Here is a 57,671-nt window from a genome sequence, read left to right on the forward strand (position 1 = left end):
CGCACGCCACACAGAACGAAGCCAATGAGCACACATCACGTCGTCATCCTCGGAATGGGGGCTGCAGGACTTGCCGCTGCGCGTACCCTCGCCTCGCACGAGCGGGTCACCGTCACCCTCGTCGGGCACACGAACGAGCAGCCCGTTACCCGGATGCTCATCAAGGGCGTTGCGTTCGGCGACACCGAGCCCGAAGCGATACGGGCTCGGTTGCCGCGCGTCACGACGGTCACCGACTCGGCGGTTGCGGTCGACACCACCGGCAAGCTTGTCGCACTCGAATCGGGTGCGCAGCTCAGCTTCGACTCGCTCATCGTTGCGACGGGAAGCCGGGCACGCGAGTTCGCCGGGGATGTGCCAGGAGCGGCGGAGGCCGGGCTCCTCACGGCGCTGCACAGCGTCGAGGATGCTGTGCGCATCGCGGCGCGACTGCAGCGCACTGTTGAGCGGGTACCCGTCGCGATCTACGGCGCCGGGCTCACCGCCTCCGAGACCGCATCATCGCTCCGCGCGCTCGGCCACCCGGTGGCCCTCATTGCGCGCAGCGAGGTGCCAGGCGTCGGGGCCTTCGGCGGCGCGATCGCCAGGCGGATCGCGGCTGCCCACAGCGCGAACGTGGACACGTACTTTGGGCGAACGGTCGACGCGATCCGCCTCGAGGGCGACACCGCGGTACTCACGCTCGACGACGGCGCCCCGGTCGCGGCGGCGCTGGTGATTTCGGCGCTTGGCACCGTTCCGAGCGCACCCGCGCCCTGGGGGAGCGGCATCCCCGTGGCCGGCAGACTTCACGTTGTTGACGACGGCGACGGCGACGGCGACGGCGACGGCGGCGGCGGCGGCGCGGCTTCTAGCATGTACGCAGCCGGTGGCGTCGCGATCCACCGTGATTCGTTGGGCGGAGACTGGCGCATCGATCACTGGGAAGATGCCGCCGAACAGGGAGCGCACGCGGCGCGCGGCGTTCTGTTCGAGCTTGGGCTCGCCGCGGATCCCGGAGGATACCTGCCGCGCAGCGCGCATCTCGCGATGGTATACGGGCACACGGTGGCCGGGGCCGGCTATACCGGGACGCCCGACGCCAAGGCCGACGACACGGGCGTTTACCTGCACGAAGTGGAGGGCGTGGTGGTGGGCGCGACCGGGCTCGACGCTGTCGGTCCCATCTACCAGTGGGCGCAGCTGCTCCACGGCGCGGAGGACTAGATGTCCGCCCTCACCGGAGCGCGCCGCAGGGTCGGGTTGGCCTTTGCCGTTGCAGCGACGATGCTGCTCATGGTCGCGGCCAGCGCTCCCTCCCCGTTTTATCCGCAGTTCGCCGAACGTCTCGGGCTGCCGCCGGTCGCGACCACGCTCATCTTCGCGATCTATGCCTTTACGATGCTCGCTGCGCTACTCACTCTGGGGCCGCTTTCGGACATCGTCGGGAGGCGCCCCGTCGTCGCGCTTGGAGCAGCACTCCTCGCGCTGAGTATGCTGCTGTTCTGGCAGGCGACCGGGCTGCCGCTGCTGCTCATCGCCCGGGGCGTGCAGGGCGTCGCGGCGGGGATATTGCTTCCGGCATTTTCTGCGATGGTCGTCGATTTCGCCTCGCCGAAGCGCCCCGATGCGGCTTCGCTCTGGAACACGATCGGCGCGATGGCTGGCCTCGGCACCGGGGCAATTTCGGCTGCGACTGTGCTCGATCGAGCCGCCAACCCCGCGGGCGTAGTTTTCGGTACGCTCGCCGCGGTGTTTCTGCTCGTCGCGCTGGCCGTGTTGATGATCCCCGGAAGTGCAGCCGCGGGTGGCCCGGCCGGGGCGGGGGCTCCCGCAGCACGGCTCGCGATCCCGCGGCTGCGGGTCCCCGCCTCCCTCCGCCGCCCGCTGCTCATTGCGGTTCCCGCGATCATTGCCGGGTGGGCGACAAACGGTCTGTTTCTCGCGCTCGGCTCGTCCGTGGTGCAGCAGCAGTTCGGCGCAGTCGGCTACGCGCAGCAGACGGCCGCGATCCCGATCTTCGCGGGATCCGGCATTCTGGCCTCGGTGCTGTTGCATCGCCGATCCGCTCGGGTCGTGAGCGTCTACGGAACCGGTGCCCTCGCGCTCGGCACCATGCTCAGCCTCCTCGCGCTCCGCGTTGATTCGCTTGGCGGCTACCTCGTCGCCGCTTCGGTGACGGGAACGGGCTTTGGGACCGCGTTCATGGGGGTACTCAAGACGCTCATGCCGCGGATCGACCCCGCCGAGCGCGCGCAGGTCATGGCGGTGATCTATGTGGTGTCCTATCTTGCGTTTGGGGTGCCAACGATCGTGGCCGGGCTGCTGGTGCCGGTGATCTCGCTGCGCGGGACGATGCAGCTGCTCGGGCTCGTTATTGTCGTGCTGGGAGTGGCCGCGACGCTGCTGCGGCTCCGTGCCGACGGCCCTCGGGATCGGGGTGGCGTCAGCTGAACGACGGGTGCGCCAGCCCGATCCGGCTGGCGCATTGTGCTCCGGGCGAAAGCCCGGTGACTTAGATACCCCAAGGGGGTATTCTTGTGGTGTGAAGAAATACCGTATCAGCGGTCTGTAGCTCGCAAGGGCAGTCCGCGGTCCCGCACCCCGGCCAACGGGGTGTTTCAGCTCGCACACGCCGAAGGAATCTCCCATGAACGACCAGCACACCACGATCGAGGCCTCCAGCGATACCTCGCACGACGGGCCTCACGGGTACATCAGCGACAAAGACAAGTACCTGCAGCGCCTGAAGCGCATCGAAGGGCAGGCCCGCGGGATCTCGCGGATGGTCGACGACGAGAAATACTGCATCGACATTCTCACGCAGATCAGCGCGATGACCAGCGCACTGCAGGCGGTCGGTCTCGGCCTGCTCAATGATCATCTCGGACACTGTGTCGTCGACGCCGCACGCCTGGACGGCCCTGAAGCGCAGGAAAAGATCAAGGAAGCGAGCGACGCAATCGCCCGCATGGTGAAGTCCTAAGGGAAACCACAAGCCGGCCCCGGAGCAGAAAGCTCCGGGGCCGGCTGTGTGTTGCTGATGGTGCGGAATGCGTCGCGCTCGGTGAGGCGCTAGCTCACTGCGGCGAAGACTCGTTTGGGCGTCTTCATCGCGATCGCGCTGACGAGGGCACCCGCCAGCGCGAGTACTGCCGCCCCGAGGAATGCGGCGGAGTAGCCCGCCGTGAGCGCAGCGGGGGCGGGGTGAGTTCCTGCGACCCCGTAGGCGACCGCCGTGAGAATGGCCAGGGTGAGGGCGGAGCCGATCTGGTAGCTCGTGCTGACCAGGCCAGACGCGACACCGGTTTCCGATGGCGGCGCGGCGTTGATCGCGGTGCCCAGTGAGGGCACGAACGTGAGAGACATGCCGAGTGCCGCGATGAGTGAGGCCGGAAGTACGTCGACGACGTAGTTGCCGTCTGGCCGGATGAACGAGAGCCACAGCAGCCCCGCCGCAAGGATCACGAGGCCGGCGACGATGAGCGGCTTCGCACCGAACCTCGTCTGGAGTCGGGGTGCGATGCCGACCATGACAAGCACGACAAGCCCGGTCATTGGGAGGAGCGCGGCGCCCGCAGCGAAAGCTGAGGCGCCGAGCACCTGCTGGAGGTACAGATTGAGGAAGAACCACATCGACACCCACGCGCCGCCGAGCACGAGCTGTGCGCCGTTTGCGGCCCCGAGCTGCGGGGCCTTGAAGAGGCCGAGTCGCAGGAGCGGCGTGCGGCTTCGTGACTGGATTACGAAGAACGCGATGAGGAGGGCGACGCCAACGGCGAGCGCGCCGATCGTGGTTGGCGTGAGCCAGCCCACTTCCGGTGCCATGACGATGCCGTAGACGACGGCTGCGAGACCGCCGGTGACCGTCACTGCCCCAGCGATATCAATCGGGCCGGATGCGCCGCGTTCGGTGCGCGGAAGTGCGGTCGCGGTGAACGCGAGCACGATGAGCGCGAGCGGGATCGTCGCGTAGAACACCCACGGCCAGCTGGTGTACTCGGTGAGCACGCCGCCGATGAATACGCCCGCCGCACCACCGATGGGGGCGGCGGCGCCGTAGATCGCGAACGCCTTCGGGAGGTCTGCAGTCCCGCCGAACAGCATCATGAGGAGTGTGAGGGCTGCCGGCGCGATGAGCGCGGAGCCGGCGCCCTGGATCGCGCGGCCGGCGATCTCGGCGCCGACGCTGGTCGCGGCGCCCGCGAGCACCGATCCTGCGATGAGCACGAGCCAGCCGGTGACGAAGATCTTCCGAGCGCCAAACGCATCGGACAGTCGCCCGCCGAGCAGGAGCAGGCCGCCGAACGCGACGACGTAGGCGTTGAAGACCCATGACAGCGACTCGGCGGTGAATCCGAGGTCGCGCTGAATGTAGGGGAGGGCGACGCCAACGATGGATGTGTCCATGATGACGACGAACTGCGCCGTGGCGATGAGGGCGAGCCCGAGCCACATCTTGGCGCGGGACGGTGGGTGTTGCGTGGACATGCTGGTTCCTCCTGAGAAGTCGCCGGCGAGTCCGGCTGCTCAGAATCATATACCCATACCGGGTAGGGGTATGTTGAGGGCATAATGTTGCGTAAGAAATTCCCCCTCGCCTGTGGGCAGGGCCGTGCCGGCGAGGGGGCGGGCGCGCGGGCTTGGGGTAACGCGCCGCTGCGCGGGTTAGGGGATCGGAGTGGCTCGGGGGTTAGCCCTCGGCGACCGCCTCGGCGAGTGCGATGAGTAGTCCGTCGACCTCTTCGCGGGTGTTGTACGGGGCGAGGCCGAAACGCACGCCGCCCTGCTCGCCGAGGCCGAGTGCGTTGCACACCTCGACTGCGTAGAAGTGGCCGGCCTGCGCAAGGAAGCCGCGCTCGCGCAGCCGAGCCTCGATCGTCAGTGGGGTGATGCCCGCGACGGTGATGAGTAGCGTAGAGGTGCGGCGTTGCGCGCGCGAGTAGCAAGTGACGCCGGGGATCTCCGCGAGGCCGCGCTCAATCGCATCGCGCAGCTCGAGCTCGTACTCGTCCATGGCGAGCATTGCGGCAACGATGCGTTCGCGGCGGGTGCCGCCCGCCGGGCTGAGGCCTGCGACGTAGTCAATTGCTGCTGTGGCGCCGGCCAGCATTTCGTACGGCAGCGTGCCGAGCTCGAAGCGCTCGGGTACCGTCTCCGGTGAGGGGCGCAGCTTGTCCGGGTGGAGCGTCTCAAGGAGTTCGGGCGAGGCGGCGAGCATGCCGAAATGCGGGCCGAAGAACTTGTACGGCGAGGCGACAAAGAAGTCGGCGCCCATGTCACGCACGTCGACGGGGGCGTGGGCGGTGTAGTGCACGCCGTCGACGTAAGTCAGGGCGTTCTGGGCGTGCGCGATGGCGGAGATCGCGGCGATATCCGGCTGTGTGCCGACGAGGTTTGAAGCCGCCGTCACCGCGACGAGCCTGGTGCGCGCGTCGACGAGGTCCTCGTACTGCGCGGCGGGCAATTCGCTCGTGGCAGCGTCGAGTTTCGCCCAGCGCACCTCGACGCCTGCTCGCTCGGCTGCGATGAGCCAGGGGGCGACGTTGCAATCGTGGTCGGCCTGCGAGAGTACGATGTTGTCGCCTGCCGCCCAGGTTTTAGAGATGGTGCGTGAGAAATCAAAGGTGAGTTGGGTCGCGCTGCGACCCTGCACGATGCCGGCAGGGTCTGCGCCGAGAAGGTCAGCGGCCGCCGCGCGGAACTCAAGTACGGCGTCGTCGGCATTGCGCCCTGGGAGTGAGCCACGGCTGCGGTTGGAGATTGGCGAGACGCCGGTGCTCGCAATCTTCGCCGCGACGACAGTGGGCATCTGGGTGCCGCCGGGGGCGTCGAGGAACACGAAGTCGTTCGCGACCGCGGGAAAGTCTGGGCGAACTGCTGCGCCGAATGTGGACATCGTTGTACCTCCGGGATTATTTAGAAAACCAAGTCTCCAACCACAATAGATCAAAGTTTCTACGTATCAAAACTATTGATTCAATAGAAATCAATGCTAGAGTCCGAAGCATCGATGTCGACGCGTGGGTTCGGCTCGTTCTTCACCAACGAATGCTGGAGGCACACTTGTCTGATCACAGTCGCACGGAGGCGCCCGCCTCGCAGCGCCTAGAATTTCGCGTTGGCGCGCTTGGCGCGTTCATCGCACCCCTCATCTTTGCCGTCGGCACCTGTGTGTACTTCGTGGGCTTTGTCGTACTCGACCTCACCGCGATTGCTGCGGTCGGCTTCCTCGGGCTCTTCGTCGCATCCTGGCTCGCAAAGAGCCAAGAGAAGTTCTGGAATGCGGCGATCGATGGCATCGCCTCTCGCACCTCGGCGACGCTGTTCCTGCTCATGCTGCTCGTCGGCGTGCTTGCGCAAATGTTTAAGGCGACCGGGGTTTCCTCGGGGTTCGTCTGGCTCGCGCAGGAAGCTCACATTGGCGGCGGGGTGTTTGTGATGATCACCTTCCTCATCACCTGCGCAATCGCGCTCGCCACCGGATCCTCGCTCGGCACGATGCTCGCGATGTTCCCCATCCTTTACACCGCTGGCGCGGCGATCGGGGCGTCCCCCGCGCTGCTCGCCGGCGCGATCCTCTCGGGTGCGATCTTCGGTGACAACATCGCCCCGATCTCCGACACCACGGTGATCTCGGCGACCACGCAGCGCTACCGCAGGCGGGCCGGGCTCGCTGATGTCGGCGGCGTGGTGCGCAGCCGACTGCGGTACGCGCTCCCGGCGGCGGGTATCGCCGCGATTGCGTTCCTCATCGCCGGCATTATGACCACGGGTGGGGACGGCGCGAAGTCCGTTGTTGAGGCAGAAGCGAGTCCCACCGGACTCTGGATGTTGCTGGCAATCGCCGCACTCATCCTTGTCGCCTTCATTGCGCGCGACCTGTTTCTCGCAGTCGGCGTCGGCCTCGTCGTCGGCACAGTCGTCGCTCTTCTCACCGGGCTTGCAACCCCGGGCCAGATCCTCGGCGCCAACGACGGCGCACCGACCGGGTACATCACCGACGGCCTGTCGAGCATGTTGCCGCTCATCGGCCTGCTCGTTGCGGTCTTCGCGATGATCGGCGTCGTCGAGGCATCGGGAATGTTTGACCGCATCGTCGAGGCGATCATCAGCTCGCCGCGCTTCCAGAGCGCACGCGGCGCGGAGACCGCGATCGGCATCTCGGGCGCATTCTGCACCGTTGTACTCGCCGGGCTGAACGGTCCAGGGCTGATGTTTGCCGGCCCGCTGTCTGACAAGATTGGCGCTGCTGTCGGTCTGCACCCCTACCGCCGCTCAAACGTCATGGACTGTGCGGCAATGGGCGTCGGCGTGATTGTGCCGATCGCGAGTACCTTCCTGCTCGTTGCGAGCCTCGGAACCCAGGGGTACGAGGGTATTCCCGAACTCAGCGTCTTCGCGATCCTCGGGGCCGCGTTCTACCCGTTCGCGCTCACGGCAATGACCGTGATCTCGATCATCACGGGTTGGGGGCGCCGCTACGAGGGCGAGAACGGCGTCGAGCTCACCGAGCCGGACCCCGCCTGGCAGGCCGAGATGACCGCGACACTGCCCGTCGTCGGGCTGTACCGCCCGTAACACCGTGTCGCACCTCGGGGCAGCGGAGCGCGTCGCACGCATCGCTGCCCCGTCGACGTTTGTACAATGCTCGAAGGGGTCGAGAACGCATCGACCGTGCCCGAGCACGAGGGAGAGCAGCACGACATGACCAACACGAGGTCAACCTTCGGAAATCTCGCGGACGGGCTCACCAACGACCCGCCCGTCGTCGCACTCGATGAGACTGACATCAAGCTCCTCGCCATGCTCCAGGAGAACGCGCGGGCGACGCTCAAAAGTCTCGCTGACGCGGTCGGGCTCACGGCCCCAGCCGTCTCAGAGCGGATGGCGCAGATGAAGCAGGAGGGAGTCATTCGCGGCTACCGGGTCGATATCGACTGGCGCGCCCTCGGCTATACCCTCACGACCTACCTCTCGGTCGTGATCCGCACGGGCGCGAGCCGTGACGAAGTCGTCACCGCCCTGCAGTCGATCCCCGAGGTCGAGGAGACCTCGGTCGTGACCGGGGCGTCCGACCTCATCTTGCGGATCCGCTCTCGCGGTTTCGACCACCTCAAGCGCATCATCGCCGAGCACGTCTGGGCCCGCGACGATCTGGAGTTCACCGAAACCAGGCTCGCGTTCTTCTCCGACAGCTCTGCTGGGGTCGAACAGCATCGGCTTGACGACCTGCTCTCGGAGTTGCGAGCCAGCGGCGCGGCTTAGCCGCTGCAGCGCGGCGCTCCGGTCGATTGCGCGGGCTAGTGAGTGCGTGCTCGTCGAACTACAATCGCCGTATGTCAACGCGAGACGTTCCCGAGCAGATAGGCGACCTCCCCAAGATCGGTAGGCCGGCGACGTCAGCGCTGCTGCACATCGGCGTCGAATCGCTCGCTGAGGTCGCAGCTATGAGCCGGCGCGAGCTGCTCGCCCTGCACGGCGTGGGGCCGAAAGCTGTGTGCCTGCTCGAAGCGGCGCTCGCGAACGCTGGGTGTGCGCTACGAGAACCGGAGTGATACTCGGGCGTTCTCACCTGCTCACCGGCGGCTCGGGGGTGCTGTGGCTGTGTCGACCGCGTCAGCTGCGGCCTCGACTGCGGCCCGCGTCTCGGGGTCGGCGAGGTCGGCTTGCAGTCGCACGGCCTGACTGAACGCGGTGCGGATCCGCTCGTCCCTCGCGGTGCTGTCGGTCGCCGCGTTCCAGTATGCAGCCGCAAACAGGTTGTTCCGGTGGTGCCCGTGCGCGGCGAGGGTCTTGCGTGCGGCAGCAGTGACGGTCGCTTCGGCGGCAACCCAGCTCTGCAGTGAGCCAGGAGCGTGGCCAGGGCTTGCGCCCGGGCCACGCCCGGCGCCAGAGCCCGCGGACGAGAGGCGCGCGAGCAGCTCGACGAGTGCGGATTGCAGTTCCGCGGCAGTCCAGGGCTCGCCCGTGCGCAGGGAAACCGCAAGCCCCGGGTGCTCGGGGATGACCGCGGAAGCGTCGGCTGCGGTCGGTGCGTGTAGCAGCGCGTGCACTCGGTGGTGCGAGGGGAACGCGCGCACGATCGAGGAAGCGGCGGGGAGCGCGCTCGCGTCGGCGACGATGAGGTGGACGGTGATGCCGTCGCCGATTGCGTGCTCGCGGCGCACGGCGTGCACTTCGATCCGCTCGCCGGGCTGCACGGCCGCGAGCCAGGGGGAGAGTACGCCGCCCTCGTGCCGCAGCACGTCGAACTCGACCGTGTCTGGCCCAGGCCTGTTCGACACTGTCATTGCCCGCAGCACGGGCGCCCCGTCGCTTCCTGGCAACGCAACCTTGATGCCGTCGGCTGGCAGGGTGGGTTCGTACTCTGCGAACTCGGGCGCGACCACCGTCACCCGGGTGTAGTTCGGGCTCAGATCGCGAAGAGCAGTCACCGTTGCGGTGGCCGAGACGGGGAAGCGGGAGCGCTGGCTGAGCTCCCTGATGCGGTGACGGATCGTGGTCATGGGGTCTGCGGTCCTTCCAGAGTGATCGTACGATCGGGGCGCCAAATGCTCGGGTCGCGGTGCGTGACGACCAGGAGGGTGCTGTCGAGCCCCTCGAATGCGGCGGCGACGAGCCGCTCCGTGTGTTCGTCGAGCGCTGAGGTTGCCTCGTCGAGGACGAAGATCGGTGCGCGCTTGAGGAGCGCCCGCGCGATCGCGACGCGCTGGCGCTCGCCGCCGGACAGCCGCTGCCCGTGTGTGCCGACGTGCTGGTGGAGGCCGAGGGGATCGCGGTCTATGACTGGGGCCAGCTGCGCCCCGTCGGCCGCTGCCGCGAGCTCTTCCTCGGACGCGGTGGGATTCCCGAGCCGAATGTTGTCGGCGAGCGAACCGCTGAACACGACGGGATCCTGCGGCACGTACGCGACGCGGGCCGTGATGTCAGCCTCACGCAGAGCGGTGAGCGGAACGCCTCCGAGCGTGATGTCCCCGCCGGCCGGGTCGTCGAAGCGCAGCAGTAGACCGAGGAGCGTGCTTTTGCCCGAGCCGCTCGGGCCGGTGACGTGGACGCGGGCCCCGGCTGGAATGTTCGCGGAGAGTCCGGCGAGCACGGGGGCCTGGCTGAGGTCGCGAATACTGAGGTCGTGACCGATGAGCGGGCGCGGTGCGCCTGCGGGGGTGGGGAGCGTTGGCGCGTCAATGATCGCGCGGTATGCGTCGGTGTGTGCCCGGAGCTCAGTGAGCGCGATGCCGCTCAGCGCGAGGTCGTCGATCGGGGCGCTCGCTCGGGCGGTGAGCACAAGCAGCGCGAGTGCTGCGGCCGGCTCGGCGAAGCCGCCGGTCACCGTCAGAAACAGCAGTGCCCCGGCGAGGGGCAGCGCGCTTGCGATACCCGACAGCAGCGTGGCGGGGGCCGCCGCACGGTTGGTGCGGGCCATCGCGCGCTCCTGTTCAGCCCATGCCGTCTCTGCCCGCTCGAGTGCACGGGTAGGGCCCGCGGTGGTGCGCAGCAGCTCGAGGTTGTCGACGAGCTCGACTGTCGCAGCGGTCGCGGCCGTCTCGAGTGTGTGTCGATCCGCATCGGCTCGCGCAAGCGCCCGCTGCGCGAAGGCCTGCACTGCGAGCGCGATGAGCAGCAGGCCGAGCATGAGGAGGGCAGCTGCGGCGCCCACGACGATCCACACGGCGACGACGAGCAGCAGTGGGATGAGCGGCGAGAGCACGAGCAGTTGCAGCTGGTGCGCGGGGACACTCATGAGCGACGGGATAGCGCGCCCAGAGGTTGTCGTCACGAGGGCGCGGGTCGCGGGGGTGAACCACGAGAGCTTGGCGCGGTTGAGCGCCCCGCCGAGGCCCGCGTAGAGGTCGCCAGCGAGGCGCGCGCCCGCGAGGTAGCCCGCGCGTGACACGAGCACGGTCACGAGCAGCGAGGAGGCGGCGACAGTGACGACGAGGACGACGCCACCGCCGTCCCGGATCGCGAGCGCGAGGCACGTGTATGCCGAGACCTCGACGAGCGCGACGAGCGCCCACCCGGCAGCGACGACTGCGAGTCTGCGTCTTGCTGCGGGTGGCAGCGCCGCGAGTGCGGAGCCGGCGGATCCGGGTGCGGGGGAGGTCGCGTTCGCCGGCGGCTGCCCGCTCATCGTGTCGGTCATCGTGCGATTCCTTCTGTGATCGGGTGTGCGGGGGCGATCGCGCAGCGCCTGTCGGCGCGGGCGGCGAGCCGTGGATCGTGGGTGACGACGACAACCGCTCGGCCCTCGTCGTGGGCAAGACGCTCGAGCTCGTCCCAGAGTCGCTCCGCGGTCGTGGCGTCGAGTGCGCTTGTCGGCTCGTCCGCGAGGATCACGGAGGCAGGCGAGAGGAAGGCGCGCGCGATCGCGAGCCGCTGCCGCTCGCCGCCTGAGAGGGTGCGGGACGCCGCCGACAGCGGAGCATCGAGCTGGGCCCGCTCGAGCGCGGCTGCGCAGTCGGCTGGGGTAGCGAGCGGTGCAACGAGCCGTAGATTGTCGAGGACGGTCGCCGAGAGGGGTGGGACGGCCTGCGGGATGAGGAACGCTGCTCCCGCGAGGGCGTCCTCGGTCAGGGCCGCGAGGTCGCTGCCGCCGATGCTCACGGTGCCCGTGGTAGGGGTTTCGAGGCCCGCCAGCAGTCGGAGGATGGTGCTCTTGCCAGCGCCGCTCGGCCCGGTGATCGCCGTGATCGCGCCAGCGGGGGCGCGTAGGGTTGCGTCGGCGAGCAGTTGCCTGTCGCCCACCGTGAGCGAGAGGCCGGCCGCGATCACGCCCGAGCCATCGTCGGTGAAGGCGGCATTGCCGCGGGGGAGTAGGGGCTCGGCGAGCAGCTCGCCTATGCGGGTCGCCGCCGCACGGCCGCTCGTGACGTAGTCGAGGCCGTGGCCGAGGCGCAGCGCTGGGGTGACGAGCGCGAGGCCGAGGAGCAGGATTGCGGCGAGCGTCGCAGTGTCCTCCGACGCACCGACCGCGTAGGCAATCGCGTAGCTCGCGACAGCCTGCAGCAGGGCGACCGCGACAGCCGCCGGGGTGGCGACGCGTTTCACCCAGGCGACCATGCCGCTCGTGAAGCGGTGGGTCGCGTTGGTGTAGTCGGCGAGCGCCCCGCTGGCCGTTCCGAAGCTGCGGAAGATGTGGATCCCACGCGCGTAGTCGTCAACTGCGGTCGTGATCTCGCCCATCACTCGGCCGCGTTCCTCGCCGTGCTTCGCGGACAGCTTCGGCAGCACCGCGAGGTACGCGATCGCGGCGATGACACCGGGGATGAGCGCGAGGAGTGCGAGCGGCCCGGCGAGCGCGAGCAGCAGTGCGACCGCGCAGATCGGCACGACGATCATCGTTGCAACCTCGGCTGGCAGGTGCGCGATCATGTGGTGCAGTGCCGAGACGTCGTCGGCGACCAGCCGGCGGAGCCTATCGGTCGTAAACGTCGTCAACCGTGTGGCGGGCAGCCGGAGGGTGTGCGCTGCGATTTCGCGCCTGAGCCGTGCCTCGAACTTTGCCTCTGCGGCGTGCGCGAGCCAAGAGGCCGCCGCTGCGAGCGCCGCCGCGAGCAGCAGCGCGGCGCAGACGGCGGCGGCCGTGCCGGGCGATGGATCGTCGATCATCGAGACGACGCCCCAGGTGGCCGCGAGGCCAGCCACCCCCGACAGCGTCGCGCCGATCACGGCGAGCGTGAGCGCTGGGATCGAGTCGCGAAGGGCGGGGTGAACGCGCGGGTCGAAGAATGCATGCGTAGTTGTCACGCCAAGAAGTATACGCGTATAGTAAGGCTGACCTAACCAACATCAGAGGAACTTTATGAGCAAGCTTGACCACGATCTCATCGTCGATGAAGCCATGCGCATGATCGAGGCAGACGGCGAGGCCGGGCTGTCAATGCGCTCGCTCGCCGCAGGCCTAAACGTCACGCCGATGGCGCTCTACCGCTACTTCGCCGACCGCGACGCGCTGCTGCTCGCACTCGTCGTACGCGTCTCCGAAACGCTCGAATTCCCCGAGCGCACGAGCGACCCGCGCGCCGACGCGGTGGCCCTCGCCCTTACCCTCCACGACTTTCTCGCGCTCCACCCCTGGATGATCCGCCTCATTTCGACAGGCAGGCTCGCGAGCCCGGCCGGCATGCGGTTTCCCGAGGGCTTTCTTGACTGCGCGGCGGCCGCAGGGCTTGACGACGAGCGCGCATTCCTGTTCTACCGCACCATGCTCGCCGCGATCCTCGGCGCCGCAACGATCACCTCTGCAGCGCCGGCCGGCGCGCCCAGCTCGCTGCCAGACACCTCCGCGGTCGGCCCCCTCCCGCGCGTGACGGGTCTCGCGTCGCGGTGGACCGAACTCGACCGGGCAGCGACCCCTGCCGCGATTCTCGCCGCGATAGCTGCGACGCTGCAAGCCTCCTAGCCACAGCACCACACAGAGAAAGAAGCACAATGTCCCTCTCCCTCGCTCACCGCAGGGCCCTCCCCGCGCTCGCAACGCTCGTCACCGGCGCCCTGCTGCTCGCCGGCTGCGCCAACGCGCAAGACGATTCGGACGCGCAACCCGCGCCCGCCGCAGCGAGCGCCGGCTTCCCCGTCACGCTCGAGAACGCCTACGGCGAGGTCACGATCCCGGCCAAACCCGAACGAGTCGCGACCCTGGGCTATGCGGACGTCGCGCTCGCCTCAGCACTCGGGGCAAACGTTGTCGTCGCGCCCGAGTCGTTCACGAGCATCTCGGGCTCAGGCAGCGAGAAAAACCTGCCGTACATTGATGCCCTCCCTGACAGCACCGTATGGGTGAACCCGATGAGCGTGAACGTTGAGCAGGTGGCATCGGCGAGGCCCGACATCATCCTCGCGACCGCGGCCTTCACGCTCGATGAGAAGCTCTACGACCAGCTGAGCGACATAGCGCCCGTCGTCACATACAGCGAGGCACTCTACGGTGCGACGAGCGACGACTCGGCGCTGCGTGTTGGCGAGGCCCTCGGCGAGACCGACGGCGCTGAGGCGCTGATCGATCAGGCCGACACCGCGATCGCCGACCTCCAGGGGGAGCTGCCGAATCTCGACGGCGGCACGTTTCTCTACGGCCAGGCACGCGACGGCGTCGTCGTGATGCTCGTCGAACAGGCGAACGTCACCGCGCAGTTCATGCAGCGCCTCGGCCTGGTGTCGCTCCCAGCGGTCACCGAACTCGGTGGCACTGGTTCGGTCCCCGGGGCGATCGACGTCAGCGTCGAGCAGGCGCCGCTGTTCAACGACGCAGGGGTGCTGTTCATGACGTTCCAGTCTGACGCGCTGCAGGCGAAGTTCGAGAACGACCCCATCGTGTCCGCCCAGCCGATCATGTCAGAGCGCTACGTGCCAGTCGGGCTCGAGGCGGCCACCGCGCTGCAAGATCCGAACGTCGCATCGGTGCCGTGGCTCCTCAGTGAGCTTCGCCCCGGCCTCGAACTCATTCCGGCGAAGTGACGACAACGCTCCGAGAGGCGCAGCGAGCCGCAGGCGTCGCCCGGCCCCGCGCGCTTCGCCTTCTCGGAGCGGGTATCGCCTGTGTCGTTGTGCTCTGCGCACTGGCCGTGCTGAGTGTGTTCGTTGGCTCCCGGCCGGTCACGCCTGGGGAGCTCGGCGCGCTCCTCGCGGGTGAGGCGAGTGACGACCTCACCACGCTCGTGCTGCAGGTGCGCGTGCCGCGCACGCTCGCGGCCATTGTCGTTGGCGCCGCGCTCGCTGCGGCAGGTGCCCTCATGCAAGGCATGACCCGCAATCCGCTCGCCGACCCGGGCCTCCTTGGTGTGAGCTCTGGCGCCGCGTTCGCTGTCGTCATCGGGATGAGCGCGTGGGGGATAAGCTCGGCAACTGGCATCGCCGCGCTCGCCGTCGCGGGGGCCGGCATCGTCACCGCGATCGTGCTCGTGCTCGGTCTCCGTGGCAAGGGCGACGGTTCCAGGCTCATTCTTGCTGGCGTCGCATTCAGCATGACCGTCGCCGGCATGCAGGCAGCCATCACGCTCCTCAACCCACGAATGCTCGACGCCATGCGCGCGTGGTCGGCTGGCTCGCTCGCGAGCCCGAACCATGCAGTGCTCTGGCAGAGCCTCCCCGTCCTTCTCAGCGGCGTCGTGCTCGCGCTGGTGCTCGCCCGACCGCTCAACGCGCTCGCGCTCGGTGACGACCTCGCCCAGGGCCTTGGGACGCACCCGCTGCTCACACGCGCGGGGACGGGGCTCGCGACCGCGTGCCTCGTCGGTGGGGCGACGGCGATCGCCGGTCCGCTCGGCTTCGTCGGCCTCATGGTGCCGCACCTCGTCAGGCCGTTTACCGGCCCCGACACCACGCGCGTGTTGTGTGCCTGCCTCCTCGTCGGCCCGTCACTCGTGCTGCTCGCCGACGTGCTCGCGCGAATCGTGCTCTGGCCCGGTGAGCTCCCGGTTGGTATCGTCTCTGCTGCGCTGGGCGCCCCCGTGCTGCTCGTGCTCGTGCGGAGAACGAGATGAGCCGTGCAGTGGGCGCGGCGCCCCGGTCAACGGCTCCGAGCGGCGCATGGCGCTGGGCGCTGGGGGCAGCACTCGCCTGCGTCATCCTCGCCGCCGCGCTCGCGACGGGCGACCTTGCGCTGAGCGCACCGGACGTGTGGGGCGCGCTCGTCGGCGCAGGCGACGATTTCACGGCGACGGTTGTGCGCACCTGGCGTCTTCCGAGAGCGCTTGCCGCAGTGGCGTTCGGTGCCGCACTCGGCACATCGGGCGCGATCTTTCAATCCCTGACCCGTAATCCGCTCGGCAGCCCCGACGTGGTTGGGTTTAACACCGGCGCCTACACAGGCGTGCTTGTCGTGCTCGCGCTGGTTCCCGCGCCCGGTTTCGCGCTGCTGGCCGGGGCCTCGCTCGCCGGCGGGCTCGCTACCGCGGCCATCGTGCTCGCGCTGGCCTCGCGGGCGGGCATCGGCGGGCGAGCGTTCCTCCTCACGGGTATCGCTGTTGCGGCCGTGCTCGGGGCGTTCAACACCTGGCTCGTCTATAAGACCGACACCGCGACAGCGACGGTCGGTTCGGTATGGGCTGCCGGCACGCTCGACAGCCTGGGCTGGCAACAGGTGGCGCCGGCCCTCGCCTTGCTTGGGGCGATCGCGCTTGTAGCCGCGGCGTTCGCCCCAAAGCTGCGAATTCTCGCGCTCGGTGATGATCTCGCGCGGGCGCTCGGCATGCGCGTCACGCTCGTGCGCAACGCGTGCATCGTGTGCGCGGTTGCGCTCACTGCTGTCACGACCGCTGTCGCCGGTCCGATCGTGTTTGTCGCGCTCGCTGCGCCACACCTCGCGCGCGCTGTGCTCCCACGGAGCGCTCCGATTCTGGCGGCCGCGCTGACGGGCGGCGTGCTCCTGAGCGCCGCGGACTGGATCGCGGCGCACGCTTTCGCCCCGACGCAGGTGCCCGTTGGGGCCGTGACGGTCACGCTGGGTGGGGCCTATCTGACACTGTCGATTCTCCTGCGGCGGCGGTAAGTTGATGGGATCGCGATGGCATCGCGGACAGCGAACATCGAAGAAATATCTGTGAAGTTGCACACGAGTGTGCAACTAAGCGGTATGGTTTTTCTGTGGGACAAAGCTGGCAGATATTTAAACGGGATGTGAACCGGCTAGTCCGCGTGCGCAAAAGCTGGGTCATCGTCATTGGCATCCTCATCACGCCGGCGCTGTATGCCTGGTTCAACATCAACGCGTTTTGGGATCCGTACTCGAACACCGAGAACATCAAGATCGCAGTCGCAAACCTCGACTCTGGGGCGGACTCGGAGCTCACTGGCGAGGTGAACATTGGCGATTCAGTCGTCGACCAACTCAAAGGCAACGACCAGCTCGGATGGCAGTTCATGGGGGAGGCCGAGGCTCACTCGGCCGTGAAACGGGGCGACGTCTACGCCGCGATCGTGATCCCAGAAGACTTCAGCAGCGACCTGCTGAGCATGACAACGGGCACGTTCACGCAGCCAGCGCTGCAGTACTACGTCAACGAAAAGGCAAGCGCGATCGCGCCGAAGATCACCGACGTCGGGGCTTCGACGCTCGACAAGCAGATCACGAGCGCCTTCAAAGAACAGGTCGCGAGTGCCGCGACCGAAGCCGTCAAAGACGCGGGTGACTCGGTCGAACTCAGACTGTTGAACGCCCGCGGCGACACGCTCAACGCCTTCGACGAAACCGCCAAGAAGCTCGACGGCGCAGGCAAGAGCATCGACAAACTCAAGGACGGCCTCGACTCGTCACGGGAGTCGCTCGCCGGCGCGCGCGGCACACTCGCCGACGTCGACGCGGCGCTCGGCGATGTGCAGGGAGCCGTGGGCCAGGCGCAATCGATCGTGCTCGAGACGCAGCGCCAGGTCGTTGCCTTCAGCGACGCCGCCACTGCTGCGTATCTCAAGGGCACATCGGTGCTCGCCGACGCGGCAGCCTCGGCGAACGTCTCAGTCGCCGAACTCACCCAGCAGCTCAAGCAGGCGAGCGGCCGGATCGACGCATCGATCACCGAGATCACAGCCGTCGTCGCGTCAAACGAGCAGGCGATCGCCCAGCTCCAAGAACTCATCGCCCAGGCCGAGCCAAATGCGCCCGGGCTCGAACGGCTCGAAGCCACCCTCACACAGCTCCAAGAGCAGAACACAGCGAACCAGAAGCTGCTCGCCTCGCTCAAGCAAACTAACTCGGAGGCGGCGGCGGCCGTCCAATCCGTCGCCGACGCGACTGCGGCGCTCGACCAGGCGATGCAGGAGACCCGTGGCGCCGCGGCCGATATGCGTCGCGTTATCGGCGAGACGGTACCTGCGGTCAACGCCGCAATGTCGCAGCTCTCGGCCAGCGCGGGAGCGTTCTCTGCGGCGCTCAGTTCGCAGCAGGCAGTCCTCGCCCAGACCGATTCGTTGCTCGGTGGCATTGACGCGCAGCTTGTCGCGACGGGGAGCGCGCTTGACAGCTTCGCAGCAGACATCGCTGGTATCCGCGACGGTGTGAACACTGCGCGGGCCGACGTGCTCGCGCTCGGCGCCGCCTCGGAATGGGGCACACTCTCGACGCTGACAGGGCTCGACCCGTCGCAGATCTCCGAATTCGTCGCCTCGCCAGTCGTCGTCGACGAGCAGGTCGTGTTCCCGATCAACGCCTACGGCTCGGCCATGGCCGCGCTGTTCACAAACCTGTCACTGTGGATCGGCGCCTTCGTGCTCATGGTCATCTTCAAGGTCGAGGTCGACACTGAGGGCCTGCGCGATGTGACCGTGCGCCAGGCGTATTTCGGCCGCTTTTTGCTGCTCGGAACACTCGCGGCGCTGCAGGCGGTGATCGTCTGCGTCGGCAACCTCATCATCGGAGTGCAGACCGCGAGCGCCGTGGCCTTTGTTGCGACGGGCGTGTTTACCGCGCTCGTCTACGTGAGCATCATCTATGCGCTCTCTGTCGCCTTCGGGCACGTCGGGCGGGGGCTCTGTGTGCTGCTCGTCATCATGCAGATCCCTGGCGCCTCTGGCCTGTACCCGATCGAGCTCATGCCAGGCTTCTTCCGCGCGATCTACCCGCTGCTGCCGTTCTCATACGGTATCGACGCGATGCGCGAGACGATTGCGGGCTTCTACGGAGCGCACTACTGGGGCTTCGTCGGGGTACTCGCCCTCATGATGGTGCTCGCCCTCGTGCTCGGTCTCGTGCTGCGGCGCAGGCTCGCGAACTTCAACCTCTTGTTCAACAGGGAAATCGCATCGACAGACCTGCTCATCGGCGAAAAGGTGCAGGTCGTCGGCTCGGGGTACCGGCTGAGCGACGTGATCCACGCGCTGCAGAACAGGGGAGAATACCGCGAAGACCTCGAACGCCGCGCGCGACCGTTCACCGAGCACTATCCCCTGATGCTGCGCGGAACCCTGCTCGTCGGGGTCGCGGGCCTCGCGGTGATCGGGGTGATCGCGTGGCTGCTGCCAGGCGGCAAGGCCCCACTGCTCGGAGTATGGGTGCTCTGGTGCCTGCTCATCATGGGATTCCTCGTGGTGATTGAGTACGTAAAGAAGAGCTTTGGTCACGCCCGCGAGATTGCGAGCCTCGACGACGGAGAGCTACGGGACGCGATGCTCACCGAGCGTTCGAGCCTGCACTCCTGGCCTGATTCAGAGCCCGCTCTCGCTGCGGCTACGGCCGGTTCGGCTTCGGCCGGACCAGAGCAGAACGTGACGGCTTCAGGGGAATCCGAGCGAAGCGCTGCGGCCGATCGAGGCGACGACAACCTTGACGAGCTCATGGCCGACTGGTTTGGGGATCCGCCCTCGGCCGGCGAAGCAGACGAGCACAGCCCGGACGACACCACCACCGACGACACCGAAGCACACGAGGGAGGACCGCGCGCATGAACACCATTCTGAGTATTGTGCGCCGCGACGTGCGCCACGCAACCCGAAACGTGATGGCCTCGATCGTGCTGTTCGGCCTCGTCATCATTCCCTCGCTGTTCACCTGGTTCAACGTCATCGCGAGCTGGGACCCCTTTGCGAACACGAGCAACCTCAAGGTCGCCGTCGCGAGCTCGGACGAGGGGTTCCAAAGCGACCTCATGCCGATCCGCATCAACGTCGGCGAGCAGGTGCTCTCCGAACTGCGCGCAAACGACGGCCTCGACTGGGTCATCACCTCGAAAGACGACGCGATCGACGGCACCCGCTCCGGCGCCTACTACGCCGCGATCGTGTTACCCCCATCGTTCAGCAGCGACATGATGACGTTCTACGCCGACGGCGCAGATCGCACCGACATCGACTTCTACACGAACGAGAAGAAGAACGCGCTCGCCCCAAAGATCACTGAGCAGGGCGCCGAGGGCGTCTCCTCCCAGATCAGTGAGGCGTTCACGGTGACCCTCAGCGAGGTCGCGCTCAGCCTCGTCTCCTCTGTCTCTGACTACCTCTCGGACGACGACACCCAGGCAGCGCTGACGCGCGTTGAGGCGCGCGTCGCGGGCATTGAGACGCAGCTCAGAGCGAGCGCGCGCACCGCCGACACGCTCTCCGCGCTCGTGAACACGAGCATCCCGCTCGTCGACAGCGCCGAATCGCTCGTCTCCGCCGCGGGCGACGCGTTCGATGACACGTCGAACGCCGTGGGTGGCGGGGTCGCCGCCGTCGGCGACCTCAAATCGGCACTCCAAGGGGCGACGCAGTCACTCGTCGACGCACTTGGCTCGGCGGCGGGGAGCTACGACGCTGTCGGGGCTCGCATCGACGAACTGTTCGCGCAGGCAGGTTCCACGAGCGCGAGCCAGGCGGCGTCGCTGGGTGCGCTCGCCGACTCCGTGCAGGTGCAGATCGACCAGCTCACGGCTCTGAAGCACACGCTCGAAGCCGAGGTCGGGCCGAGCCTCCCCGAATCTGCCCAAGCGGGCTTCTCCCGGGTGCTCGCTAGCCTCGATAACTCAATCGCGCGGCAGGAGGGCGTGCGTGACCGTATGCGGCAGGCGGCAACCGATATCGCCGCGGGTAACGAGAGCGCGCAGCAGTCACACGCTGGTATCAGCGATGCTGTCGCCGAGGCGAAGGCCGCACTTACCGACGCGCAAGCCGCATACCGCGATGGCTTGAAACCGCAGCTCGACCAGCTCGCAGCGACGCTTGACACGATCAGCGCCGATGTCGCTGGGATTAAGGGTGACCTCGCCGGCTCGTCATCGACGCTCTCAGGTGCCGCGGGCTCCGTCCGCTCGGTGCTCACGGGCTCGGGGGAGGCGACACAGCAGATCGCGAGATCCCTGAACGAGACGGCCGATACGTTCGGTGAGCTTCAGCGCGCACTCGCGACGGCCGCCGACACCGGCGACCTCAGCGCGCTCTCCGAGGTCATCGGAGCTGGCCCCAGCGTGCTCGCGACCTCGCTCGCCGAGCCCGTGAGAGTCGAACGCACAGCCGTCTTCCCCGTTGTCGGCTTCGGAGCAGGCATGGCCCCGCTCTACAGCGTGCTCGCGCTGTGGGTGGGCGCGCTCCTCATGACCGTCACGATCCGTGTCGACGTCAGCGATGAGGTGCTCCCCGAGAGGCCCAAACCGACACTCACGCAGAAATACCTCGGCCGCTACGGGGTGTTCGCGCTCGTCGGGCTCGCGCAGAGTACGCTGCTCACTGTCGGCCTTGTGGTGTTCGTGCAGATCGAGCCAGCGCATCCGCTGCTGCTGATTCTCGCCGGCTGGGTGATCTCGATGGTGTTCACCCTCATCATCTACACCCTCGTTGTCGCGTTCGGCAACGCAGGCAAGGCCCTCGCTGTGCTGCTGCTCGTGATCCAGATTTCGGGGTCGGGTGGGGCGTACCCGCTCGAGCTCCTCCCGGTCTGGTTCCAGAACATCAGCCCGTTCCTGCCAGCGACCTACGCGATTGAAGCGTTGCGCGCTGCGGTGGCGGGGATCTACGGCGGCGACTTCTGGATCGCGCTTGGCACGCTGGCGCTGTTCGTGCTCCCCGCGCTGCTGCTCGGCCTCGTGCTGCGTCGCCCAATGATTCCGTTCAACCGTGGCCTCATGGAGGCCCTCGAGTCGACCAAGCTGATGTGAGGACCGAACAGACATGACCGCCCAACCGGTGAATGAGCCGAGCGTGCTGAAGCTCGTGCCCGATGTTCGTCGGCGCGACGCGGCAAAGAATCGCGAAACGCTGTTGCGGGCCGCTCAAGAAGCGCTTGCAGAACACCCGAACGCGTCGCTCGACAGTATCGCGCAAGCTGCCGGTCTCTCTCGACGGGCCCTCTACGGGCACTTCCCTGACCGCGATAGTTTGCTTCGAGAGATCGTCGAGGTGAGCGCCAAACGATATCGAGAAATCGCCGACGGCGCCGTGCACGACGACCCTCGCATCGCGCTTGTGTACCTTGCAGAGGGGCTCTGGCACGCTGCCTCGACGGTGCGGGCATCGGTGAATATCTCAATGAACGAGCTCTACCGCGAAGACGCAGCGCATGCGCTCGAGCCGCTGAGACAACGCCTCAGTTCGCTCACGAGGGCGGGCATTACCGCCGGCGTATTCCGCGCCGATATGAGCCCGAATGTACTCGCACTGCTGATCGAGGAGGCAGCGAAAGCCACACTTCGCGATAGGCGTATCACCTCAGTAGACACTGCTGACACCGCGGTGAAGGTTGTTCTGAGCATTGCCGGGCTGTCGTGGGGAGAACAGGCGAAGCTCTTGGCGACCGAAGCTGAGGCTGTCGGTTCTGTGCCGCCACCGCGGTGAGCACGGGGAGCGACCCCCGCTCGCCAGGCATTCCCGTGGACGGGGACGACTCTAGGGGATCAGGCGTTGGGCGCGCGCCGCGATGACAGCCTGGTAGCGGCCCTTGACGCCGAGCTTGCGCATCGCTGAGCCGAGGTACGCCTTCACTGTCGATTGCTTCAGGAAGAGCGTCTCGGCGATGTCCGCGTTGCGGTGCCCCAGCGCAACCTGCGCCACGACTTCCAATTCCCGCGCCGACAGGGTGTCGCTGCGCAGTTGCCCCCTGGCCTCTGTGCCAAACACTGCTTCCCCGAGCGCTTCGAGTCGCTCGCGTGTCTCCTCGTCAGGCATCAGCCTCACCAGGTCTCGCAGTTCAGCGAACTGTTCGGTGAGCTCCTGCGTGCGCGCGGGACTGCTACCGCGTTCGAGCACGACGCGATCCGCCTCGGCGCTTCGAAGCCTGCGTTGGACCTCCTCTTCGACTGAAATCTCCCACGCAACTGACTTGGCCGCGGAAAACGCGAATCTGAGGAGATCGTCGCCGATGCCGGACCGTGTCCGCAATCCGCCGTAGAGGAGCGCACGTACATTTCGGCCAACGACTACGGGGACCGCGACGAGCGTCTTGATTTGCTCAGCGCGCACCTCACGGTCGTAGCGATGTGTGATCTCTCTGGAGCTGTGGTAGTTCGCAGCTGCCACGGGTTTTTGCAGCGCGAGGGCCTTCCCGCCGAGCCCCTCGTTCGTCTCGATGACGAGGCCGTGTATGCTCTGCCCGACCGTGCCAGAGAATGCGGAGAGTGGGGCGACTGCGTCAGCAGCCCACCCGCTGAACGATACGGCGAAGCGTTCCTTGGCAGTGAGGGCGGAAAGCGCGCGGTCCACTGCCGATTGCGGGCGCGGGGTTATTCCAGACACGCTCTGCTCCTGTGTAGCGCAGTGCACGTCCAATGCGATTGAAGCTTCATGACGACTCTGTCCTCCCGGTGCCTTCGCCGTAGCCGGCGGTGCATCCCCAAGGTACCTTCGAAAGCCGAGGGGCGCACGTTGAACGTTGGCACGGCGGCTCCACTACCGACCTTTGGCCGTAGCCCGGGTCGACGGGACCGCCGTACAGTCCATAGTTCAGCTATCAATTGCAGAGTCGCAAGGAATGGTCATGCAGAACGTTCAACACAGTTCAGTCAACCTGTCGCCCGTGAGCCCGCTCGATTTTCTGGCGCGAGCGGGTGAAGTGTATCCCGACAAGACCGCGATCATCTATGGGAAGCGGTCGCACAGTTACGCCGAGTTCGTCGCCCACGCCGAAGCGCTCGCGCGGGCGATCCGGGCAGAGATCCAGCCCGGCGATCGCGTTGCGTTTCTCGCACCGAATATCCCCGAGCTGCTCGTCGCGCACTTTGCCGTGCCGCTCGCCGGCGGCGTCCTCGTCGCCATCAACACCCGTCTCGGGACGGGTGAGGTGACGGAGATCCTCCGACACTCTGGCGCCACCTTGCTCTTTATTGATGCGGAGCTCGCGCGCCAGCACGGCTCCGACTGGAAGGGCGGCACAGCTGTGGCAACCACCATCGAGATCGCCGACCCTGAGTTTGGCCTCGAACGTTCCGGCCTCGGCCTCGGGGAGCTCGCCTTCGACGCATTCGTTGCTCAGCACGCGGGTGACACCAAAGACCTCGAGTGGGGCGTCGCCGATGAGCTCGGGCTCATTTCGCTCAACTACACGTCGGGAACCACAGGGGCACCCAAGGGCGTGATGTATACCCACCGCGGGGCCTATCTCAACGCGGTCGGGGAGATGCACCACAACGCGTTCGACGCTGACACCGTGTACCTCTGGACACTCCCGCTCTTTCACTGCAACGGCTGGTGCGGTCCGTGGGCCGTGACCGCCGCGGGAGGCACGCACGTGTGTCTCCGCGAGGTACGTGCTGACCGGATCTGGGAGGCGATCGATACCCTGGGCATTTCTCATCTCTCGGGAGCCCCCACCGTGTGCAGCACCATCGTGAACGCCGAGATGGCGCACGCGGTCCAGACACCGTTGCGCATCACGACGGCGGGAGCCCCACCCACACCTGCCGTGCTGGCGCAGCTCGAATCGCTCGACATTGAGGTCGTGCACGCCTACGGGCTCACCGAAACGTATGGCCCCATCACCGTGTGCGAGCACCAGCCTGGTTGGGCACAGCTCTCGACAGCGGAACGCGCCAGGATGGTGAGTAGGCAGGGCGTAGCGATGGTGCAGGCAAACCGAGCACGCGTGGTCACCGAGGACATGGCTGACGTACCTGCCGACGGAGAAACCCTCGGTGAGATCGTGTTCCGGGGGAATACGGTGATGCTCGGCTACTTCAACGACCCTGAGGCGACGGCGGCAGCGTTCGCCGGCGGCTGGTTCCACACCGGAGACCTCGGAGTGATGCATCCCGACGGCTACATCGAGATCAAGGACCGCGCGAAGGACATCATTATTTCCGGCGGCGAGAACATTTCGAGCGTCGAAGTGGAGAGCGCCATGAGCGGGCACCCATCGGTGCAAGACATCGCTGTGGTCGGGTATCCGCACGAGCACTGGGGCGAACGCCCCAAGGCGTACGTGCTGCTCCGGCCCGGGGCCCAGGCGTCCGAAACGGAGCTGCTCGAATTCGCCCGCGGCTCGCTCGCCCGCTACAAGGTACCCGACTACGTTGTCTTCGTGGAGCAACTCCCGCGCACGGCAACCGGGAAGGTCACCAAGGGGGCGCTTCGCGCGCTCACGGACCGCCCGAATCCGGTCTCGAACCCTCGATGATGGGTGGCTGGCGGGCTCCGCACGTCCGAGGCCCGCCAGACCTTCACATCGTCGTTGTCGGTGGTTCACCGATGCATCAATCTCCCGTAATGCGGGCTCTTTAGATTGAGGGAGCACAGCTGTGCACTCACAAGGAGAATTGATGCAAAACACTCAGTATTCGTCGGAGGCGCACGTCGGCTCCGGCGCACCATTGCGCAGGAGTCTGTGGGGCGGCGCGCTCGCTGCATGCACCGCGGTGGCACTGCTCGCACCGATGACGCCCGCCCATGCGACGGCTCCGGCGCAGCCAGCCTCGGCCACCGCAGCGCCCCAGGCCATGACCCAGGAACGTATCAACGCCGCGAACGACGCGTACAACGGAGCCGCCGCGACACTCGAGTTCATCACGATGTCCGACACTGAACTCATGGGGGGCCCGACAGGCGAGAAAACCTCGGAGCAGGTGGCCTACGACGGTGCGAAGCCACACTTCGTGAACCTCCGAGCATGGGCCGATGCCAAGGGCTTCCAAGCCCGCGCAGTTGTCAACAACGGCGACGTCGTCGGCGTGAATGACCCGGAATACAATGCCCACATCGCCGGCAACAGCGAAAAGCCCGCCGGCTGGTACCGTGCGGTCGAGCGCGTTATGCGCGAGACGTTCCCCGAGGCGAATGTGCTCCTCACGCAGGGCAACCACGACATCGCAGATCTCATGGGAAAGACCTTTGACGAGGCACGCGCGCAGCACGCCCCCGAGGGAGCACCGGAATGGTTCTACCCGAACGCTGACTCCCAGTATGTGAGCAACTTCCACACCACGATCGAGGGCATCGACTTTATCGGCCTCGACTACAACGGTACGAGCACCTACGGGTACGCCGGGCAGCAGACCGGCTACCAGGAGTACCTCACCAAGACCCTCGCGGGCATCGCCGCCAAACCCGACTACGACAAGACGAAGCCGATCTTCGTGTCGATGCACAGCGGCTACGGCAGCACCACCCTCGGCGGCCCCTTCCGCAACAAGCAGGACATGGCTGGCCCGGACCTCATGCGGATCCTCGCCGACTACCCGCAGGCCGTGCTGGGTTCGGCGCACAGCCACTTCTCCTCGAACCCCGAGACGAGTATCTACCAAAAAGACTTCACGGTGTACGAGAACGCCTCGATGAACTACATCTATCAGAGCGTTCCCGGTGACTTCATCGGCGGCGAGTACTTCGGCGGCAACCAGGGAGACGCTGCAGCGGGGATCTCCCAGAAGAGCGCCAACTTCGTCACCGTGCTCGAAGACGGCGACACCGTGATTCGCCGCTTCGACGTCACCCACCAGCGGTGGCTCGGCATACCTTGGGTGATCGACACCTCGAAGGGCAAGGACGGCTTCACCTACACCGACGATCAGCGCAGCAAGGTAGCGCCCTGGTGGGACGCCGCAGCCGTGACCGCGAGCGACGTCACCGAAACCTCGCTCACGCTCGAGTTCGACCAGGCGAAGGACGACGAGCTCGTCAACTTCTACGAGGTCGAAATCACCGACCAGGCCGGCAACCCGGTGCCGTTCACGGCGAACCAGGTGCCAGACTTCGGCAACAACGCGCCCAAATCGTTGAACGGATCGTTCAAGGCCTACTCGCGTTTCTACATGACGCCAAACACGATGGGCTTCGATATCAAGGGTCTGAAGGCCGCAAAGACCTACAACGTGAAGGTCTCCGCGTTCGACGACTTTGAGAACAGGTCGGAGCCGCTCACGGGCACCGTGCGGACCGCAGGCACGCTCGTGTTCCCCGAGTACCCGGAGACCGCGGCACCTGCACCGACAGGTGAGTTCCTGAACCTCCCGTTCGAGGGCGACCTGACCGATGAGGGCACCGCAGCTGCTGCTGCCCCCGAGTACTCCGCAGTCGGGTCGGTGAGCTACGTCGACACCGATCGCCGCGGTGCCGCAGGACAGGCAGTACGTATCGGCACCGGCAACGGCAGCTACGTGAACCTCGGCAAGCGTGCCGAGTTCGATCTCGGCACCGACAAAGACCTCACCATAAGCTTCTGGGCAAAGGTCACCGGGCTCAACGGCTACGGCGCGATGATCAGCAACAAGAACTGGGCGAACTGGTACCGCTCGGGGATCAACGTGGCGCCCGAGTACACGAATACGAGCAGACTCGAGTTCACCCTCGGCGACGGCAAGAACGGCGTGTACACGACCGGAGACGTTGCGGACTTCCGAAACTCCTGGCACCTCATGACCGTGTCCGTCGACCGCACCCGCAACATCGCCAGCACCTACATGGACGGTGTGCTTGCCAAGGAAATGGACATCTCGGGCGTCGGTGATATGACGAGCGAACTCGACATGCACATCGGCGTTGACGGCCTGAAGAACTACGGGCTCGGGTTCGACATGGACGACCTGAAGATGTGGGACTCACCGCTCACCGCCGCGGAGGTCGCAGGTCTCTACGCCGCGGCAGACGCGACCGCGGAGACCGAGGCGCTCACCGGCGCCGTCGAGTACGCGAAGGATCTCGTCGCTGCGAACGAGGTCCATGCCACAAACGGCCGCGTCTTCGATCCTGCACTCGATGAGGCGCTCGCCGCAGCACTCACGCAGAGTGAAACCGCGCTTGCGGATGCGGCACCGGCGAAGGACGCGCTGCGTGCCGGGTACGACGCGCTGAAGTCCGCGGTGGATTCGGTCGAGGCGCAGGCTGTTCGATTTGCCTACGCGGTTGAGGCCAGCAACGGTGAGGTCACGCCTGCCGAGGGCGTCGCCGATCTCGACGGCGAGCTCCGGCTCGCACTCAAGCCCGCCGCCGGGTTCCAGATCAAGGACGCGGTCATTGACGTCACTGGCGCCGATAGTTTTGCGGTTTCAGGTGAGGAACTCATGCTCACCGGAGTTCAGGGCAAGGTACTCGTCTCCGTCGCGTTTGCGAAGGTCGTCGACGGGGGGCCCGGCGATGGCGGCCCCGGTGACGGTGACGGTGACGGTGACGGTGACGGTGACGGTGACGGTGGCCCGGGTGATGGTGGCCCGGGTGATGGAGGCCCCGGTGACGGCGGTTCTGGCACTCCCGGTGACGGTGCTCAGCCCGGAGAAAACGGCGGCAAGGGATCGGGATCGCTGAGCCGGGACGGCCTTGCGGCAACCGGTGGCGATCCCGTCACCGCGTGGCTGCTCGCTGGAGCCGCGACGGCTATGCTCGCCGCAGCTGGTGGCGTGCTGTGGTTGCGGACACGCATGCGCCGCCAGTAGCGCCGTAATGACCGGGAAGCTCGTGCCGAGGTCGCACGGCTTCCGGGCCCTCCAACCCGACACGAGCCGTGTGCTCGTCAGTCGGGGTGGAGGGCCCTGTCCGTCTGCGGTGTCGGGGCGCCTAACGGCGCTGTGAGACGCGTACCGAAATGCCGCGCCATGTCCACCAGAAAGCCAGGAGGGCGAATATTGAGCCCGCGAGCGAAAAAGAGTGCGCGGCAAGGAAGAGATCCCACTCGACGATGGGGAGATCCAGGGGATACCGCCAAGCCACTGACGCGAGAATGCACCCCACGGCCATGAGCAGCACTGCCACGATTCCAGCGCCCCACACAAAAATGAGGCGCGGTCGTGGTCGGGACTCATCGCGTTCGACATACCCCATCCGCAGCAGCAGGAGCGAGGCGAGCGCGCCAACGATGAGCGCGACAAGGTCGGCTCCGATGGTGTCGGAGAGACGATGCCACTTCGCTGTGATCGTGTACGCGCCGATACCGAAGGCCCACGGGCTGACCAGCAGCATCGCTAGCCCGCGCCACTTGTACGGGACAACGAGGAACAGTGCGATGATCACGGTCATAGCAATTGTCGTGTGCCCGGAAGGAAACGAGTTGCCGGCGTAATCACCGGTCACTTCTACAAGCTCGGGTCTTGGGAGAATGAACCGCTTCAACGCTTGGGTGATGACCTGCCCGACGAAGATGACGCCCATCGCCACGGCTGCCAGGGTGATGGATCGTCGGAGGAGTCCAATGGCCCCGACTGCGAGTGTGGTGACTGCCAAGCTCCAGAGCGTGATTTGTTCCAGGGCGCGACTTGCCTCGGAGAATTCGGCCTGGTCAATCTGATCGGCCCCACGGAGGGCAGCGTTCTCAAAGGACTGGCCGGCTGGTGTCAGCACAGCGCCGATATAGATGACCGCGAGAAGGACGCTCGCAACAGCAAGCAGGTACCACCAACGGGTGGGGCTTGTCACCAGCTGGGTTGGGCCCCCACCGGTCCGCTCTTCGGTGATGATGTTCTCCATGTGTATCCCCTGAACTGAAATCTCTGGACAGCGTTTGCGCTGTCGGAGCGGCGCGTAGAAGTAGCTGACTGACGAAGGTGAAATGTATTGTTGCGCCACAGCTACGAAGAGGCAACCAGCCACGCGGTGATGTCAGCGGTATTCTCCCCGGGGGAGGACGAGTAACGCCGCGGTGAGGAAGACCACGAACCCGCCGCCGACGCCCGCAATTCCTGCACCACCCCCGAGGTCAATGACCTCCGCGGTTGACAACCCGCGCGAACGAAGCAGCAGCACGAAGAAGCCGAGGGCAATCGAAGCAGTCACCCCGACGGCTACAGCGGTGAAACCTCGGCTGAGAGGTGACCAGGCTCCGCTCGTGAGGTTTCCCAAGGCGATCCCGGTGCTGACCAGCGCTGCGACGCCGGCGGCAATCGCCTGCGTATTGATAAAGGCCTGCGGCGGCAAGAAGCTGTCGACGCCGTCCTTGCCCCAGTGCGAAGGGAACGAAACCGGTAGGTCGTTCCAGGACGATGCCATGACCCACATGAACAGCACGACCGAGACGGGGAGAAGAACGCCGCCGATGATCACCCTCACGCGCTCTGTCCGCGTCAGGCGAGCTGGCTCATCCGCACTCTCCGGTAGTCCCGTAGTCATTCCTGCAGCATAGCTCGGGCCGAAGAAAAGAAAAGCGGCTCCAGCGCCAAACGCTGAAGCCGCATCACACGTGCCCCCGGCAGGATTCGAACCTGCGGCCTACGGTACCGGAAACCGGCGCTCTATCCCCTGAGCTACGGAGGCGAGCAAATGTAACTCCCCAAGCCTAGCGCACCTGGGAGCGCGGGTGGAACACCGCCCGGCCGTCGGGCGGTTCGGTCACCCCGCGCCTGCCGGTAGACTTGTCGCTTGTGACGCCACAAGAACTTGCACACGCCCTTGCCCAGATTCTCGCTGCCAACTTCGCCGCTCGCGGGGGAGACGCCGCCGAGATTGCCGTGACCGAGCAGGACACGCAGCTGGAGCGACCGAAGAACCGTGAACACGGGGACTGGGCGTCGAACGTTGCGATGAAGTTCGCGAAGCGCATCGGCACGAACCCGCGTGCGCTGGCTGAGGAGCTTGTCGTCGAGATCGAGAAGATTGACGGCGTCGCGAAGGCCGAGATCGCTGGCCCCGGATTCATGAACATCACGCTCGATGCCGCTAGCGCTGGCGAAACCGCCCGCCGGGTCGTCGAGCAGGGCGCCGATTACGGGCGCAATGACGTTCTCGCCGGTCAGCGCATCAACCTTGAGTTCGTAAGCGCCAACCCGACGGGGCCCCTGCACATGGGGCACACGCGCTGGGCTGCGCTTGGTGACTCGACTGCGCGCGTGCTGCGTGCTTCGGGCGCTGAGGTGACGAACGAGTACTACATCAATGACGCCGGTTCGCAGATGAACAAGTTCGGCCGTTCGGTGCTTGCCGCTGCTCTCGGCGAGGAAGCGCCGGAGGACGCGTACCCGGGCGAGTACATTCAGACGCTCGGTGCGCAGGTCCGCGAGCAGCTGCCGAACCTCGCTGAGCTCGCGGCAGAGGATCGCGACGCCGCACTCGAGCAGACGCAAGAGCTCGCATACCAGCTGCAGCTCGCCGAGATCAAGGACTCGCTCGAACGCTTCAACGTGCACTTCGACGTCTACTTCTCGGAGCGGACGCTGCACGCGAAGGGCGAGAACGGCGAACCGAGCCCGATTGAACTCTCGATTGACCGCCTCCGCGAGCAGGGGCACGTCTTTGAAGAGGACGACGCGATCTGGGTGCGCACGACCGATTTCGGTGACGACAAGGATCGCGTCTTCACCCGCGGTAACGGCATCTACACGTACTTCGCGGCCGACGCCGCCTACTACCTGTCGAAGATGGACCGCGGCTTCACCGAGAAGATTTATCTGCTCGGCGCAGACCACCACGGCTACATCGGTCGCCTCACCGCGATCGCAGGCGCGGCGGGCGACAACATCGAGACCGACATCACGGTTCTCATCGGCCAGATGGTGAACCTCGACGGTGCGAAGCTGTCGAAGCGTGCCGGCAACATCATCGAGCTCACCGACCTGCTCGAGTGGCTCGGCGCTGACGCGCTGCGCTACTGGCTCGCGCGCTACCCGGCGGATTCGCCCCTTTCGCTCGACGGCGAGAAGGTACGCAGCCGCACCAACGACAACCCGGTGTTTTACGTGCAGTACGCGCACGCACGCACCTGCGCGGTCGATCGCAACGCTGAGGCCGCGGGCATCACCCGCGAGGCCTTTGCCCCCGAGCTGCTCACGCACGAGACTGAGACGGATCTGCTCGGCAAACTGCAGCAGTACCCGGGCATCGTCGCGGGTGCCGCTGAGCTACGCGAGCCGCACCGCATCGCACGCTTCCTCGAGGAGCTCGCCGCTGTGTACCACCGTTGGTACGACAACTGCCGCGTGATCCCGCTCGGCGAGGAGCCGGTCACCGATCTGCACCGTACCCGCCTGTGGCTGAACGACGCGGCTGGCCAGGTGCTGCGGAACGGGCTCGACCTGCTCGGCGTCTCGGCACCGGAGCGCCTGTAAATCATGCCTCGCCCGCTGAAAGTCATCATCGCGCTGGTGGTGGCCGTCGGCGTGCTCGCCGGGCTCGCCGAGTGGGGGCTGCGCCTTGCGATCCCCGGGGTGGTCGAGAAGATCGCCCGTGAGCAGCTCGACCTGCCCCGGAGCCACCCGGTTGACGTGCAGCTCGGCGGCTCAGCGCTGCTGTACGCGATCGGTGGCGGCGTCGGGGACATCGAGGTGGAGATCCCGGATGCTCCGGTGGCTGACGGCGTGCGGGCGACGCTGGATTTCCGTGCGGATCGTTCCCCCTTTGACCCCTCGCAGGGTGAGATGGAGGGCGTGACCGCGGCGATCTATGTGAAGACAGCGGATCTAGGACCGGTGATCTCGCTGCTCACGAGTGGGCTCGTGGATTCGGGCAAGACGAGCAGCGGCGAGCTTGTTGTCGGCCGGCAGCTCGAGGCGCTGGGCTTCTCTGTTCCCATCGAGGCGACGCTGGGCCTGTCGGCGGTCGACGGCGAAGTGCTTGTGGAGCCGCGTGGGCTCTCGGCGGTAGGTTTTGATCTCTCAGTGGATCAGCTGGCGTCGGCGACCGGGGGACTGCTCGACCCGCTGCTCTCCGCGAGACAGCTGTGCGTCAGCGAATGGATCCCGGCGGGGGCGACGCTCACTGACATCTCGATCACGACGAGCGGAGCGCGTGTCGAGTTTGGGCTGGCACCCGACTTCCTGTCGAACCCCGCGCAGCAGGAGCTCGGCACCTGCGGCTGACGGTCGCTGACCGGTCGCCGCGGGTGCCGAGCGCCGGGTTACTGCATCGTGTTGACGATGAGCCCAATGTGGGTGAAGAAGTTCATCGCTCCGAAGAGGAGGAAGATGATGCCGGTGACGAGCCAGGTGCCCCCGACGAGCTTCGCAACGCCCGAGAGTGGCTGCTTCGATGAGAAGCCGCGGAGCGCAACCGGGAAGAGCGCGGCCCCAAGCCCGACGAACGCGAACAGCAGCGACATGAAGACGGCCTCGATCATCGGGTAGTCCGCGACGATGCCCGAGATGGGCTCCTCGGCGGGGGCAGCAAACAACTGGAAGACGATGCCTGCGAGCGCGATGCCGAACAGTGCGAGGCCCATGCCGAGCACGAAGATGCCCATCGGGCGTGCGACTGCCGCGGCCTCGGCAGCACGATCCTCTGCCGCGACGATCTGGTCGCCACGCTTCCAGAGATACAACGACGCTGCGAGGAGCAGTACACCGAATGCGAGGCTCGGCTCACCGAACACGATGTTGTCGAACGGGAAATACATCGCAAACGGCCACTCGAGGGTCATGTGCAGCCCGGTTGCGGTGAGGATGAAACCCATGACGCCGGACGCGAGCGCCCACCCCTCCGCGCGGAAGTCCTTGTCGCGGACAAGCGCCCGGCCCAGCATGTACATGAAGATGAGGCCTGCGCCAGCTGCGACAGCCATGACCGTGTTGTACGTCGGCATCTGGGTCCAGTCGATGACGAGACCGGTGTCCCGCCCCTTGAAGAAGTCTTCGATGAAGCTACCCATGATCAATTCCTTAGTGTGTCAGTGCCGCGCAGACGCGGTGAGCGAGTGCGGGCGGCGAGTGGTCGTACTCAGTACAACCGATTACCGGTGAATTGTATTCGTTTGCATGCACTTTGCGTAAGCGGGGTGTGTCCTGTGTACCCGTCGTGGAGCGATTGGGAGTTGTCAGCGGTTCGGCACTAGTGTGTCGGATGTCTCCGTCCGATGACGCACAAGGAATTGCAATGCACGATGCTGGTTTGACCGTCGTAGAACCTCTCGCCGAGGGCCGCGAGACCCGCGCGGCGGCGGCACTCGCTGCCGTCGCTGCTGAACGGGTAGGCGTGCCGGCTCCCGCGATGGTGGTCGCGGCATTCGACGCCTCCGGAGTGATCGCCTGGCATGGGACAGGTGAGCCGCGGCTCGACGGCCAGCCCGTGACCAGGCACACCGTGTTCCGCATCGCGTCGATGACGAAGAGCTTCCTTGCCGCCACCGCGCTCGCGCTTGTGGAGGAGGGCCAGCTCGATCTCTCGGCGGACATCCGGGAGTATCTGCCCTACGTCCGCCTGCACGTCGGAGGTGCACCGCAGTCGGTGACTGTGAGGGAGCTGTTGTCGAATCGTTCGGGGCTGCCGGAGGACAACGCCTGGGGCGACCGGCAACTCGGCTCTGAGCGCGAGCGGATCGCGGAGCTTGTCACAGCGGGGATCCGGTTGACGACGCTGCCCGGCATCGGCTACCAGTATTCCAACCTCGGTATGTCACTCGTTGGTCGCGCAATCGAGACCCTCGTCGGTCACACCATTGAGCAAGAGATCCGTGAGCGGTTCATCGACCCGCTTGGGCTCACGCACACCTGCTTCGACCCTGCTGACTACCCCGAGGGCGCGGATATCGCGCCGGGCTTTCGGACGTTTGACGCGGGGCAGAGCTTCGTGCCGGAGCCGCTGCTCACGACCGGTGCGCTTGCGTGCATCGGCGGGTTGTTCAGCACCGTGGATGACGTGGCCCGCTGGGCGTGGTTCCTCGGTTCTGCGTTCACGGAGACCCCTGACCGACCCGACCTGTTGTCGCCGCGAAGCAGGCGCGACATGCAACGGACCCACACCTCGATCCCGTCGCCGCTTGCGACGTCCGACCGCGATTTCGCGAGCCTCGGCTACGGGCTCGGGCTGTTTGTCTCTGAGGATCGTCGGCGCGGGCGCATGGCAGATCACTCCGGCGGGCTTCCCGGGTTCTCCTCGCACATGCGGTGGCATGTTGAGAGCGGCGTTGGCACAGTCGCGTTCGGCAATTCGGACGGATTCCGGTCTGAGGCCTTCGCAGTCGCCGCGCACGCCCGGGTGCTCGAAGCAGCGGGCACGCCGTCGGCCACCGTCGAACCGTGGCCGGAGGCGATTGTCGCCGCGGAACGGTTCGATGCCCTGATGCGCGCGGGCGAGACGGTGGGCGGCGCTGCAGAGTTCGCCGCCGAGAACCTGTTCGCCGACGTGCCAGTTGCGGTGCGCGACGGCCGCGTCGCAGAGCTGGTGCGCAACGTCGGACGCCCGGTGGAGCAGGCAGCATTCCTTGAACGCATCGTCGGTGCAGCTGACGCAGGCCAGTTGCGCTGGCGCATCGACTGCGAGCACGGCTCGCTCGTATGCGACATGCGCATGATCGGGCTGTGGGTGCCGCTCGTGCAGAGCCTGGCGGTCGTGATCGCAGACGCCGGTGGGCGTAAGCCCGCCTCGGAGGAGCCAAGCTGGCGCGACCGGGCAGCGACTCTGCTCTCGCGTAACGCAGTGGGGTCGGCTGGGATCAGTTAGCTCCGCAGAGCGCTGTCTCGCCCCTTTGCGCGTAACATCCGCGTTCGGGGACGGGCCGTCTATTAGGATGGAGAGGTTCGTTCGGAGAGGTCTTTCCGTTCGCGCGGCTTCAGGGGCCAAGCCGGGTCCGCTCGCCAGAGGTTGCATGCGTGCAGCCATCCGAGCGTCCGAGCGTCCATGCGACACCCACCCACAGCCGAGGAGCGTCCGATGACCGATCACCTGAACCCTGACGTGAACGCGATCGATGACCGTGTCTTCCCGCGCGGAGCCCGCCGCGGCCGCGAGTGCGGCGTGCTGAAGATTGGCGGCGTTCGCGCAACTGAACTCACCGCGCAGTTCGGATCCCCCCTGTATGTCGTCGATGAAGACGCGACGCGCGCGACCGCGCGAGACATCCGCGATGCGCTCCGCGGTGAGGCGCAGCGCGTCGGGACTGATGCGACGGTCTACTACGCGAGCAAGGCGTTCCTCAGTGTCGAGACCGCCCGCTGGATGGTTGAGGAAGGGCTTGCGATCGACGTCGCAAGCGGCGGTGAGTTGCTGGTCGCACTTGCGGCCGGAGTCGACCCGAGCAAGATTGGATTCCACGGCAACAACAAGTCGGAGTCAGAGATTGCTCGCGCGGTGGAAGCTGGCGTCGGCACCATCATCGTCGACAGTGAGATTGAAGTCGCGCGCATCGCCGCCGCAACGCGCGCGGCCAGCAAGCGCCAGCGCGTGCGGCTGCGCGTGAACAGCGGGGTTCACGCGTCCACCCATGACTACCTCGCGACCGCACATGAGGATCAGAAGTTCGGCATGCCGCTGAGCGCCGCCCCGGCGCTCGTCCGCGAGATCGTGTCGCACGAGGGGCTCGAGTTTGTCGGCCTGCACTGTCACATTGGTTCACAGATCTTCGCGACCGAGGGCTTCCGCGAATCGGCACGCCGCCTGCTCGGCGTCTACGTTGAGCTCGCCGAGATCACCGGCGCGCAGATTCCCGAGCTCAACCTCGGTGGCGGCTTCGGGATCGCCTACACGCCGGAACAGGCTGGGGAGGCACCGAACATCGTCGACATTGCGCGGCAGCTCGCCGATATCGTCGCAGCGGAGTCACAGGCAGCAGGCATTGCGCTGCCGCACCTCGCGTTTGAGCCCGGCCGAGCGGTCGTCGGTCAGTCCGGTGTCACGCTGTACACGGTCGGCACAACCAAGCACGTCGACCTCACCGGCACCGGCGAAGCAGACCCCGCGGACCGCGGCTACGCGAAGCGCCTCTACGTGAGCGTTGACGGCGGCATGAGCGATAACGCCCGCCCAGCGCTCTACGGCTCCGACTATCACGTGCGCATCGCAAACCGGGCGAGCGACGAGCACGCCGCGCTCGTCCGCGTCGTGGGTAAGCACTGCGAGTCGGGCGACATCGTCGTCTACCGCGACGAGCTGCCGGCCGACGTGCGCCCTGGCGACATTCTCGCGGTCGCCGCGACGGGAGCGTACTGCTGGTCGCTCTCGAGTAACTACAACTTTGTCCCCAGGCCCCCGGTCGTCGCCGTACGCGGCGGCGAGGCCCGCACGATCGTGCGCGGCCAGACCGAGGCCGACCTGCTCGCGCAGAGCGTGGTCGCGTAATGGCGACCCACAAGCTAGAACGTCAGAATGAGAATGGAGAACACCGGGTGAACGGGTATCGAGACCTTCGGGTTGCACTGCTGGGATGCGGATCAGTTGGCGCGCAGGTTGCGCGGCTGATTCTCGAGAACAGCGAAGAACTCGCGGCCCGAATTGGGGCCCGACTCACGCTCGAGGGTATCGCGGTGCGGACACTCGAGGCCGAGCGCGACGTCGAGCTGCCGCGCGAGCTGTTCACGACCGACGCTGAGCGGCTGGTGCAGGGCGCCGACATCGTCATCGAACTGATGGGTGGCATCGAGCCTGCTCGTTCGCTCATCCTCCTCGCCCTCGGCGGCGGCGCAGACGTCGTCACCGCGAACAAGGCACTCATCGCCGCGCACGGTCGCGAACTCGCCGACGCCGCAGACCAGGTCGGCGCGCAGCTGCTGTACGAAGCCTCGGTCGCGGCGGCGATCCCGATCCTTCGCCCGCTCCGAGAGAGCCTCGCGGGCGACCACATCACCCGCGTCATGGGCATCGTCAACGGCTCGACGAACTACATTCTTGACCGGATGGATCGCTTCGGTGAGTCCGCCGAATCCGCGATGCAGCTCGCGAGCGATCTCGGCTTCCTCGAGGCCGACCCGACGCTCGACGTCGAGGGCTTCGACGCCGCGCAGAAGGCAACGATCCTTGCGAGTATCGCGTTCCACACTGAGGTACCCGAGAGCGCCGTGTACCGCGAGGGCATCACGAACGTCACCCTTGACCAGATCACCGCCGCGCGGCACGCTGGATTTGTGATTAAGCTCCTCGCCGTCGCCGAACGGCTCACCGCGACCGACGGCACCGACGGTGTTTCGGTGCGGGTCTACCCGGCGCTCATCCCGCGCGAGCACCCACTCGCCGCGGTGTACGAGGGCAAGAACGCGGTGTTTGTGGAGGCCGAGGCCGCCGGCGAACTCATGTTCTACGGCGCTGGCGCTGGCGGCAACGAGACCGCCTCGGCGGTGCTCGGTGACCTCGTGTCGGCGGCTCGACGCCACGTAGTCGGCGGCCCCGGCATCCCCGGATCCACCCACGCCGAATTCCCGGTACTGCCCGTCGGCGAGGTGATGACTGCCTACCAGGTGATGCTCGAGGTGCGGGACGAACCCGGTGTCCTCGCCCGCGTCGCCGGCATCCTCGCCGCGCACGGGGTTTCGGCCGCCAGTGTGGAACAGAACGTCTCGGACGAGGGGCGGGCAACGCTTGTGATCGGCACGCACACCGCGCGCGAGGCAGACCTCGCAGCAACTGTGGCCGCGCTCCGTGCCGACGACGCCGTTGCCGAGGTGACGAGCGTCCTGCGTCGTGAGGGCCGCGCGTGAGCCGGGCCGAACGGGCGCTGCGCGTCCACGTACCGGCGACGAGCGCAAACCTCGGGCCAGGCTTTGACACGCTCGGCATTGCCCTCGCGTACGGCGATGAGCTCACGGTCGTCACGCGACCCGAGCCCGGGGCCCTCGTCACCGTCATCGGCGTCGGCGAGGGCGAGGTCGACACCGACGAGCGTAACCTCGTCGTGCGCTCGGCAGCCTTCGTGTTTGACAGGCTCGGCCGCCAGATGCCCGGGCTCACCATCGAAGCGCACAACCGGATTCCACACGGCCGTGGCATGGGCTCCTCCGGATCCGCAATCGTCGCCGGCGTGATGATTGCCGCGGGCCTGCTTGCGACCGACCCTGAACAGCCGGTTGACCTGACGGAGGCCGAGATCTTTGCCTTCGCGACCGAGCTCGAGGGGCACCCCGACAACGTCGCACCCGCGCTGTTCGGTGGTCTCACGATCGCCTGGACGAACGACGAGGGCCCGCGCTTCAAACGGCTCCTCGTGCACCGCGGCGTCGCGCCACTCGTGCTGGTGCCGACCTTCACGATGTCGACCGAGCACGCCCGCAGCCTGCAACCGAAGCAGGTGCCGCACGAGGACGCGGTGTTTAACGTCTCGCGCTCGGCACTGCTCATCGCAGCCCTGACGCAAAGCCCAGAACTCATGCTCGAGGCGACCGAGGACCGACTGCACCAGAACTACCGCGGCGAGGCGATGCCCGCCACCCGCGACCTTGTCGGAGCGCTCCGCGCCGCGGGGCATCCAGCGGTGGTCTCGGGCGCTGGCCCCTCGGTGCTTGTGCTGTCCAACGGTCCGGGGGAGCGACTTGCCGCAGCGGATCTTGTCGCGGAAATTGCGCCCGATTGGCGCGTGCTCACACTCGCTGTGGACATCAAGGGTGCTACAGTAGAAGAGATTCCGGTCAACTCTGCGTTCTCTTCGCGGGTGTGACACTGCATGGCTTGTGTCCCGGATCGCTTTCCCAGCCGGGGCATTTGCCCCCGAGCTTTCCGCACTCCTGTGCATGTTTGTGGCCTGGTGGCCCAGACCAGATAGATTCCGGAAGGAATACACGTGGAACTACATCCTGAAGATCAGACTCCCGCGGCCGAAACCGTAGAAGCGCCGCCGGTGCGCCGCCGCGCTTCGCGTCGCGTCTCGGCTGCTGCCGGCGCAGCCCCTGAGGTTGCAGCCGACACCGAGGTGACCGTTGTTGAGGCGGCACCCGTGGCCGAGGCCGCACCAGCTGCCGACGCCGCTGCCCCCGCAGAGGCCGCGCCCGAGAAGGCCGCGCCGAAGCGCGCGACCCGCTCGCGCAAGAAGGTTGAGCCAGTCGAGGCAGCTGCAGAGGCGCCCGCCGAGGAAGCCGCAGCTGTCGAGCCGAAGGCTCCGAAGACAACCGCTAAGGCGAAGACCGCTGCTTCGGCAAAGGCCGCCGCGGCGAAGACCGCCGAAGCAGCAGAAGCGCCCGTTGCGGATGCGCCTGCCGCAGAGGTAGCACCGGATGCGCCTGCCGAAGCACCGAAGAAGCGCGCAACACGCTCGCGCAAGACCGCCGTCGCAGCAGAGCCAGAGGCTGTAGCTGCGACCGAGGCAGCGCCGGCCGAGCAGCCTGCCGAGGCAAGCGCCGAAGCCGTGAAGCCCGTAGCCGACGCCGCACCTCAGGACGAGGCCGAAACGCCTCCGGCTCGCCGTACTCGCCGGCGCGCTTCGCAGGCCCCCGAGCAGACCGAGGGCGACGCGCAGGCGCCGGCCGAGGAGCCGAAGTCACGTGGTCGCGGCAACCAGAACGGCGCGAAGAACGACAGCGCCAAGGCTGACGCCGCAAAGGGCGATAGCGCGAAGGCTGACGCGAGCAAGACGGAAGCTGACAAGCAGGCCCAGGGCGACAAGCAGGCCCAGGGCGACAAGCAGGCCCAGGGCGACAAGTCCGACAACACCAAGCAGGAGAGCGGCTCACGCTCAAGCCGCACCCGTCAGCGTGACCGCAAGCGGCGCGGTGGCGATGACCTCGAGATGGAGATCGCCGAGGACGATGTGCTGCTGCCCGTCGCCGGCATCCTTGACGTGCTCGACAACTACGCGTTTGTTCGCACGAGCGGTTACCTGCCAGGGGTGTCTGACGTCTACGTCGCGCTCGGCCAGGTGAAGAAGTACGGCCTGCGTCGCGGTGACGCGATCGTCGGTGCGATCCGCCAGCCCCGCGAGGGCGACAGCGGTGGTCGCCAGAAGTACAACGCGATCGTCAAGATCGACTCGGTGAACGGCAAGTCGGTCGAGGAGACCGAGAAACGCGCAGAGATCACGGAGATGACGGCGATCTTCCCCGAGCAGCCGCTGCGCTTTGGCACCGGTAACGCCGACGGCCTGGGAGCAAAGATCGATGAGCACGCACCGATGGGCCTTGGCCAGCGCGCGATCGTTGCACTGCCCGCGACCATTCCCGCGACTCGTGTGCTTGCTGAGCTCGCTGCTGCGGTCACCGCGAACGCACCCGAGGTGCATCTCCTGCTGGTGCTGACGAACGCGCGCCCCGAGGAAGTCACCCACCTGCAGCGCACCGTCAGCGGCGAGGTGATCGCCGCGAGCTTCGATCGTGCCGCTGAAGATCAGGCCACGGTTGCTGAACTTGCGATCGATCGGGCGAGCCGCCTTGTCGAGCTCGGCCACGACGTTGTCGTCCTGCTGGACTCGCTCACGAACCTGGCACACGCTTACCTGCAGAACCAGTCCGGTTCGCGCAGCACGCCCGAGGCAGTTCAGGCACTCGCGGTCGCCCAGGCGAAGCGTCTGCTTGGATCCGCTCGGAACCTCGAGAACGGTGGCTCGCTCACCCTGCTCGCGACCGCGCGCACCCACACCGGTGTTGCCGGGGACAAGGATCTCCTGCGCGAGCTCACCCCGGCAGCGAACAGCTTTGTGAAGGTCTCCGGAAGCCGTACGGCTCCAGAGGTCAACGCTGAGAAGTCATACACGATCTCGTTCTAAGGCAGCAGAAGAACAGTGTTTGAGCAGGTAGAAGGGCTCCTCGCGGAGCATCTCCGATTGCAGGATGATCTCGCCGACCCCGCGTTGCACGCCGATGCGGCGCGGGCGAAGAAGGTCAACCGTCGCTACGCGGAGCTGAGCAAGATCAAGGTCGCGTACGAACACTGGGTGCATCTCGGTGAGGATCTCGAGGCCGCCCGCGAACTCGCGAAGGAAGATGACGCCTTCGCCGAGGAAGTCCCCGAGCTGGAGACCCAGCTGGCGGACGCACAAGAGAAGGTTCGTCGCCTCCTGATCCCTCGCGACCCTGACGACGCTCGTGATGTGATTCTCGAGATCAAGGGCGGTGAGGGCGGTGCCGAGTCCGCGCTCTTCGGAGCGGATCTGCTGCGCATGTATATGCACTACGCGGAATCCAAGGGCTGGAAGTCGGAGATCCTCGAGAAGGACGAAAGCGACCTGGGCGGATACAAAAACGTGCAGATCGCGATCAAGTCGAACGCGAGCGACCCCTCACAGGGCGTTTGGGCGCACCTGAAGTACGAGGGAGGCGTGCACCGCGTGCAGCGCGTGCCCGTCACCGAGTCGCAGGGGCGTATCCACACCTCGACGACCGGCGTGCTTGTGTACCCCGAGCCTGATGAGGCCGAAGAGGTTGAGATCAGCCAGAACGATCTGAAGATCGACGTGTATCGTTCGAGCGGCCCCGGCGGTCAGTCGGTGAATACGACGGACTCGGCTGTGCGCATCACGCACCTTCCGACCGGCATCGTTGTCGCGATGCAGAACGAGAAGTCACAGCTGCAGAACCGTGAGGCGGGCATGCGCGTGCTGCGTGCGCGTCTCCTCGCGCGGCTCGCGGAGGAAGCGGCTGCCGAGGCGAGCGCGTACCGTTCGAGCCAGATCCGTACGATGGATCGCTCTGAGCGCATCCGCACGTACAACTTCCCGGAGAACCGCATCGCAGATCACCGCACGGGCTACAAGGCGTACAACCTTGACCACGTGATGAACGGTGCGATGGAGCCGATTATCGAGTCCTGCATTCGCATGGACGAGGAAGAGCGGCTCAAGGCGCTCGGTCAGTAGGTTTCACTCGACGAGAACCCTGGTGGGGTGCGTGCCATACGGCTGCAGCCCACCAGGGTTTTTGCGTGGCGTGCCCGGCCACATTCCCACTACGCTGAGGACATGTCTACACCTGTGCTCCCCACCGCGGCCATCGTCGGCCCGCTCGTGACGCTCCGCGCCCCCGTCCAAGCCGATCTTGAGCCGCTCTTCGAGATCCTGCTCGAGCCCGAGGTGGCGTTCTGGTGGGTGGGCTACACGCGAGAGCGCGTGCAGCAGGAGTTCATTGATGCGGTTGAGGTGACGCGCATTATTGAGATCGCGGGGGAGTGCGCCGGTGCGATGTTCGTGCTGCGCGGCGAGGATCCCGAATATCCGACGACGGTGATGCACCTGTTCATTGGTACCCGCTTCCGTGGCCGCCGCATTGGTGAGGAAGCGCTCGCCCTCGCGATCCGACACGAGTTCGCGCACGGCGTCTCGCGGGTGACGCTCGACCCGAACGTGAACAACGACGGTGCGATCCGCAGCTATGAGCGGCTCGGATTCCAGCGGATCGGTGTGTTGCGTGACTACCAGGTGCGGCCAGGAGGCGCCCTTGAGGGAGCCATGTTCCTGGACCTCACGCGGAGCGACTTTCCTGACGGGCCCCCGCTGCCCCCGCGCTAGCCGGCGCCGGGTCGCTCAAGCCGGGCCACGCGCCGAACCAGTATCCGAGCTGAGCGTCAGCTCAGCGGTAGCATTGCATACATGAGCTCTTCGAAACCACTGCTTCCGTGGGTGGTCTGGGGCACAGCGGTCACGCTCTACGCGATCGCCATTGTGAACAGGTCTTCGCTATCAGCGCTGGGACCTGCTGCGCAGGAGCACTTCGGGATCGACGCTTCCACCCTGGCGGCGTTCCCGGTGATTCAGCTCCTCGTCTACGCCGGATGCCAGATCCCCGTTGGAATACTCCTCGACCGCTACGGCTCGAGCGTGCTGATTCTTACCGGGGCGGTGCTCATGATGGCGGGCCAAATAGCCATGGCCACCGTCACGAACGTTGAACTCGCGATCCTCGCCCGCGTGCTCGTGGGAGCGGGAGACGCGTGTACGTTCACCGCGGTCATGCGAATGCTGCCCGAATGGTTCAAGCCTCGGCAACTGCCGACGCTCGGCCAGGTCACGGGCCTGATCGGTCAGGTGGGCCAGCTCGTATCGGTGACGCCGCTCGCGTTCGCCGTTGCGACGCTCGGCTGGATGGGCGGCTTCCTCGGCGTCGTCGCTGTCGGCCTGCTTGTCACGCTCATCGGCGTGGTGGTGCTCCGTGATGCGCCGGGGCTCCCCACGGTGTTCGAGCGCATGACGAGACGGGTCGGCACGATCACGAAGCGCTCCGCGGATCTTGCGGGTGCTCCGGTCACCTCGGTGACGATGGCGCCGCCCGAGACCAGCATGATTCCCGTTGTGAACGGCAGGCGGATGACTCGGCCGCGGAGCAACGGGCAGGAGCCATTCGGCATGCGCCTCCGCCGGCTGCTGTCGATTCCTGGCGTGCGGCTCGCGTACTGGATTCACTTCGTGACGCCCTTCCCGCTGCAGATCTTTCTGCTGCTGTGGGGCACCCCGTTCCTGACGGGTGGACTCGGCCTGAGCACTCCAGCGGCGAGTAGCTTGCTGAGCATCACGGTGATCTCTTCGATGGTCGCGGGCGTCGTGCTTGGCCCCATCAGCTCGCGCTTCATTGAACGGCGCGTCGAACTCACGGTTGTGTTGACCCTGCTCATCATGGGTACCTGGCTCGCGGTGATCCTGTGGCCCGGTATGCCGCCGGCGTGGCTCATCATTGCGCTCATCGTGATCATTCCGATTGGCGGGCCCTCGTCGATGATCGCGTTCGAGGTCGCGCGCTCGCATACGCCACGGAGCTTCTCCGGCTTCGGGACTGGGTTCGTCAACACCGGTGGCTTCACCGCAGGGCTCATCGGGATGATGGCGGTCGGGATCGTGCTCGACCTCCAGGGCGCGGGCTCTCCCGAGACCTATTCGCTGCACGCGTTCAAGCTCGCGTTTGCCGTGCAGATCCCGCTCTGGATCATCGGCCTGCTCGGCATCTTCGTCGAACGTCGGAAGACGCGGACTTGGATGAACAAGCACGGACGCACGCTGCGCTAACCGCACGTCAGGGTGCGGGCGGCACAGTCTAGGCCTGAACGACCGTGCCGCCCGCACAGCGTGGCCGCTGACCCGTCGCCTAGGTTGACTCCGAACCGTATCGATCGACAAAGGAGTCTCGTTGGAACCCAACACTGCATCTGCGAGCCGCGCTACGGCGCCAATCGCGCTTCAGGACGTCTACGAACGGATGCGCTTTACGCCGGCCCACATGCGCATCGTCATCGCGATGTTCGTGATCTTCGTCATCGAGTCGTGGGAGCAGCTAGCCCTGGTCTACGTCGCGGGCGACGTCTCGAATCACTTCGGACTTGACGAGACGAAGCTCGGCCTGGTGCTCTCAGCGGTCGCAATCGGCATGATTCCGGGCGCGCTCATCTGGGGGCCGATCGCCGACCGAGTCGGTCGCCGTCCTGTCACCATTGTGAGCTTTATCGCCTATGGCATCATCGCCGCACTCGTGCCCCTCGCCCCGAACTTTGAGGCCCTCGTCGGATTGCGGGTCCTCTCGGGCTTCGCGCTTGCCGGTGCGTACACGGTCGTCTTCCCGTACTTCCTGGAACTCATGCCGTCGAAACAGCGTGGCCGTGCCGCGGTGCTCCTGTCGATCGGCTGGCCCATCGGCACGCTCGTCGCAATTGGCGTCACTACCCTGTTCGCTGAGGCCGGCTGGCAGGTCGTTGCGTTCGCGGCTGCGGTCGCATGCCTCTGGGTCATCGTCGTGGCGTTCTGGGTGCCGGAGTCGCCCTACTTCCTCGTGAGCCGCGGCAAGCACGAGCGTGCAGCGCAGGTGCTCGGCAAGCTCGGTGTCGCGCTGCCCGCTGGCACGACGTTCGCGCAGGATGCGGATCCGGAGCGTGCGGGTAACCCGCTCGAACTGCTGCGCAAGGACATGCGCCGACGCACCCTGCTCATGCTCATCGTCAACTTCGCGTTCAACTGGGGCTACTGGGGTCTGCAGGTGTGGTTGCCGACGCTGCTGCAGGAGCGCGGGCTGACACTCGCTGACTCTCTCGGATTCGTCGCCATCAGCGCAGTCATCATGATCCCCGGCTACCTCGCTGCCGCCTGGTGCACGAAACGATACGGCCGCAAGCTCACCTTCGTCACCTTCCTCATCGGCGCGATCCTCGGCGGAGTGCTGTTTGCTGTGTCGTGGGACCTCCCCTCGCTGTACGTTGCGAACTTCATCATGTCGTTCTTCATTCTTGGCGGTTGGGGCGTATGGAACACCTGGAACGGTGAGTTCTACCCGACGCGTGTCCGTGCGGCGGGCTATTCGTGGGCGACCGCGGCTCAGCTGGTCTCGAACGCGCTCGCACCGGTCGTCGTCGGAGCGCTCCTCGCCGCGTCCGTATCCTTTACGATGACCGTGCTGTTCATCCTCGTGTTCTTGGTTGTCGCTGTGCTCGCTGCCGTGACACTGCCAGAGACCGAGGGCAAGCCGCTCGAATAGGCGATCGGCTGCCAGGCGAGACAATAGACGTATGCAGTTAGGTCTCGACATTGGTGCCACCGCGGTGCGCCTGGCAGTCATCGACCGCGGGGAGCCGATCCACACCGCAGAGATCGCGGCGGTTGGCACGCTCAGCGAGCAGCTTGCGACGGTGCGCGCGCAGCTTCCGCGCGCGCACCGCGAGCGCCTGAACGGGCTGCGCCTCGCGGTGTCGCCGACGCTCGCGGATCTCGACCTGAGCGGGGTCGGACACCTCCGCATCGCGCCACCGACGATGCCGGCGCTGCGGCCGTTTGCTGCTTGGCCGCCGGAGTTGCGGGCTGCCCTCGGCCACCGCTCGGTCGAGGTGTCCGGCGGGAGCGATTACGTTGGCAGCAACATCGTGGGCGCCGCCCAGGAACAGCTCGAGGCCGCCCGCGCACACCTCGTGCGTGCCGGGGCAACACGACTTGTCGTGAGCGCCGCTGGTGCCCCGTCCGCTCCAGCGCTCGAGCGAGAGGCCGCCAGGGTGCTGGCTCCCACACCCGACCTCCCGGTAACGCTCGCGCACACCATTGGTGGCACGGGGCTGCGCGAACGGGAGCACGCGGCCGTGCTCAATGCCGGACTTGTCAGCTGGGCGGAGCGGGTAGTCAGTGAGACCCGTGCGGTGTTTCCTGATGTACGGTTCGGCTTCGCGCACGGGCTCGGAGGTTACGGCTCCGCCGACGAACTCGTGCGGCACCCCCTCGGCGCGCTGCACGGCAGGATCGCGGCCGCAGCGCTCGGTGTCATGAGCCTCACCGGATCCGCAGACTTCCTACTGGGAGTGGCGGAGCCGGGGCGGGTCCGTCTCGTTGGCGTCACCGGCGGCAGCCTCGACCGTGCCGACGTCGAAGCGTTGTGGGGCATCACCCATAATTCGCTCGCGCTGGATCTCGTTGAGCTCGCCGCTGCCTCCCCGTCCGAGCTCGCAGCAGCGCCCGAACTCGCCCGAATGCTGTCGCGACGGCCCGACTATCCTGTGGTGGTCGCGGGGCCGTGTGCCGCAGACACTCCGGTGAGCGACGGCGATATCATCTCAACCCCGTTCGCCCCTGCGGTCGGCACAGCACTCGGCAGGGTGACTGTCGCGCTCGAACGGGTGGTCACCCGAGGTGCCGCGGTCCCCGCGGCCGAGCACGCGGAGACGCTCGTGGAGGAAGCGACGACGCGCGCGATCCTCGCTGGCGCCGACCCCGCGCGCATCGACGTCGAGGTGATCGACATTCGGCCCGTCTCCTATGTCGCCGAACCCGTCGACACCGTCCGCGTACGAGTGAGCGGAGACCCCCAGTGAGCGAGCAACTCGTCGCGGCAGATGTGGCACGTCTCACGCGTGGCGCGAAGCCCTTTGCGAGCGGAGTGAATAGTGCAGCGCTGCACGTGCTCCGAGACTGGGCCAGCGCTGCACTCGAACGCAGCGCAGTGAGCCTACTCCCGCTCACGGAACTCGCCGATGACGCGAGCTACGCAGTCGTCACCCTTGTCGGATCACCGACCGCGATCGCTGAGAACCTCCCCGACGGCAGCGAGCCCGGCCGCGCGATAGCGGCACTCGAGCGCGCGCTGGGCCGATCCATCCAGGGCATTCTGCCCGTGAACACGGCAGGCGAGAACGCCGTGCTGGCGCTCGCGAGCGCCGCCGCCCTCGGCGTCGCGCTCGTGGACGGAGACGCGTGCGGTCGGGTGCGCCCGACCGTGCAAGACACCCTGCTCACACGCGCCGGCATCGCGATGGGGCCGTGCGTCGTCGTCTCCTCGTTCGGGGAAACCACGGTGATCGACGCGACGACGGATCGCGCGGCGCTCATCGTTCCCCGCTTGGTCGCTGCGAGCGGCGGATGGGCGTTCTTCGCGGGCTACCCGGCGACGGGCCGACAGCTGCGGGCGCACGCGCACGCAGGAACGATCCAGCGCTATCTCGATGCGAAGCCAGGCAACGAGCTCGCCGGCGTGCCGCATCGCACACTGCTGCGGGCGACCATCACACACGTTGAACAGTCGCGCCGCGGAATGGACCGCATGAGCATCTTGATGACGGAACTTGGTGCGGCTGGGCGACAGGTGAGGCGCGTTCGCGTTGACGCAGACGAGGCATATCTGGGGGCCCTTGCCGACGGTGTTCCGCTGCAGCGTGGCCCGCACGAGCTATTCGTCATCTCTGAGAGCGGTGAGGTGCTCGATCCGGAGCGATGTCTGCCAGGCATGCGCGTGTCGCTGGCCGCCGTCGATCTTCCACAGGCCTGGTCGGTTGACCCCGCCGCGCTAGCCGAAGGGGAATCCCATGCCAACTAACCTCACCGTCGAAGAGCTCGCAGTTCGGCTCGGGGCCGGGGCAGAAGTGAGCGGCCCGGTTGAGGCTCGAGTGGAGAGTGTTCGGATCGTCTCAGAACTGAGCGACATCGACACCGTGCCGGCCGGCTGCGCGCTCGTGCTCACGGGGGCGGCGACGGCCGAAGCCTGGCGGCTGGAGCGGGCGCTCAGGCTCGCGTGGGAACGCGCGGTGGCGTGCGTTGTCGTGAGCCGCCCCGACGCGTTTGGCGCAGAACCCGCGGCCCTGGCCGAGCGGCTGGGGCTCGCGTTCGTGGTCATCGCGACGGACGTACTCGACGCGACCGTTCGGCTTTCTGCAATCATCGCGACAGACGAGGCCTCCGAAGCAGGCACACTTGCCGAAGCAGCCCGGGGATTCGGCCATGCTGTGTTGAGTCCGCACCGGGTGATCGAAACGCTCCGCCGACTGCTGCCTGACCTCGAATTCGCGCTCGTCGACCGTGGCGGGGCACCCCTCGCTGGGTCCGCACGGGTTGCAGACCTCGGAGAGCACCTTGTCGATATCCCTGTGCCGTTCCCGGACAAGCGCGCACCGGCCAGGCTCCTCGCCGCCGCCAAAACCCGGCGCGGCAGCACCGGCGCGACGCGCGCGACGGCGCTGACCGTTGCCCGCTTAGCCGCAGCGCCGCTCACCGGGTGGGCGGCGCTGCGGCGCCTCGACGCCTACGAGCACGCGGCACGCGCTGGGGGAGTGCTGGCCGAGCTGATCGCAGCGGGTGGCGCGCCAGGGCAGAAGTTGCGTGCACGTCTTGCGGTGCTCGATTGGCCGCTCGACGTTCGCTTTCGTGTCGCGGTGGTGGCTCCTGGGGGCGGGAGAGCGGGTGTGCTTGACGAACTCATGATTGCGCGCGTCGCCGATCTCGGCGTGCGCGCAGGCGCTGCCCCCTTCGGCCAGGGGTGGGTGGTGTGCGTGCCAGCGGAGTCGGCCAACGAACGACGCAGTTGCGCGGCGGCCGCGGATCACCTCGCAGCTCCCGACCCGCGGCTCGACGCAGTGGCGGTCGGGGTATCGTCAGTGTTTCAGCCAGACGAGCCCATCGCGTCTGCGATCGACGAAGCCCTGCGCGCGGCTCAGGTTGCGCGCAGCGTGCCGGGTTCGGTGCTCTTTGCCGAAGGGTTGACGCCCGCGGCGGCGCTGCCGGCGCTCTTGGGCGCGGAGCCGGATGAGGCTGCCAGGGCGCTCCTTGCACCACTGCTCGAAGTCGACCGCGATGGATCGCTGCTGGCAACGCTCGTGGCATCGCTCGACCACAGTGACAGGCCGGCGCAGGTCGCGCAGGTGCTCGGTGTGCATCGGAATACGGTCACGGCCCGGCTGGAACGGGTTCGCGGGATGGGGATCGACCCCGCGAACCCGAGCCACCGGCTCGCGATCCATGTCGCCGCCAGGCGGGTACTGGACGCTCAGGCCCGGCCGTAACCGCCGCCGCCGCCCGACTCGCAGCGGAGTACATCGCCCGCGTGTACGCGCATCGCGTTCGCCTTGAGGAGCGCACGCTCGCCGTCGCTGCCAGGGTTGAGTGTGACTCGGGGCGCGGCGCCTGCCTCGCCACCAAAGAGCCCCCAGGCCGGAGTCACTGAGCGTTCCCACCACAGGGACAGATCCTGATCTGCCTCGAAGGTGTATTCGCGAACAACGCCGTCGCCGCCGCGGAACGCGCCCGTGCCACCGGACCCCTCGCGCACCTCGTAACGATCGACGCGCACGGGGAAGAGCGTCTCGAGTACCTCGACGGGCATATCTCGGAGCGATCCGTTGACATTGTTGATGAGCGCCGTTTCGCCGTCGCTCGTGCTCCACGCGCCCCAGCCGCCAACGGTTGCCTCCTGCGACAGGAAGTCGCGGCCCGTGCGAGGATCGAAACCCATCATCTGCACGATGAGCGAGTCGCCGTAGCTCGCTGCGGCGACCGCATCGGGCATCGCCTCGGCGAGTGCGCGCGTGACGAGGTCGATGAGTAGCCCGAGATGGGAGTAGTAGTACTGCACGGGGGCCGGCTCGACCGCGGCGAGGACGGATCCCTCGCGCACGGCGACATCGAGGTGCTTGAACGAACCTCCGTTGAGCGCGACGTCCGGGCTCAGAAGCGCCTTATACGCGACCCGGCATGCAGCGACCGCCTGCGCGGCGCCGCAGTTCACTGGCCCGCGTGTCTGATCCGCTGACTCAGTGAGATCGATCGAAATGCGGCCGCCCGCGATCCGCACACGCACGCGGATCGGGATGGGCGTGTCGAAATCGATGCCATCGTTGTCGAGCGCACCCTCGGCGAAGTACTCGCCGTCGGGTAGCTCGGTGAGCGCTGCCGCCTCCAGCCGCTCCGTCTGCGCGAAGAACGCGTCGCGTGCGGCGTGCACAAGGTCGAGCCCCCAGCGCGAGACGATCTCGCGCATGCGGTCGGCACCGGTGCGAATGCACGCGGTCTGCGCGCGCAGATCGCCGAGCAACGGTTCGGGGAAGCGCGAGTTCGTCGCGATGAGCCGCAAGACCTCGGCGACGGGCTCACCACCAGCGTAGATGCGCGTCGCGCCGAGCCGGAGACCCTCCTGGTAGATGGAGGTGGAGTCCATCGAGCCGCCAGGATCCTTCGACCCCAGGTCGATCCAGTGCGCTCGGCTTGCCGCAAAGCCGATGAGCTCGCCGCCATCCTCCCGCTCGAACACGGGGCCGAAGACGGTGACGTCGTTGAGATGCGCGCCGGCGATGTACGCGTCGTTGAGCACCCAGACGTCGCCGGGCTCCCACACCTCTCGACCGAAGCGTTCTTCGGTGTCGCGGGTGACCTCCTCGAGGTTGCCGAGGAAGATCGGTAGACCGCTCGACTGACCGAGGACCTGATGGTTGCGATCCATGATCGCGACTGCGCAGTCCTTGGCCTCGTAAATCGTCGGCGTGTAGGCCGAACGAATCAGGGTCGTGTTCATGTCCTCGGCTGCCTGTAGCAGCGCGCTCCGAATGATCTCAGTGCGTACGGGGTCAATGGTGATGGTCATGCCTGCACCTCCATGGTGAGATGTCCGAGGGTCTCGCGCCGAACCGACGCGCGGGGGGAGACCACGGTTGTGGTCGTGTCTTCGACGATGAGCAGCGGGCCGGCTACCGTTTCGCCGATGGGGAGCGAGTCGCGGCGGCGGATCCGGGTATCCCACGCTCGGCCGTCGAACCAGACGCTCGCGCTGCGAGCGGCAATGTCATCCTCGCTGTAGCGCTCACCGGTGAGATGGCCGAACTCGTTCGCGCCGAGGCCGGTCACGCGGACGCTCACAAACTCCACCTTCGCCTCGGGCGTCGCGTGGCCGTAGCGTCGCCGATGCTGCTCGCTGTAGCGGGCCGAGATGCGCTCGGCGAAGTCGGACAGGCCCGGCTCGCCCGCATCAGTGAGCGGGACGGTGAGGGTGTAATCCTGGCCCTCGTACCGCATGTCGATGGCCTGCTCGAAACGGCGCCGCTCGACGGGGACGCCCTGCGCCTCCAACTCCGCATCCGCAGCGGCGACGAGCTCGCTCAGCACGCGGGCGAGGTCGGCGCGCTCGAGCTGATCCTCGTGGACGTAATACTGTGCGCTGAGATCCCTGCGGACATCCGAGCCGAGCATGCCCCATGCGGAGAAGGCCCCGGGGAACTCGGGGATGATGACCTCGGCAACGCCGAGCTCCCTGGCGATCGCTTCCGCGTGCATCGGTCCGGCTCCGCCAAAGGCGACGAGTGAGAAATCGGTCGGTTCGCGACCGTGGTCAACCGTGAGGGTGCGGATTGCCTGCGCCATCTTCGCGTTGGCGATGTCGAGAATGCCCTCTGCGAGGTCGGGCGTCGACATCCCGAACTCATGTGCGAGCCCGCCGATCGCGGTGGCCGAGGCCGCGACGTCCAGTGCGAAACGGCCGCCAGCGAAGTGCTCGGGATCAACGCGACCGAGTACCGCATTTGCGTCGGTGACGGTCGGCTCGACGCCGCCACGGCCATAGCATGCCGGCCCAGGCTGCGCCCCTGCCGAACGCGGGCCGACGCGGAGCGCCCCCGACTCGGAGAACGCGACCGATCCGCCTCCCGCACCGATCGTGTGCAGGTTCACGAGCGGCATGAGCACGGGGAAACCGTCAGCCTCGCCGTCGGTTGAAATATCGGGCTGGCCGTCGATCACGAGCGAGGCGTCGAACGACGTTCCGCCCATGTCGACGCAGATCGCGTTCTCGCGACCGAGGAGCTGCATGAGCGCGACGCCGCCCGCAGTGCCGCCAACGGGCCCCGAGAGCAGTGTTTGCAGCGGATGCTCGGAGGCGTAGCCGGCTCCGACGATGCCGCCAGAAGACTGCATCACCTGGACACCGCTGGGAATGCCCTCCCGCTCGAAGCGGTCCTCGATGCGGCTGAGGTAGCGACGCACAACCGGGCCCGTGTACGCCTCGAGCACGGTTGATGAGGTCCGCTCGTACTCGCGCCACTCACGCGCGACGCGGTGCGAGAGGACGACGGCGATGTCGTCGCCGAGCTCCTCTCGGAGAATTGCCTCAGCGGCAAGCTCATGTGCCTCGTTGGTGTACGAGAACAGCAGGCACACCGCGACTGCTGCGTAGCCGCCTTCGCGTGCGGTGTGGGCGGCCGCGCGGACCGAATCCTCGTCGAGGGGATGCAACTCACTGCCGTCGTAGCGGAGCCTACCGCCGATCTCGACGGTGTCTTCGCGCGCGACGAGCGGCTCCGGCTTGCGGTAGTGGATGTCGAACATCCGCGTGCGGTTGCCGCGCGCGATGCGGTAGACATCACCCATGCCCTGCGTCGTGACGAGCAGCGTCTTCGAGCCGCGCCGTTCGAGCAGCGCGTTGAGACCCTGCGTGGTGCCGTGCACGAACGAGAGGATCTCGGTCGGAGGCACCTCAAGCTGCGCGATTGCGGTGAGCACGCCCTCCGTGAGATCCGTCGGCGTGGTGTCCGCCTTCGAGGCGCGCAGCGCCCCACTTTCTGTGTCGTGCACGACGATGTCTGTGAACGTCCCGCCGATATCCATGGCCACTCGATAACTCAATGGTGCCTCCTGCTTCATTGCCGTTGTGTGGAGCGTATGGGGGAGCTCGGCTTGAACAGTAGGCGGAGTGCACGGTTGTTGCCGGTTGGCTATGCGAGCGGCTAGGTTGTTGTCTCTAAGGGGGGTGCCATGGCGCATGAAGTGAGTGACTACCTGGAGACGCTGACCGAACCGACCCGCGGGCGCATTGCAGCGCTCTACGACGAGGTGCGCCGCCTCGCGCCGGAAGCAACGGAGGGTGTCTCCTACGGCATGCCATCGCTGCTCTACCGAGGCAAGGGGCTCTTCTCCGTGATGAGCACCAAGAAGCACATCGGGGTGTACCCACACGGCAACCTTGGCGAGCTTGCGACGGATGTCACCGAGGCTGGTCTTGGCAGCACAACGGGTGCGATTCACCTGCGAGAAGGCGACATGCTGCCCCCAGAGCTGCTTGCACGTTTCGTTGAGCGGCGGATCGCCCAGATCGACGAAGCTAGATGACGTAGAACCCCGCGGTGTTGGGGTGTTCAGCAACTGGAGCGCCGCGCCGCGGCCTGGCTGTTGCAGGGATGCCGGTGAGCGTCATCCAGGGACCAGCCGAGCGGACCACAACCGCATTCGCCCCAACTGCCGAATCGTCGTCGATAGTGATGTTCCCGAGCAGCTTCGCTCCGGCGCCGAGGACTACCCGGTCGCCAACGGTCGGGTGCCGCTTCCCGCTCTGGTGGCCCGTGCCGCCGAGCGTCACGCCGTGATAGATCAACACATCGTCGCCGATCTCAGCGGTCTCGCCGATCACGATGCCCATGCCGTGGTCGATGAAGAGCCGACGGCCGATCGTCGCTCCAGGGTGGATCTCGATCCCGGTAAAGAAGCGTGTCAGCTGCGAAATTGCGCGGGGGAGGAACCGCATGCCGCGGCGCCACATCGCGTGAGCGACGTGATGCCACCACACAGCGTGCAGCCCCGAGTACAGCAAAAACACCTCGATCGGCCCGCGCGCAGCTGGATCGTGCGCGCGGGCCGCCGAGATGTCCTCACGGATGCGAGAAAACAGGCTCAAACTGCGAGGTCCTCGTAGAGCACCGTCGAGAAGTAGCGCTCGCCGAAGTCGGGAACGATGACGACGATCTTCTTCCCGGCGTTCTCTGGCCGCTTGGCAACCTCAACGGCGGCCCAGACCGCGGCTCCGCCCGAGATGCCGGCGAGGATGCCCTCGTCGGTTCCGAGGGCGCGACCCTTGGCGAGCGCATCCGGAAGTGCGACGTCGATGACCTCGTCGTAGACGTCACGGTCGAGCACGTCAGGGACGAAGTTTGCGCCGAGCCCCTGGATCTTGTGTGGGCCAGCGGTGCCCTCGGTGAGCAGCGGCGAGTCGATCGGCTCGACGGCGATGACCTTGACGTTCGGGTTCTGCGCCTTCAGATATCCGCCCGCCCCGGTGATGGTGCCGCCGGTGCCGATGCCTGCGACAAAGATGTCGACCGCACCGTCGGTATCGTTCCAGATCTCCGGGCCGGTTGTTGCGCGGTGGATTGCCGGGTTCGCCGGGTTGCCGAACTGCTTCGCAAGGACGGCGCCCTCGGTGCTGGCAGCGATCTCCTCGGCCTTCGCGACTGCGCCCTTCATGCCGAGCGGGCCCTCGGTGAGTACGATCTCAGCGCCGTACGCGGCGAGCAGCTTGCGGCGCTCAACGCTCATGGTCTCGGGCATCGTGAGGATCACGCGGTAGCCACGCGCCGCTCCGACGAACGCGAGCGCGATACCGGTATTGCCGCTCGTGCCCTCAACGATGGTGCCGCCGGGCTTGAGCTCGCCCGACTGTTCAGCCGCATCAATAATGGCGACGCCAATGCGATCCTTCACGCTGCCGGCAGGGTTGTAGAACTCCAGCTTGGCGAATACCTCTGCGCCTGCGTTCTCGGTCACCCGATTCAGGCGGACGAGGGGGGTGTTGCCAAAGGCCTGTGTGATGTTGTCGTGGATCCGAGCCATGCGGGGTGCCCTCCGTGTCAAGTAAGTGTGGTTCTGCGAACGCGAGTTATGCCACCAGGTTATCTGAAATGTTCTGAATGCTTATGTAAGCGTCGCTGTGTTACAACGTCGCTGACTCCCGGGTATTCCCTCCGGTTCGGAGTGGCGTGAAGGTGCGAGACAATGGGGACGTGAATGACGACCTTGGTCCACTGCTGACCGACCTGCTGACCGAGCTCCGTGCACAATTCGACGCGGCCGGTATTGAGGATCCGAACGTCGACGCCGAACTGCTCGTCGGCCATGTGCTCGACGAACGTCGGGGACGAGTGCAGGCATTGGCCATCATGGGTGAGCGGGTGACGCCCGCGCAGCGTGAGCGCATCACCGAACTCGCGGAGCTGCGCGCCGAGCGCATGCCGCTGCAGCACCTCACGGGGCGGGCTCCGTTTCGGTCGCTCGAGCTCCGCGTCGGGCCGGGGGTATTCGTGCCGCGCCCCGAGACCGAGATCGTTGCGCAGTTCGCGATTGATGCGCTTGCGCTGGCCCCCACTCCGGCGCCGCTCGCGGTAGATCTGTGCACGGGGAGCGGTGCGATCGCACTCGCGCTCGCTGCCGAAGTGCCGACGGCACGCGTGTGGGCGGTCGAGAAGAGCACCGAGGCTCACGCCTGGGCCGCGGAGAACGTCGCCGTGCACGGTGACGAACGCGTCACGCTGATTCACGGGGACCTCGCAGACTTCGTACCTGGCGCTCTTGCGCCGGCGGAACTCGTGGGGCAAACCCACGTGGTCATCTCGAATCCGCCGTACGTGCCCGATGCGATGGTGCCACGCGACGCCGAGGTGCGCGACCACGATCCAGCGCTTGCCCTGTATGGGGGCGGCGACGGGCTCGACGTCATCCGCGTGATCAGCCGGGTCGCTGCGATGCTCCTCCTTCCCGGCGGGACCCTCGTCCTTGAACACGCGGAGGGCCAGGGGGCAGCAATCCGTGATCTGCTGGCGGCCGACGGCTGGCGCGCATGCGCCACGCACCCCGATCTGACCGGGCGCGACCGCGCCACCACCGCACTGAAGTAGAATTGCGAACTATGTCCGAGGTGTTTGACTGTTCAGATGGTGCTCAGCTGCTGCAGGGGACGCGGCTTGCCCGCCAATCCCTGGGTCGCGGCGAACTCATCGTGCTGCCCACCGACACCGTCTACGGTGTCGCGGCAGACGCGTTCTCCCCGGAAGCCGTGCAGCGATTGCTTGACGCGAAGGGCCGCGGTCGGCAGTCACCGCCCCCGGTACTCATCCCCAACACTGGCACCCTCGCGGCGCTCGCAGCTGATGCCACTGAGGCGCTGCACACCCTCGCCGACGCGTTTTGGCCCGGGCCGCTCACGATCATCACCCAGGCGAATCCCGCACTGAGCTGGGACCTTGGCGAGACCGGCGGCACCGTCGCGCTGCGTATTCCAGGCAATGACTTCGCGCGGGAACTGCTGCAGGAAACCGGGCCGCTTGCCGTGTCCTCGGCGAACAGCACCGGCGACCCTGCTGCGGGGAGCGCTGCGGAAGCACAGCAGATGCTCGGCGACTCGGTCGCGGTGTACCTCGATGGGGGAGAGGCCCGCGGCGAAGCGTCCACGATCATCGACGCCACAACGCTTGAGGCCGACGGCACGGGCACCGTCCGTGTGCTGCGGTCAGGGGCAATCACCGCGCAGCAGCTGCAGGAGGCGCTGCCGGGTGCGACGGTTGTCACCGCTACGGCACCCTCCGCCGGCACCCCCAGCACTGAGCCAGACCCCGCCCCCGACTCCGAGGCAGCCAAGGCTAGCGAGTAGCCATGCTCTCGTACCTGGTGGTGCTGGCGGTTGCGGTGATCGTGACCGCCGCGGCATCGTACTGCGTGCTCAGGCTTGCGCGACGGTTCCGGCTGGCACCAGAGGTTCGTGAGCGTGACGTGCATCAGAACCCGACGCCACGTCTCGGTGGCGTTGCGATGTTCGTCGGGTTGCTTGCCGCGTTCGGCGTTGCGACGATGCTTGCCGAGTTTCAGGGCCTCTTCCGGGCTGACCTGAAGATGTGGGCACTCATCGGAGCCTGTCTCCTCATCGCGGTCATCGGTGTGCTCGATGACCTGCTCGATCTCGACTGGATGATCAAGCTGGGGGCGCAGCTGCTCGCTGCCGGCGTGCTGGCCTGGAACGGCGTGCAGATCGTCTCGATTCCCGTGGGTGACACGCTCGTGATCGGCTCGCCCACGGTCAACTTCGTGCTCACCGTCTTTCTCATCACGCTGGTGATGAACGCGGTGAACTTCATCGACGGTCTCGACGGACTTGTTGCTGGTGTTGCGATCATCGCGAGTGGAACGTTCTTCGTGTACACGCTGATCCTGAGTTCACAGCTCGGGAGCTCACGGTCCGTCACGTTCGCGAGCCTCATCGCCCTCGCGCTCGTCGGCATCTGTGTCGGGTTTCTGCCTTTTAACTGGCACCGGGCGAAGATGTTCATGGGGGACACCGGCGCCCTTCTCGTTGGCCTCC

General features: G+C 66.7%; 46 protein-coding genes and 1 tRNA gene (1 of these 47 running past the window's edge). 33 read left to right on the top strand and 14 right to left on the bottom strand.

The window, feature by feature from the left end; genetic code table 11:
- Nucleotides 1-24: 24 nt before the first annotated feature.
- The 3 genes from AUL38_RS11135 (at nt 25) to AUL38_RS11145 (ending at nt 2,965) form a co-directional block, all read left to right on the top strand.
- Nucleotides 25-1,206: an FAD-dependent oxidoreductase gene (locus tag AUL38_RS11135; protein WP_059062197.1), complete on the top strand. Its 1,182-nt coding sequence runs from the start codon at nt 25-27 to the stop codon at nt 1,204-1,206.
- Entirely contained in the window at nt 1,207-2,433 is a 1,227-nt protein-coding gene (locus AUL38_RS11140; RefSeq protein ID WP_059062200.1) for an MFS transporter, read from the top strand.
- Nucleotides 2,434-2,629: 196 nt separating this feature from the next.
- Nucleotides 2,630-2,965, top strand: coding sequence for a metal-sensitive transcriptional regulator (locus AUL38_RS11145; RefSeq protein ID WP_059062203.1), 336 nt, complete (start codon nt 2,630-2,632; stop codon nt 2,963-2,965).
- 89 nt (nt 2,966-3,054) lie between these two features.
- Here AUL38_RS11145 and AUL38_RS11150 read toward each other — a convergent pair whose 3' ends face one another.
- Complete coding sequence (locus AUL38_RS11150) at nt 3,055-4,470, bottom strand: MFS transporter (protein ID WP_059062205.1); 1,416 nt, start codon at nt 4,468-4,470, stop codon at nt 3,055-3,057.
- 202 nt (nt 4,471-4,672) lie between these two features.
- Nucleotides 4,673-5,878, bottom strand: a complete 1,206-nt coding sequence (locus AUL38_RS11155) for a cysteine desulfurase-like protein (protein WP_059062207.1) — start codon at nt 5,876-5,878, stop codon at nt 4,673-4,675.
- Nucleotides 5,879-6,045: 167 nt separating this feature from the next.
- Between AUL38_RS11155 and AUL38_RS11160 the strand changes: the two genes are divergently transcribed.
- The 3 genes from AUL38_RS11160 to AUL38_RS11170 all read left to right on the top strand — a co-directional run bounded on the left by AUL38_RS11160 (nt 6,046) and on the right by AUL38_RS11170 (nt 8,537).
- Complete coding sequence (locus AUL38_RS11160) at nt 6,046-7,560, top strand: Na+/H+ antiporter NhaC family protein (RefSeq protein WP_059062209.1); 1,515 nt, start codon at nt 6,046-6,048, stop codon at nt 7,558-7,560.
- 66 nt (nt 7,561-7,626) lie between these two features.
- A complete protein-coding gene (locus AUL38_RS11165; RefSeq protein ID WP_059062211.1) occupies nt 7,627-8,247 on the top strand; it encodes an Lrp/AsnC family transcriptional regulator in 621 nt (206 codons plus the stop codon).
- Between the two features lie 71 nt (nt 8,248-8,318).
- Entirely contained in the window at nt 8,319-8,537 is a 219-nt protein-coding gene (locus AUL38_RS11170) for a helix-hairpin-helix domain-containing protein (protein ID WP_059062214.1), read from the top strand.
- Nucleotides 8,538-8,558: 21 nt separating this feature from the next.
- On the opposite strand, the gene AUL38_RS11175 is transcribed toward AUL38_RS11170, so the two are convergent.
- Genes AUL38_RS11175 through AUL38_RS11185 form a run of 3 tightly spaced genes read right to left on the bottom strand, consistent with a single transcriptional unit; the run spans nt 8,559 to nt 12,729 of the window.
- Nucleotides 8,559-9,488: a siderophore-interacting protein gene (locus AUL38_RS11175; RefSeq protein WP_059062215.1), complete on the bottom strand. Its 930-nt coding sequence runs from the start codon at nt 9,486-9,488 to the stop codon at nt 8,559-8,561.
- A complete protein-coding gene (locus AUL38_RS11180; protein ID WP_235590698.1) occupies nt 9,485-11,125 on the bottom strand; it encodes an ATP-binding cassette domain-containing protein in 1,641 nt (546 codons plus the stop codon). Before AUL38_RS11180 ends, AUL38_RS11175 begins: the two co-directional genes overlap by 4 nt.
- Entirely contained in the window at nt 11,122-12,729 is a 1,608-nt protein-coding gene (locus AUL38_RS11185) for an ABC transporter ATP-binding protein/permease (protein WP_153006562.1), read from the bottom strand. The genes AUL38_RS11180 and AUL38_RS11185 overlap by 4 nt, the downstream gene beginning before the upstream one ends.
- 55 nt (nt 12,730-12,784) lie before the next feature.
- Between AUL38_RS11185 and AUL38_RS11190 the strand changes: the two genes are divergently transcribed.
- The 7 genes from AUL38_RS11190 (at nt 12,785) to AUL38_RS11220 (ending at nt 22,218) form a co-directional block, all read left to right on the top strand.
- A complete protein-coding gene (locus tag AUL38_RS11190) occupies nt 12,785-13,384 on the top strand; it encodes a TetR/AcrR family transcriptional regulator (RefSeq protein ID WP_059062219.1) in 600 nt (199 codons plus the stop codon).
- A gap of 29 nt (nt 13,385-13,413) precedes the next feature.
- Complete coding sequence (locus AUL38_RS11195; RefSeq protein ID WP_059062222.1) at nt 13,414-14,439, top strand: ABC transporter substrate-binding protein; 1,026 nt, start codon at nt 13,414-13,416, stop codon at nt 14,437-14,439.
- Nucleotides 14,436-15,464 (top strand): iron ABC transporter permease, encoded by a 1,029-nt coding sequence (locus AUL38_RS11200; RefSeq protein WP_059062225.1) that lies wholly within the window; start codon nt 14,436-14,438, stop codon nt 15,462-15,464. The genes AUL38_RS11195 and AUL38_RS11200 overlap by 4 nt, the downstream gene beginning before the upstream one ends.
- Nucleotides 15,461-16,471, top strand: a complete 1,011-nt coding sequence (locus AUL38_RS11205) for an iron chelate uptake ABC transporter family permease subunit (protein ID WP_059062227.1) — start codon at nt 15,461-15,463, stop codon at nt 16,469-16,471. Before AUL38_RS11200 ends, AUL38_RS11205 begins: the two co-directional genes overlap by 4 nt.
- A 128-nt stretch (nt 16,472-16,599) precedes the next feature.
- Complete coding sequence (locus AUL38_RS11210; RefSeq protein ID WP_235590699.1) at nt 16,600-19,359, top strand: YhgE/Pip domain-containing protein; 2,760 nt, start codon at nt 16,600-16,602, stop codon at nt 19,357-19,359.
- The gene (locus AUL38_RS11215) at nt 19,356-21,542 is read left to right on the top strand and encodes a YhgE/Pip domain-containing protein (RefSeq protein WP_059062229.1); all 2,187 of its coding nucleotides are present in this window, start codon (nt 19,356-19,358) and stop codon (nt 21,540-21,542) included. Before AUL38_RS11210 ends, AUL38_RS11215 begins: the two co-directional genes overlap by 4 nt.
- A gap of 13 nt (nt 21,543-21,555) precedes the next feature.
- Nucleotides 21,556-22,218, top strand: a complete 663-nt coding sequence (locus AUL38_RS11220) for a TetR/AcrR family transcriptional regulator (RefSeq protein ID WP_059062232.1) — start codon at nt 21,556-21,558, stop codon at nt 22,216-22,218.
- A gap of 51 nt (nt 22,219-22,269) precedes the next feature.
- On the opposite strand, the gene AUL38_RS11225 is transcribed toward AUL38_RS11220, so the two are convergent.
- The gene (locus AUL38_RS11225; protein WP_153006563.1) at nt 22,270-23,115 is read right to left on the bottom strand and encodes a response regulator transcription factor; all 846 of its coding nucleotides are present in this window, start codon (nt 23,113-23,115) and stop codon (nt 22,270-22,272) included.
- Between the two features lie 241 nt (nt 23,116-23,356).
- On the opposite strand from AUL38_RS11225, the gene AUL38_RS11230 reads away from it, so the two are divergent.
- Together AUL38_RS11230 and AUL38_RS11235 are read left to right on the top strand one after the other, a co-directional pair.
- Nucleotides 23,357-24,991: an AMP-binding protein gene (locus AUL38_RS11230; protein WP_059062319.1), complete on the top strand. Its 1,635-nt coding sequence runs from the start codon at nt 23,357-23,359 to the stop codon at nt 24,989-24,991.
- A gap of 142 nt (nt 24,992-25,133) precedes the next feature.
- Nucleotides 25,134-28,238, top strand: a complete 3,105-nt coding sequence (locus AUL38_RS11235) for a LamG domain-containing protein (protein WP_059062235.1) — start codon at nt 25,134-25,136, stop codon at nt 28,236-28,238.
- Between the two features lie 121 nt (nt 28,239-28,359).
- Here AUL38_RS11235 and AUL38_RS11240 read toward each other — a convergent pair whose 3' ends face one another.
- The 3 genes from AUL38_RS11240 to AUL38_RS11250 all read right to left on the bottom strand — a co-directional run bounded on the left by AUL38_RS11240 (nt 28,360) and on the right by AUL38_RS11250 (nt 30,048).
- Nucleotides 28,360-29,265 (bottom strand): phosphatase PAP2 family protein, encoded by a 906-nt coding sequence (locus tag AUL38_RS11240; RefSeq protein ID WP_083506814.1) that lies wholly within the window; start codon nt 29,263-29,265, stop codon nt 28,360-28,362.
- Between the two features lie 132 nt (nt 29,266-29,397).
- Nucleotides 29,398-29,904, bottom strand: coding sequence for a hypothetical protein (locus AUL38_RS11245; protein WP_153006564.1), 507 nt, complete (start codon nt 29,902-29,904; stop codon nt 29,398-29,400).
- A 71-nt stretch (nt 29,905-29,975) separates the two neighbouring features.
- A tRNA-Arg gene (locus AUL38_RS11250) sits at nt 29,976-30,048 on the bottom strand.
- A gap of 107 nt (nt 30,049-30,155) precedes the next feature.
- On the opposite strand from AUL38_RS11250, the gene argS reads away from it, so the two are divergent.
- Together argS and AUL38_RS11260 are read left to right on the top strand one after the other, a co-directional pair.
- Nucleotides 30,156-31,835, top strand: a complete 1,680-nt coding sequence (gene argS, locus AUL38_RS11255; protein WP_059062240.1) for an arginine--tRNA ligase — start codon at nt 30,156-30,158, stop codon at nt 31,833-31,835.
- A 3-nt stretch (nt 31,836-31,838) separates the two neighbouring features.
- Nucleotides 31,839-32,585, top strand: coding sequence for an LmeA family phospholipid-binding protein (locus AUL38_RS11260; RefSeq protein WP_059062242.1), 747 nt, complete (start codon nt 31,839-31,841; stop codon nt 32,583-32,585).
- Nucleotides 32,586-32,623: 38 nt separating this feature from the next.
- Here the strand turns inward: AUL38_RS11260 and AUL38_RS11265 are convergent, their stop codons facing one another.
- On the bottom strand, nt 32,624-33,370 hold the full coding sequence (locus tag AUL38_RS11265) for a DUF981 family protein (protein WP_059062243.1): 747 nt from the start codon (nt 33,368-33,370) through the stop codon (nt 32,624-32,626).
- Nucleotides 33,371-33,594: 224 nt separating this feature from the next.
- Between AUL38_RS11265 and AUL38_RS11270 the strand changes: the two genes are divergently transcribed.
- The 12 genes from AUL38_RS11270 (at nt 33,595) to AUL38_RS11325 (ending at nt 49,572) form a co-directional block, all read left to right on the top strand.
- The gene (locus tag AUL38_RS11270) at nt 33,595-35,160 is read left to right on the top strand and encodes a serine hydrolase (RefSeq protein ID WP_083506815.1); all 1,566 of its coding nucleotides are present in this window, start codon (nt 33,595-33,597) and stop codon (nt 35,158-35,160) included.
- A 210-nt stretch (nt 35,161-35,370) separates the two neighbouring features.
- The gene (gene lysA / locus AUL38_RS11275) at nt 35,371-36,774 is read left to right on the top strand and encodes a diaminopimelate decarboxylase (RefSeq protein WP_059062245.1); all 1,404 of its coding nucleotides are present in this window, start codon (nt 35,371-35,373) and stop codon (nt 36,772-36,774) included.
- A gap of 47 nt (nt 36,775-36,821) precedes the next feature.
- Nucleotides 36,822-38,126, top strand: coding sequence for a homoserine dehydrogenase (locus AUL38_RS11280; protein ID WP_153006565.1), 1,305 nt, complete (start codon nt 36,822-36,824; stop codon nt 38,124-38,126).
- Nucleotides 38,123-39,079, top strand: coding sequence for a homoserine kinase (gene thrB / locus AUL38_RS11285; protein WP_059062249.1), 957 nt, complete (start codon nt 38,123-38,125; stop codon nt 39,077-39,079). The genes AUL38_RS11280 and thrB overlap by 4 nt, the downstream gene beginning before the upstream one ends.
- A gap of 123 nt (nt 39,080-39,202) precedes the next feature.
- Complete coding sequence (locus tag AUL38_RS11290; RefSeq protein WP_059062251.1) at nt 39,203-41,116, top strand: hypothetical protein; 1,914 nt, start codon at nt 39,203-39,205, stop codon at nt 41,114-41,116.
- Nucleotides 41,117-41,131: 15 nt separating this feature from the next.
- Nucleotides 41,132-42,205 (top strand): peptide chain release factor 1, encoded by a 1,074-nt coding sequence (gene prfA / locus AUL38_RS11295; protein ID WP_059062253.1) that lies wholly within the window; start codon nt 41,132-41,134, stop codon nt 42,203-42,205.
- A gap of 102 nt (nt 42,206-42,307) precedes the next feature.
- Nucleotides 42,308-42,853, top strand: a complete 546-nt coding sequence (locus AUL38_RS11300) for a GNAT family N-acetyltransferase (RefSeq protein WP_059062255.1) — start codon at nt 42,308-42,310, stop codon at nt 42,851-42,853.
- Nucleotides 42,854-42,934: 81 nt separating this feature from the next.
- A complete protein-coding gene (locus AUL38_RS11305) occupies nt 42,935-44,341 on the top strand; it encodes a nitrate/nitrite transporter (RefSeq protein ID WP_059062257.1) in 1,407 nt (468 codons plus the stop codon).
- 121 nt (nt 44,342-44,462) lie between these two features.
- Nucleotides 44,463-45,797 (top strand): MFS transporter, encoded by a 1,335-nt coding sequence (locus AUL38_RS11310; RefSeq protein WP_201023737.1) that lies wholly within the window; start codon nt 44,463-44,465, stop codon nt 45,795-45,797.
- Nucleotides 45,798-45,828: 31 nt separating this feature from the next.
- The gene (locus tag AUL38_RS17415; RefSeq protein WP_059062259.1) at nt 45,829-47,115 is read left to right on the top strand and encodes a hypothetical protein; all 1,287 of its coding nucleotides are present in this window, start codon (nt 45,829-45,831) and stop codon (nt 47,113-47,115) included.
- Nucleotides 47,112-48,113, top strand: coding sequence for a DUF917 family protein (locus AUL38_RS11320; protein ID WP_059062261.1), 1,002 nt, complete (start codon nt 47,112-47,114; stop codon nt 48,111-48,113). The genes AUL38_RS17415 and AUL38_RS11320 overlap by 4 nt, the downstream gene beginning before the upstream one ends.
- Nucleotides 48,103-49,572, top strand: coding sequence for a CdaR family transcriptional regulator (locus AUL38_RS11325; RefSeq protein WP_059062263.1), 1,470 nt, complete (start codon nt 48,103-48,105; stop codon nt 49,570-49,572). Before AUL38_RS11320 ends, AUL38_RS11325 begins: the two co-directional genes overlap by 11 nt.
- On the opposite strand, the gene AUL38_RS11330 is transcribed toward AUL38_RS11325, so the two are convergent.
- Together AUL38_RS11330 and AUL38_RS11335 are read right to left on the bottom strand one after the other, a co-directional pair.
- On the bottom strand, nt 49,557-51,146 hold the full coding sequence (locus AUL38_RS11330) for a hydantoinase B/oxoprolinase family protein (RefSeq protein ID WP_083506818.1): 1,590 nt from the start codon (nt 51,144-51,146) through the stop codon (nt 49,557-49,559). The two genes, AUL38_RS11325 and AUL38_RS11330, sit on opposite strands and share 16 nt — an antisense overlap.
- A complete protein-coding gene (locus AUL38_RS11335) occupies nt 51,143-53,158 on the bottom strand; it encodes a hydantoinase/oxoprolinase family protein (protein ID WP_059062265.1) in 2,016 nt (671 codons plus the stop codon). The genes AUL38_RS11330 and AUL38_RS11335 overlap by 4 nt, the downstream gene beginning before the upstream one ends.
- A 147-nt stretch (nt 53,159-53,305) precedes the next feature.
- On the opposite strand from AUL38_RS11335, the gene AUL38_RS11340 reads away from it, so the two are divergent.
- A complete protein-coding gene (locus tag AUL38_RS11340) occupies nt 53,306-53,659 on the top strand; it encodes an iron chaperone (protein ID WP_059062267.1) in 354 nt (117 codons plus the stop codon).
- On the opposite strand, the gene epsC is transcribed toward AUL38_RS11340, so the two are convergent.
- Together epsC and cysK are read right to left on the bottom strand one after the other, a co-directional pair.
- On the bottom strand, nt 53,652-54,221 hold the full coding sequence (gene epsC / locus AUL38_RS11345; RefSeq protein ID WP_059062269.1) for a serine O-acetyltransferase EpsC: 570 nt from the start codon (nt 54,219-54,221) through the stop codon (nt 53,652-53,654). The genes AUL38_RS11340 and epsC overlap by 8 nt on opposite strands.
- Entirely contained in the window at nt 54,218-55,153 is a 936-nt protein-coding gene (gene cysK / locus AUL38_RS11350) for a cysteine synthase A (RefSeq protein WP_059062270.1), read from the bottom strand. The genes epsC and cysK overlap by 4 nt, the downstream gene beginning before the upstream one ends.
- A gap of 170 nt (nt 55,154-55,323) precedes the next feature.
- Between cysK and prmC the strand changes: the two genes are divergently transcribed.
- The 3 genes in view from prmC to AUL38_RS11365 are tightly spaced (at most 11 nt apart) and all read left to right on the top strand, a layout consistent with a single transcriptional unit that may run on beyond the window.
- Complete coding sequence (gene prmC / locus AUL38_RS11355) at nt 55,324-56,214, top strand: peptide chain release factor N(5)-glutamine methyltransferase (RefSeq protein ID WP_059062272.1); 891 nt, start codon at nt 55,324-55,326, stop codon at nt 56,212-56,214.
- An 11-nt stretch (nt 56,215-56,225) separates the two neighbouring features.
- A complete protein-coding gene (locus AUL38_RS11360; RefSeq protein ID WP_083506819.1) occupies nt 56,226-56,966 on the top strand; it encodes an L-threonylcarbamoyladenylate synthase in 741 nt (246 codons plus the stop codon).
- A gap of 2 nt (nt 56,967-56,968) precedes the next feature.
- Nucleotides 56,969-57,671 carry the 5' portion of an MraY family glycosyltransferase gene (locus AUL38_RS11365; protein WP_059062274.1) on the top strand. 503 nt of this gene lie beyond the right edge of the window, so only the first 703 of its 1,206 coding nucleotides appear in the window; the start codon lies at nt 56,969-56,971; its stop codon lies off the right edge, out of view.

This window comes from Leucobacter sp. G161, from assembly GCF_001482305.1.
GTDB lineage: Bacteria > Actinomycetota > Actinomycetes > Actinomycetales > Microbacteriaceae > Leucobacter.

Coding starts and splice junctions, on each gene's coding strand:
- AUL38_RS11155 (WP_059062207.1), bottom strand. CDS start 5,878: ATGTCCACATTCGGCGCAGCAGTTCGCCCAGACTTTCCCGCGGTCGCG.
- AUL38_RS11145 (WP_059062203.1), top strand. CDS start 2,630: ATGAACGACCAGCACACCACGATCGAGGCCTCCAGCGATACCTCGCAC.
- AUL38_RS11165 (WP_059062211.1), top strand. CDS start 7,627: ATGCTCGAAGGGGTCGAGAACGCATCGACCGTGCCCGAGCACGAGGGA.
- AUL38_RS11205 (WP_059062227.1), top strand. CDS start 15,461: ATGAGCCGTGCAGTGGGCGCGGCGCCCCGGTCAACGGCTCCGAGCGGC.
- AUL38_RS11260 (WP_059062242.1), top strand. CDS start 31,839: ATGCCTCGCCCGCTGAAAGTCATCATCGCGCTGGTGGTGGCCGTCGGC.
- AUL38_RS11245 (WP_153006564.1), bottom strand. CDS start 29,904: ATGACTACGGGACTACCGGAGAGTGCGGATGAGCCAGCTCGCCTGACG.
- AUL38_RS11230 (WP_059062319.1), top strand. CDS start 23,357: ATGCAGAACGTTCAACACAGTTCAGTCAACCTGTCGCCCGTGAGCCCG.
- AUL38_RS11235 (WP_059062235.1), top strand. CDS start 25,134: ATGCAAAACACTCAGTATTCGTCGGAGGCGCACGTCGGCTCCGGCGCA.
- AUL38_RS11240 (WP_083506814.1), bottom strand. CDS start 29,265: ATGGAGAACATCATCACCGAAGAGCGGACCGGTGGGGGCCCAACCCAG.
- AUL38_RS11265 (WP_059062243.1), bottom strand. CDS start 33,370: ATGGGTAGCTTCATCGAAGACTTCTTCAAGGGGCGGGACACCGGTCTC.
- AUL38_RS11170 (WP_059062214.1), top strand. CDS start 8,319: ATGTCAACGCGAGACGTTCCCGAGCAGATAGGCGACCTCCCCAAGATC.
- lysA (WP_059062245.1), top strand. CDS start 35,371: ATGACCGATCACCTGAACCCTGACGTGAACGCGATCGATGACCGTGTC.
- AUL38_RS11305 (WP_059062257.1), top strand. CDS start 42,935: ATGAGCTCTTCGAAACCACTGCTTCCGTGGGTGGTCTGGGGCACAGCG.
- AUL38_RS11190 (WP_059062219.1), top strand. CDS start 12,785: ATGAGCAAGCTTGACCACGATCTCATCGTCGATGAAGCCATGCGCATG.
- AUL38_RS11330 (WP_083506818.1), bottom strand. CDS start 51,146: ATGACCATCACCATTGACCCCGTACGCACTGAGATCATTCGGAGCGCG.
- AUL38_RS11215 (WP_059062229.1), top strand. CDS start 19,356: ATGAACACCATTCTGAGTATTGTGCGCCGCGACGTGCGCCACGCAACC.
- AUL38_RS11150 (WP_059062205.1), bottom strand. CDS start 4,470: ATGTCCACGCAACACCCACCGTCCCGCGCCAAGATGTGGCTCGGGCTC.
- AUL38_RS17415 (WP_059062259.1), top strand. CDS start 45,829: ATGCAGTTAGGTCTCGACATTGGTGCCACCGCGGTGCGCCTGGCAGTC.
- AUL38_RS11135 (WP_059062197.1), top strand. CDS start 25: ATGAGCACACATCACGTCGTCATCCTCGGAATGGGGGCTGCAGGACTT.
- AUL38_RS11340 (WP_059062267.1), top strand. CDS start 53,306: ATGGCGCATGAAGTGAGTGACTACCTGGAGACGCTGACCGAACCGACC.
- AUL38_RS11195 (WP_059062222.1), top strand. CDS start 13,414: ATGTCCCTCTCCCTCGCTCACCGCAGGGCCCTCCCCGCGCTCGCAACG.
- AUL38_RS11360 (WP_083506819.1), top strand. CDS start 56,226: ATGTCCGAGGTGTTTGACTGTTCAGATGGTGCTCAGCTGCTGCAGGGG.
- cysK (WP_059062270.1), bottom strand. CDS start 55,153: ATGGCTCGGATCCACGACAACATCACACAGGCCTTTGGCAACACCCCC.
- AUL38_RS11180 (WP_235590698.1), bottom strand. CDS start 11,125: ATGACCGACACGATGAGCGGGCAGCCGCCGGCGAACGCGACCTCCCCC.
- AUL38_RS11140 (WP_059062200.1), top strand. CDS start 1,207: ATGTCCGCCCTCACCGGAGCGCGCCGCAGGGTCGGGTTGGCCTTTGCC.
- AUL38_RS11220 (WP_059062232.1), top strand. CDS start 21,556: ATGACCGCCCAACCGGTGAATGAGCCGAGCGTGCTGAAGCTCGTGCCC.
- AUL38_RS11270 (WP_083506815.1), top strand. CDS start 33,595: ATGCACGATGCTGGTTTGACCGTCGTAGAACCTCTCGCCGAGGGCCGC.
- AUL38_RS11175 (WP_059062215.1), bottom strand. CDS start 9,488: ATGACCACGATCCGTCACCGCATCAGGGAGCTCAGCCAGCGCTCCCGC.
- AUL38_RS11335 (WP_059062265.1), bottom strand. CDS start 53,158: ATGGATATCGGCGGGACGTTCACAGACATCGTCGTGCACGACACAGAA.
- AUL38_RS11300 (WP_059062255.1), top strand. CDS start 42,308: ATGTCTACACCTGTGCTCCCCACCGCGGCCATCGTCGGCCCGCTCGTG.
- AUL38_RS11325 (WP_059062263.1), top strand. CDS start 48,103: ATGCCAACTAACCTCACCGTCGAAGAGCTCGCAGTTCGGCTCGGGGCC.